Annotated in this window: 46 protein-coding genes and 1 tRNA gene (2 of these 47 only partly in view); 14 read left to right on the top strand and 33 right to left on the bottom strand. The window is 73.3% G+C overall.

What is annotated here, in order from left to right:
- Positions 1-781, bottom strand: partial view of a site-specific tyrosine recombinase XerD gene (gene xerD, locus BXA05_RS09385; RefSeq protein WP_076404801.1) — the 5' portion only. The gene continues 173 nt to the left of window position 1, outside the view; only the first 781 of its 954 coding nucleotides appear in the window; it begins with the start codon at positions 779-781; its stop codon lies beyond the left edge, outside the window.
- Positions 782-811: 30 nt separating this feature from the next.
- Positions 812-1,840, bottom strand: coding sequence for a heme o synthase (locus tag BXA05_RS09380; protein ID WP_076404800.1), 1,029 nt, complete (start codon positions 1,838-1,840; stop codon positions 812-814).
- Between the two features lie 351 nt (positions 1,841-2,191).
- Here BXA05_RS09380 and tkt point away from each other — a divergent pair, with 351 nt between their 5' ends.
- From tkt to BXA05_RS09350, 6 genes are all read left to right on the top strand, one after another.
- The gene (gene tkt / locus BXA05_RS09375; RefSeq protein ID WP_076404799.1) at positions 2,192-4,354 is read left to right on the top strand and encodes a transketolase; all 2,163 of its coding nucleotides are present in this window, start codon (positions 2,192-2,194) and stop codon (positions 4,352-4,354) included.
- Between the two features lie 121 nt (positions 4,355-4,475).
- A complete protein-coding gene (tal, locus tag BXA05_RS09370; RefSeq protein ID WP_021482498.1) occupies positions 4,476-5,615 on the top strand; it encodes a transaldolase in 1,140 nt (379 codons plus the stop codon).
- Positions 5,616-5,759: 144 nt separating this feature from the next.
- A complete protein-coding gene (gene zwf, locus BXA05_RS09365; protein ID WP_076404798.1) occupies positions 5,760-7,301 on the top strand; it encodes a glucose-6-phosphate dehydrogenase in 1,542 nt (513 codons plus the stop codon).
- A gap of 103 nt (positions 7,302-7,404) precedes the next feature.
- Entirely contained in the window at positions 7,405-8,322 is a 918-nt protein-coding gene (gene opcA, locus BXA05_RS09360; protein WP_034655766.1) for a glucose-6-phosphate dehydrogenase assembly protein OpcA, read from the top strand.
- Complete coding sequence (gene pgl / locus BXA05_RS09355) at positions 8,319-9,113, top strand: 6-phosphogluconolactonase (protein ID WP_076404797.1); 795 nt, start codon at positions 8,319-8,321, stop codon at positions 9,111-9,113. Before opcA ends, pgl begins: the two co-directional genes overlap by 4 nt.
- The gene (locus BXA05_RS09350) at positions 9,110-9,802 is read left to right on the top strand and encodes an O-methyltransferase (protein ID WP_076404796.1); all 693 of its coding nucleotides are present in this window, start codon (positions 9,110-9,112) and stop codon (positions 9,800-9,802) included. Before pgl ends, BXA05_RS09350 begins: the two co-directional genes overlap by 4 nt.
- Before the next feature lie 28 nt (positions 9,803-9,830).
- Here the strand turns inward: BXA05_RS09350 and BXA05_RS09345 are convergent, their stop codons facing one another.
- The 9 genes from BXA05_RS09345 to uvrC form a co-directional block, all read right to left on the bottom strand.
- The gene (locus tag BXA05_RS09345; RefSeq protein WP_021481809.1) at positions 9,831-10,178 is read right to left on the bottom strand and encodes an RNA polymerase-binding protein RbpA; all 348 of its coding nucleotides are present in this window, start codon (positions 10,176-10,178) and stop codon (positions 9,831-9,833) included.
- A gap of 130 nt (positions 10,179-10,308) precedes the next feature.
- Entirely contained in the window at positions 10,309-10,551 is a 243-nt protein-coding gene (gene secG, locus BXA05_RS09340) for a preprotein translocase subunit SecG (RefSeq protein WP_021481808.1), read from the bottom strand.
- A gap of 208 nt (positions 10,552-10,759) precedes the next feature.
- Positions 10,760-11,557: a triose-phosphate isomerase gene (gene tpiA, locus BXA05_RS09335; RefSeq protein ID WP_074806672.1), complete on the bottom strand. Its 798-nt coding sequence runs from the start codon at positions 11,555-11,557 to the stop codon at positions 10,760-10,762.
- Positions 11,558-11,628: 71 nt separating this feature from the next.
- A complete protein-coding gene (locus BXA05_RS09330) occupies positions 11,629-12,828 on the bottom strand; it encodes a phosphoglycerate kinase (RefSeq protein WP_076404795.1) in 1,200 nt (399 codons plus the stop codon).
- A 157-nt stretch (positions 12,829-12,985) separates the two neighbouring features.
- Entirely contained in the window at positions 12,986-13,990 is a 1,005-nt protein-coding gene (gene gap, locus BXA05_RS09325) for a type I glyceraldehyde-3-phosphate dehydrogenase (RefSeq protein ID WP_021481805.1), read from the bottom strand.
- 362 nt (positions 13,991-14,352) lie between these two features.
- The gene (gene whiA / locus BXA05_RS09320; RefSeq protein WP_034655142.1) at positions 14,353-15,333 is read right to left on the bottom strand and encodes a DNA-binding protein WhiA; all 981 of its coding nucleotides are present in this window, start codon (positions 15,331-15,333) and stop codon (positions 14,353-14,355) included.
- 139 nt (positions 15,334-15,472) lie between these two features.
- Entirely contained in the window at positions 15,473-16,438 is a 966-nt protein-coding gene (locus BXA05_RS09315; protein ID WP_076405020.1) for a gluconeogenesis factor YvcK family protein, read from the bottom strand.
- Positions 16,439-16,446: 8 nt separating this feature from the next.
- Positions 16,447-17,433, bottom strand: a complete 987-nt coding sequence (rapZ, locus tag BXA05_RS09310; protein ID WP_076404794.1) for an RNase adapter RapZ — start codon at positions 17,431-17,433, stop codon at positions 16,447-16,449.
- 19 nt (positions 17,434-17,452) lie between these two features.
- Positions 17,453-19,567, bottom strand: a complete 2,115-nt coding sequence (gene uvrC / locus BXA05_RS09305; RefSeq protein ID WP_076404793.1) for an excinuclease ABC subunit UvrC — start codon at positions 19,565-19,567, stop codon at positions 17,453-17,455.
- Positions 19,568-19,687: 120 nt separating this feature from the next.
- Here uvrC and BXA05_RS09300 point away from each other — a divergent pair, with 120 nt between their 5' ends.
- A complete protein-coding gene (locus tag BXA05_RS09300; RefSeq protein WP_076405019.1) occupies positions 19,688-20,173 on the top strand; it encodes an OsmC family protein in 486 nt (161 codons plus the stop codon).
- 85 nt (positions 20,174-20,258) lie between these two features.
- On the opposite strand, the gene uvrA is transcribed toward BXA05_RS09300, so the two are convergent.
- Positions 20,259-23,255, bottom strand: a complete 2,997-nt coding sequence (gene uvrA, locus BXA05_RS09295) for an excinuclease ABC subunit UvrA (protein ID WP_076404792.1) — start codon at positions 23,253-23,255, stop codon at positions 20,259-20,261.
- A gap of 175 nt (positions 23,256-23,430) precedes the next feature.
- Between uvrA and BXA05_RS09290 the strand changes: the two genes are divergently transcribed.
- Both BXA05_RS09290 and BXA05_RS09285 read left to right on the top strand, forming a co-directional pair.
- Positions 23,431-24,138: an MBL fold metallo-hydrolase gene (locus BXA05_RS09290; RefSeq protein WP_076405018.1), complete on the top strand. Its 708-nt coding sequence runs from the start codon at positions 23,431-23,433 to the stop codon at positions 24,136-24,138.
- Between the two features lie 107 nt (positions 24,139-24,245).
- On the top strand, positions 24,246-24,545 hold the full coding sequence (locus tag BXA05_RS09285) for a YciI family protein (protein WP_061267760.1): 300 nt from the start codon (positions 24,246-24,248) through the stop codon (positions 24,543-24,545).
- A 42-nt stretch (positions 24,546-24,587) separates the two neighbouring features.
- On the opposite strand, the gene BXA05_RS09280 is transcribed toward BXA05_RS09285, so the two are convergent.
- The 3 genes from BXA05_RS09280 to uvrB form a co-directional block, all read right to left on the bottom strand.
- Positions 24,588-25,721 carry a TerC family protein gene (locus BXA05_RS09280; protein WP_082774456.1) on the bottom strand — a complete coding sequence of 378 codons (1,134 nt, stop codon included), beginning with the start codon at positions 25,719-25,721 and terminating at the stop codon, positions 24,588-24,590.
- Between the two features lie 6 nt (positions 25,722-25,727).
- Positions 25,728-26,726: a TerC family protein gene (locus tag BXA05_RS09275; protein ID WP_076404791.1), complete on the bottom strand. Its 999-nt coding sequence runs from the start codon at positions 26,724-26,726 to the stop codon at positions 25,728-25,730.
- Positions 26,727-27,004: 278 nt separating this feature from the next.
- Complete coding sequence (uvrB, locus tag BXA05_RS09270) at positions 27,005-29,113, bottom strand: excinuclease ABC subunit UvrB (protein ID WP_031315536.1); 2,109 nt, start codon at positions 29,111-29,113, stop codon at positions 27,005-27,007.
- A 241-nt stretch (positions 29,114-29,354) separates the two neighbouring features.
- Between uvrB and BXA05_RS09265 the strand changes: the two genes are divergently transcribed.
- Entirely contained in the window at positions 29,355-30,713 is a 1,359-nt protein-coding gene (locus tag BXA05_RS09265) for a collagen-binding domain-containing protein (protein WP_076404790.1), read from the top strand.
- A 55-nt stretch (positions 30,714-30,768) separates the two neighbouring features.
- On the opposite strand, the gene BXA05_RS09260 is transcribed toward BXA05_RS09265, so the two are convergent.
- The 3 genes from BXA05_RS09260 to BXA05_RS09250 all read right to left on the bottom strand — a co-directional run bounded on the left by BXA05_RS09260 (position 30,769) and on the right by BXA05_RS09250 (position 32,627).
- Positions 30,769-31,386 carry a pyroglutamyl-peptidase I gene (locus BXA05_RS09260; RefSeq protein ID WP_076404789.1) on the bottom strand — a complete coding sequence of 206 codons (618 nt, stop codon included), beginning with the start codon at positions 31,384-31,386 and terminating at the stop codon, positions 30,769-30,771.
- The gene (gene coaE, locus BXA05_RS09255; RefSeq protein WP_076404788.1) at positions 31,383-32,024 is read right to left on the bottom strand and encodes a dephospho-CoA kinase; all 642 of its coding nucleotides are present in this window, start codon (positions 32,022-32,024) and stop codon (positions 31,383-31,385) included. The genes BXA05_RS09260 and coaE overlap by 4 nt, the downstream gene beginning before the upstream one ends.
- Before the next feature lie 69 nt (positions 32,025-32,093).
- A complete protein-coding gene (locus BXA05_RS09250; RefSeq protein ID WP_083711769.1) occupies positions 32,094-32,627 on the bottom strand; it encodes a MarR family winged helix-turn-helix transcriptional regulator in 534 nt (177 codons plus the stop codon).
- Between the two features lie 154 nt (positions 32,628-32,781).
- Here BXA05_RS09250 and BXA05_RS09245 point away from each other — a divergent pair, with 154 nt between their 5' ends.
- Positions 32,782-34,731 (top strand): ABC transporter ATP-binding protein, encoded by a 1,950-nt coding sequence (locus BXA05_RS09245; RefSeq protein WP_076404787.1) that lies wholly within the window; start codon positions 32,782-32,784, stop codon positions 34,729-34,731.
- Between the two features lie 200 nt (positions 34,732-34,931).
- Here BXA05_RS09245 and rpsA read toward each other — a convergent pair whose 3' ends face one another.
- Together rpsA and BXA05_RS09235 are read right to left on the bottom strand one after the other, a co-directional pair.
- Positions 34,932-36,413 carry a 30S ribosomal protein S1 gene (rpsA, locus tag BXA05_RS09240; protein ID WP_021483115.1) on the bottom strand — a complete coding sequence of 494 codons (1,482 nt, stop codon included), beginning with the start codon at positions 36,411-36,413 and terminating at the stop codon, positions 34,932-34,934.
- A 217-nt stretch (positions 36,414-36,630) separates the two neighbouring features.
- Positions 36,631-37,656 carry a 6-phosphofructokinase gene (locus tag BXA05_RS09235; protein WP_034651013.1) on the bottom strand — a complete coding sequence of 342 codons (1,026 nt, stop codon included), beginning with the start codon at positions 37,654-37,656 and terminating at the stop codon, positions 36,631-36,633.
- Positions 37,657-37,861: 205 nt separating this feature from the next.
- On the opposite strand from BXA05_RS09235, the gene BXA05_RS09230 reads away from it, so the two are divergent.
- Positions 37,862-38,719 (top strand): class I SAM-dependent methyltransferase, encoded by an 858-nt coding sequence (locus BXA05_RS09230; protein ID WP_083711768.1) that lies wholly within the window; start codon positions 37,862-37,864, stop codon positions 38,717-38,719.
- Between the two features lie 10 nt (positions 38,720-38,729).
- Here the strand turns inward: BXA05_RS09230 and polA are convergent, their stop codons facing one another.
- Positions 38,730-41,435, bottom strand: a complete 2,706-nt coding sequence (polA, locus tag BXA05_RS09225; RefSeq protein ID WP_076404786.1) for a DNA polymerase I — start codon at positions 41,433-41,435, stop codon at positions 38,730-38,732.
- A gap of 100 nt (positions 41,436-41,535) precedes the next feature.
- On the opposite strand from polA, the gene BXA05_RS09220 reads away from it, so the two are divergent.
- A complete protein-coding gene (locus BXA05_RS09220) occupies positions 41,536-41,919 on the top strand; it encodes a hotdog fold thioesterase (RefSeq protein WP_043651213.1) in 384 nt (127 codons plus the stop codon).
- A 37-nt stretch (positions 41,920-41,956) separates the two neighbouring features.
- Here the strand turns inward: BXA05_RS09220 and BXA05_RS09215 are convergent, their stop codons facing one another.
- Both BXA05_RS09215 and BXA05_RS09210 read right to left on the bottom strand, forming a co-directional pair.
- The gene (locus tag BXA05_RS09215; protein ID WP_021482502.1) at positions 41,957-42,622 is read right to left on the bottom strand and encodes a GNAT family N-acetyltransferase; all 666 of its coding nucleotides are present in this window, start codon (positions 42,620-42,622) and stop codon (positions 41,957-41,959) included.
- Positions 42,623-42,857: 235 nt separating this feature from the next.
- Entirely contained in the window at positions 42,858-43,478 is a 621-nt protein-coding gene (locus BXA05_RS09210; RefSeq protein WP_044144409.1) for an ANTAR domain-containing response regulator, read from the bottom strand.
- Between the two features lie 190 nt (positions 43,479-43,668).
- Here BXA05_RS09210 and BXA05_RS09205 point away from each other — a divergent pair.
- Positions 43,669-43,742, top strand: a tRNA-Leu gene (locus tag BXA05_RS09205).
- A gap of 33 nt (positions 43,743-43,775) precedes the next feature.
- Here the strand turns inward: BXA05_RS09205 and BXA05_RS09200 are convergent.
- The 10 genes from BXA05_RS09200 to trpC form a co-directional block, all read right to left on the bottom strand.
- Positions 43,776-44,600 (bottom strand): alpha/beta fold hydrolase, encoded by an 825-nt coding sequence (locus BXA05_RS09200; protein ID WP_076404785.1) that lies wholly within the window; start codon positions 44,598-44,600, stop codon positions 43,776-43,778.
- 157 nt (positions 44,601-44,757) lie between these two features.
- Positions 44,758-45,114: a hypothetical protein gene (locus tag BXA05_RS09195; RefSeq protein ID WP_076404784.1), complete on the bottom strand. Its 357-nt coding sequence runs from the start codon at positions 45,112-45,114 to the stop codon at positions 44,758-44,760.
- A 58-nt stretch (positions 45,115-45,172) separates the two neighbouring features.
- Positions 45,173-46,039 carry a nucleotidyltransferase domain-containing protein gene (locus tag BXA05_RS09190; protein ID WP_143311113.1) on the bottom strand — a complete coding sequence of 289 codons (867 nt, stop codon included), beginning with the start codon at positions 46,037-46,039 and terminating at the stop codon, positions 45,173-45,175.
- Positions 46,040-46,196: 157 nt separating this feature from the next.
- The gene (gene pyk, locus BXA05_RS09185; RefSeq protein ID WP_061267747.1) at positions 46,197-47,627 is read right to left on the bottom strand and encodes a pyruvate kinase; all 1,431 of its coding nucleotides are present in this window, start codon (positions 47,625-47,627) and stop codon (positions 46,197-46,199) included.
- Positions 47,628-47,739: 112 nt separating this feature from the next.
- Complete coding sequence (locus BXA05_RS09180) at positions 47,740-49,206, bottom strand: glutamate synthase subunit beta (RefSeq protein ID WP_076404783.1); 1,467 nt, start codon at positions 49,204-49,206, stop codon at positions 47,740-47,742.
- Positions 49,199-53,782 carry a glutamate synthase large subunit gene (gene gltB, locus BXA05_RS09175; protein WP_076404782.1) on the bottom strand — a complete coding sequence of 1,528 codons (4,584 nt, stop codon included), beginning with the start codon at positions 53,780-53,782 and terminating at the stop codon, positions 49,199-49,201. The genes BXA05_RS09180 and gltB overlap by 8 nt, the downstream gene beginning before the upstream one ends.
- Positions 53,783-53,921: 139 nt before the next feature.
- Positions 53,922-54,935 carry a prolipoprotein diacylglyceryl transferase gene (lgt, locus tag BXA05_RS09170; RefSeq protein ID WP_061267744.1) on the bottom strand — a complete coding sequence of 338 codons (1,014 nt, stop codon included), beginning with the start codon at positions 54,933-54,935 and terminating at the stop codon, positions 53,922-53,924.
- Entirely contained in the window at positions 54,932-55,834 is a 903-nt protein-coding gene (gene trpA / locus BXA05_RS09165; protein ID WP_076404781.1) for a tryptophan synthase subunit alpha, read from the bottom strand. Before trpA ends, lgt begins: the two co-directional genes overlap by 4 nt.
- Entirely contained in the window at positions 55,831-57,087 is a 1,257-nt protein-coding gene (trpB, locus tag BXA05_RS09160) for a tryptophan synthase subunit beta (RefSeq protein ID WP_076405014.1), read from the bottom strand. The genes trpA and trpB overlap by 4 nt, the downstream gene beginning before the upstream one ends.
- A gap of 139 nt (positions 57,088-57,226) precedes the next feature.
- Positions 57,227-57,671: the 3' portion of an indole-3-glycerol phosphate synthase TrpC gene (trpC, locus tag BXA05_RS09155; protein ID WP_076404780.1), read on the bottom strand. 368 nt of this gene lie beyond the right edge of the window; the window shows 445 of its 813 coding nt (coding positions 369-813); its start codon lies off the right edge, out of view — the gene reads right to left on this strand; the stop codon is at positions 57,227-57,229.

Raw genomic sequence — 57,671 nt, 5'->3', positions numbered from 1 at the left:
GCGGCGAGATGCGTTCGGGGTGCTCGATCCCGGCGCGCTCGGCCGCGGTGCGCAGCACGGCCCACGCGCTCTGCCGGGACAGGCGCGCGCCGCGCGTGTTGAGGAACACCGCGGGCGTCCCCCGGCCGTTCGCGGCGAGCGCGGCGCGCCCGCGCACGAGGTAGGCGTCGAGGGCGCGGCGCGCGAACGACCCGACGGGCACCACGCGCTCCTTGCCGCCCTTGCCCAGGAGACGCACCGCGCCGCTGTCGAGGTCCAGGTCGTCGACGTCGAGGCTCACCGCCTCGGTGATGCGCGCGCCGGTCGAGTACACGAGCTCCAGGAGCGCGCGGTCGCGCAGGGGGCCGGGCCCGTCCCCGGCGCCGGACGCCTCGAGGATGCGTGCGACCTCGTCGGTCGAGATGGCCTTCGGCAGCCGTCTGCCCTGGGCGGGCGGGCGGACGTCGGCCGACGCGTCGGCGTCGGCCAGGCCCTCCGCCGCGCAGAAGCGGTGCCAGCCGCGCACGGCCGCCACCGACCGGGCGGTCGAGGACGGCGACAGGGCCGCGCCGCCGTCGGCCCCGGTCCGCAGCGCGGTGACGTAGTCGGCGACGTCGTCCGCCTCGACGTCGCGCACGGCGTGGTTCCCGCGCGACGCGAGGAACGCGACGTAGCGCGCGAGGTCGCGGCGGTAGGCCGCGACCGTGTTGGCGGACAGCCCGCGCTCGACGGCGAGGTGCGCCAGGTACTCGCGCGCGGCGCGGTCCAGCGCCTCGGGCACGTGGGCCTCGCCGGGGCTCATGGCGTCACTGCCCGCCCGGGACGACCGGGCTCACAGCGGCAGGAAGACGTCGACCGCCACCGCGACGAAGAGCAGGGTCAGGTACGTGATGGACGCGTGGAAGACCTTCATCTCCCCCACCTTGCCGCCCTTGCCGTCGGCCTTGTCGCGCGCCCGGCGCAGCATCGTCACGCACGACGACAGGAACCACGCGCCCAGGGCCGTGGCGACGACGCCGTAGACCCAGGTCATGCCGGCGAGCGGCCACAGCGCGAGGGACGAGGCCACCATCGCGACGCCGTAGAGGATCATCTCGCGCGCGACCTTGCTGTCGTCCGCGACGACGGGGAGCATCGGGACGCCCGCGTTCGCGTAGTCGCGCTTGAACTTCATCGAGAGCGGCCAGTAGTGCGGAGGGGTCCAGAAGAAGATGACGAGGAACAGCGCGAGCGCCGCCCAGCTCAGCGAGCCCGTGACCGCCGACCAGCCGATGAGCACCGGCATGCAGCCCGCGATGCCGCCCCACACGATGTTCTGCGGGGTGCGACGCTTGAGGATCATCGTGTAGCCGACGACGTAGATCGCGATCGCCCCGAAGGTCAGCCACGCGGAGACGACGTTGACCAGCAGCGCGAACCAGACCAGCGACACCACGCCGAGGACGGTGGCGAACACGAGCGCCGCGCGCGGGGTGATCTCGCCCGTGACGAGCGGGCGCCGCTTGGTGCGGTTCATGACCTCGTCGATGTCGCGGTCGAGGTAGCAGTTGTAGACGTTCGCGGAGGCCGCGGCGAGCGTGCCGCCGACGAGCGTCGCGAGGATGAGGCCCAGCCCGGGCAGCCCGCCCTGCGCCAGGAACATCGTCGGGACCGTCGTAACGAGGAGGAGCTCGATGATGCGCGGCTTGGTGAGGGCGACGTAGGCGCCGACCCGCTCGCGCAGGGCGCGCGTCGCGCGGGCGGCCTCGGCCGTCGGGGCGACGGGGGTCGCGGGGGCCGTCGGGGAGGACGGCTGCTGGGTCGACGCGGCGCTCGACGGGCTTCCGGTCCCGTCGATCGGTGCCTGGCTCGTGGTGTGCACGCGCTTCGGTGTTCCGTTCTGAGGTGGGGGGCGAGCTGGGACGGACCGCCGGTCGTCCTCGCTCATCGTACGTCCCCGCCTGCGCGGGGGCCGACCGGACGGGCCGGGCGATTGTGTGACATCCGACCGAAATCCAGCACGTGGGCACCGCCCGGCCGGGAACGGCGCGCGCGTATAGGCTGGTGCCCGCGACCGTCCCGCGTCGGACCGCCCGCCACGGACGTGGCCTCCGGGCCGCGACGGGCACCGGGCCGCCCCGCCCCCAGAGGCGTGAGGCCGGGAAATGTTCAACGGTTGCTTCGAGTTGTCGCGAGGATCCGGGGCGCGCGCTCCGGACGGGAATGAGGTTCGGTGAACGCGTTGTCCCCTGCTCACACGCCCCTGGACTGGACGGACCTGGACGACCGGGCCGTCAAGACGATCAAGGCGCTCGCCGCCGACGCCGTGGAGAAGGTGGGCAACGGCCACCCGGGCACCGCGATCTCGCTGGCCCCCGCCGCGTACCTGCTGTTCCAGAAGGTCATGCGCCACGACCCGTCCGACGACCACTGGGTGGGTCGTGACCGGTTCGTGCTCTCCGCGGGCCACTCGTCGCTGACGATCTACCTCCAGCTCTTCCTCGCCGGGTACGGCCTGGAGATGGAGGACATCGAGGCGCTGCGCACGTGGGGCTCCAAGACCCCCGGCCACCCCGAGTACAAGCACACCCGCGGCGTGGAGATCACGACCGGCCCGCTCGGCCAGGGCCTCGCGTCGTCGGTCGGCATGGCGTTCGCGGCGCGCCGCGAGCGCGGCCTGCTCGACCCGTCGACCACGGCGGGCGAGTCTCCGTTCGACCACCACGTCTACGTCATCGCCTCCGACGGCGACCTGCAGGAGGGCGTGACGAGCGAGGCCTCCTCGCTCGCGGGCCACCAGCAGCTCGGCAACCTCGTCGTGATCTGGGACGACAACAAGATCTCGATCGAGGACGACACGGACATCGCGTTCACGGAGGACGTCCTCGCGCGCTACGCCGCGTACGGCTGGCACACCCAGCGCGTCGACTGGACCAACGGCGGCACGGGCTACGCGGAGGACGTCGACGCGCTGCACGCCGCGATCGAGGCCGCCAAGGCCGAGACGGGCAAGCCGTCGATCATCGCGCTGCGCACGATCATCGGGTACCCGTCGCCCACGAAGCAGAACACCGGCGGCATCCACGGCTCCGCCATGGGCGCCGACGAGATCAAGGGCCTCAAGGTCGAGCTCGGCCTCGACCCCGAGGCGAGCTTCGCGATCGACGACGAGGTGCTCGCGTACACGCGCGCCGTCGGCGAGCGCCAGGCCGACGCCCGCGCCGCCTGGGACCGGGCGTTCGAGGCGTGGAAGACGGCGAACCCGTCCGGCGCGGAGCTGCTCGACCGCCTCTCGCGCCGCGAGCTCCCGGCCGGCTGGGAGGACGCGCTCCCCACGTTCGAGGCGGGCAAGGCCGTCGCGACGCGTTCCGCGTCCGGCAAGGTCCTCACCGCGCTCAAGGACGTGCTGCCCGAGCTCTGGGGCGGCTCCGCCGACCTCGCGGGCTCGAACAACACGACGATGGACGGTGAGCCGTCGTTCGTGCCGGCCGAGCACGCGACGAAGAAGTTCCCGGGCCACGAGTACGGCCGCACGCTGCACTTCGGCATCCGCGAGCACGCCATGGGCGCGATCCTCAACGGCATCGTCCTGCACGGCGGGACGCGGGCCTACGGCGGCACGTTCCTCCAGTTCAGCGACTACATGCGTCCCGCCGTCCGGCTCGCCGCTCTCATGGAGATCCCCACGACGTTCGTGTGGACGCACGACTCGATCGGCCTCGGCGAGGACGGCCCGACGCACCAGCCCGTCGAGCACCTCGCGGCGCTGCGCGCGATCCCGGGCCTCGACGTCGTGCGCCCGGCCGACGCGAACGAGACCGCGTGGGCCTGGCGCACCGTGCTCGAGAACACCGAGCGCCCGGCGGGCCTCATCCTCACGCGCCAGAACGTGCCGACGTTCCCGCGCGGGACGGACGGCTACGCCGACGCGTCCGGCACGGCGCGCGGTGGCTACGTGCTGCTCGACACCGAGGGCACGCCGGACGTCATCCTCATCGGCACCGGCTCCGAGGTGCAGCTCGCCGTCGAGGCGCGCGAGATCCTCGCGGCCGAGGGCGTGCAGGCGCGCGTCGTGTCGCTGCCGAGCCGCGAGTGGTTCGACGGCCAGGACGACGCCTACCGCGAGTCGGTCCTGCCGTCCGCCGTCCGCGCGCGCGTCTCGGTCGAGGCGGGCGTCGCGCAGGGCTGGCGCGAGCTCGTCGGCGACGCCGGCCGCTCCGTGAGCCTCGAGCACTACGGCGCGTCCGCGGACTACCAGGTGCTGTACCGCGAGTTCGGCATCACGTCCGAGGCCGTCGCGACGGCGGCGCGCGAGTCGATCGCCGCGGCGCGCGGCGACGACGCCCCGGGCGCCGAGCCCACCCCCTCGGAGGGCGGCACTGGCGACCTGCGCTGACCCTTCGTAGATTCCGAGGTGGGGCCGTGCACGCGGCCCCACCTCGGGACACCCCGGACGACCGCCACGGGCGGCGACCCGGGCGCACGCCCGCAGCGAGAGCACCACGAGAGGAAGTCCGATGACGCAGCCCACCACCGTCCCCGGCCCCATCGAGCAGCTCACGGGAGCGGGCGTGTCGATCTGGCTCGACGACCTCTCCCGAGAACGGCTGCGCACCGGCAACCTCGCCGAGCTGGTGGCGACGCGCGGCGTCGTCGGCGTGACCACGAACCCCACGATCTTCGCGTCGGCGCTCGCGAAGGGCGACGCCTACGACGCCCAGCTCGCCGACCTCGCGGCCGCGGGCACCGACGACGCGGCCGTGGAGGCCGCCGTCGAGCGCATCACGACGGACGACGTGCGCGCCGCCGCCGACCTCCTGCGCCCCGTCTACGACGCCACCGACGGCGTCGACGGGCGCGTCTCGATCGAGGTCGACCCGCGCCTCGCCCACGACGCCGACGCGACGGTCGTCACGGCGGAGCGCCTGTGGCGCACGATCGACCGCCCGAACGTCTACATCAAGATCCCGGCGACCGTCGCGGGCCTCGACGCGATCACGCGCACGCTCGCGCAGGGCATCAGCGTCAACGTGACCCTCATCTTCTCCCTCGCGCGCTACCGCGCGGTCATGGAGGCGTTCGCGATCGGGCTGGAGCAGGCGCGCGCCGACGGCGTGGACCTCGCGCCCGTGGGCTCCGTCGCCTCGTTCTTCGTCTCGCGCGTCGACACCGCGGTGGACGCCGCGCTCGAGAAGGTCGGGACGCCCGAGGCGCTCGACCTGCGCGGGCAGACCGCCGTGGCGAACGCGCGCCTCGCGTTCGAGGCGTACGAGGAGTTCCGCCAGACGGACCGCTGGCGCTCGCTCGTCGCGTCCGGCGCGCAGCCCCAGCGCCCCCTGTGGGCCTCGACGGGCGTGAAGAACCCCGAGTACCGCGACACCATGTACGTCGACGAGCTCGTCACGGACGGCGTCGTGAACACCATGCCCGAGGCGACGCTCCAGGCGTTCGCGGACCACGGCGTCGTGACGGGCGACACGATCACCGGCACGGCGACCGCGTCGCGGCGCACGATCGAGACCGTCGAGTCGTTCGGCGTCTCCCTCGTCGAGGTCACCGACCGCCTCGAGGCCGAGGGCGTGCGCAAGTTCGAGGACAGCTGGACCGAGCTCCTCGCCACGACGCGCGACAACCTCCGCCGCCTCGCCTCCTCCTGACCTCCGGCGCGCGGCCGGCGTCCCGGCCGCGCGTCCGACCTGCGGGAACGGCGGCGCACCCCGTCGCGACGCCCCTATGATCCGCAGACGCCCCAGTCCTTCTGCAGTCCTCCGACCCCTCCCCGAACGGAACGGTGCCACCAGGTGAGACCGGCCAAGATCACGCCAGAGCACAACCCTCTGCGCGACCCCCTCGACCTGCGCCTGCCCCGGATCGCGGGCCCGTGCGGGCTCGTCATCTTCGGCGTCACGGGCGACCTCGCCCGCAAGAAGCTCATGCCCGCGGTCTACGACCTCGCCAACCGCGGGCTGCTCCCCCCGGGCTTCGCGCTCACGGGCTTCGCGCGCCGCGACTGGGAGGACCAGGACTTCGCGCAGGTCGTGCACGACGCCGTCAAGGAGCACGCGCGCACGCCGTTCCGCGAGGCGACGTGGCGCCAGCTCTCCGAGGGCATCCGGTTCGTCCAGGGCTCGTTCGACGACGACGAGGCGTTCGAGCGCCTGCGCGAGACGGTCGAGACGCTCGACGCCGAGCGCGGCACGGGCGGCAACCACGCGTTCTACCTGTCGGTCCCGCCGAGCGCGTTCCCCGTCGTGTGCCGCCAGCTCGCCGAGTCGGGGCTGTCCCGCTCGGCGGAGGACGCCTGGCGCCGCGTGGTCATCGAGAAGCCGTTCGGCCACGACCTCGCGAGCGCGCGCGAGCTCGACGCCGTCGTGTCGGAGGTCTTCCCGCCCGACTCGGTCTTCCGCATCGACCACTACCTCGGCAAGGAGACGGTCCAGAACCTCCTCGCCCTGCGCTTCGCCAACCAGATGTTCGAGCCCATCTGGAACGCGAACTACGTCGACCACGTGCAGATCACGATGGCCGAGGACATCGGCATCGGGGGCCGCGCCGGCTACTACGACGGCATCGGCGCCGCGCGCGACGTCATCCAGAACCACCTGCTCCAGCTGCTCGCGCTCGTCGCGATGGAGGAGCCGGTGTCGTTCGACGCGCCCTCCCTGCGGGCCGAGAAGATCAAGGCTCTCTCCGCCGTGCGGCTGCCGCGCGAGCTGTCCCGGCACACCGCCCGCGGGCAGTACGCCGCCGGCTGGCAGGGCGGCGAGGAGGTCATCGGCTTCCTCGAGGAGGACGGCATCCCCGACACCTCCACCACGGAGACGTACGCGGCGATCCGCGTCGACATCGACAACCGCCGCTGGGCGGGCGTCCCCTTCTACCTGCGCACGGGCAAGCGCCTCGGGCGCCGCGTGACCGAGGTCGCCGTCGTGTTCAAGAAGGCCCCGCACCTGCCGTTCGAGAGCTCGCAGGCGTCGGACCTCGGGAACAACGCGCTCGTGATCCGCGTCCAGCCGGACGAGGGCGTGACGATGCGCTTCGGCGCCAAGGTCCCGGGCACCGCGATGGAGGTCCGCGACGTGACGATGGACTTCGGCTACGGGCACGCGTTCACCGAGTCCTCGCCGGAGGCGTACGAGCGCCTCATCCTCGACGTCCTGCTCGGCGACCCGCCGCTGTTCCCCACGCGCGAGGAGGTCGAGCTCTCCTGGAAGATCCTCGACCCGATCACCGCGCACTGGGCGGCGAAGGGCAAGCCCGAGCCGTACCGGTCGGGGACGTGGGGCCCGGAGTCCGCCGACGCGATGCTCGCGCGCGACGGCCGCGCCTGGCGGCGCCCGTGACCGCGCCGGCGCCCGCCGAGCGGGCCACGCGCACCCGAGAGACCCCCCGACCCCGTCGTGCGCCGGTACGCGGCACGACCCTCCGACCGGCGAGGACCCCGCGATGATCATCGACCTGCCCGACACGACGACGAACGCGGTGAACAAGCGCCTCGTGCGCCTGCGCGACGAGGGCGGCGCGATCGCGCTGGGCCGCGTCCTCACGCTCGTCGTCATCGCGCGCGAGTCCGACGTCGAGACGTCGATCGAGGCCGCGAACGACGCGAGCCGCGAGCACCCGTGCCGCGTCATCGTCGTCGCGCCGTCGGGGCGCAGCGCGACGCCGCACCTCGACGCGCAGATCCGCGTCGGCGGCGACGCGGGCGCGTCCGAGGTGGTCGTGCTCCGCACCGCCGGGCCGCTGCTCGAGCACGCGGACACGCTCGTCATGCCGCTCCTGCTGCCCGACGCGCCCATCGTCGTGTGGTGGCCGGGCCAGCCGCCCGCGTCCCCCGACGACGACCCGGTCGGCGCCATGGCGCAACGGCGCATCACCGACTCGATCACCGCGAAGGACCCCGAGGCGACGCTCGCGCAGCTCGCGCAGACGTACGGACCGGGCGACTCCGACCTCGCGTGGGCCCGCGTGACGCTGTGGCGCGGCCTCATCGCCGCGGCGCTCGACCAGCCGCCCTACGAGCCGGTGACGAGCGTCGTCGTCGAGGGCCAGGCGAAGCACACGTCGCTCGACCTGCTCGCCGCGTGGCTGGGCTCGCGCCTGCGCTGCCCGGCCCAGGTGGTGCGACGGCGCGGCGCCGAGGCGATCACGCGCGTGACCCTCGAGCGCAAGAGCGGCCCGATCGTCCTCGACCGCCCCGACGGCCGCACGGTGACGATCAGCCAGCCGGGCAAGCCCGACCGCCGCGTCGCGCTGCCCATCCGGACGCTCAGCGAGGCCCTCATCGAGGAGCTCCGCCGCCTGGACCCTGACGAGATCTACGGCGAGGTGCTCACCAAGGGCCTGCAGAAGGTGGGCGCATGACCGCCGCGGGGCCGGGCACCCCGGCGCGCCTCGTCGTCGTGCACCCCGACGCCGGCGTGCTCGCCGAGGCGGTGGCGTCGCGGCTCGTGACCCGCCTGCTCGACATGCAGTCGGTCCGCCGGCCCGTGCACGTCGTGCTGACGGGTGGGACCGTCGGGATCGCGAGCCTGGCCGCGCTCGCGCGCCACCCCGCGCGCGACGCCGTCGACTGGTCGGGCGTGCACGTGTGGTGGGGCGACGAGCGCTTCCTCGCGTCCGGCGACGGCGAGCGCAACGAGACGCAGGCGCGCGCGGCGCTGCTCGACCACCTGCCGCACCTCCCGCCCGAGAACGTGCACCCGATGCCGGCCGCGGGCGCTGCGGCGACCCCGGAGGAGTCGGCGACCGCGTATGCGGCGACGCTCGCGGAGCACGCGCCGGACGGCGAGCAGGTCCCGGCCTTCGACGTCCTGCTGCTCGGCATGGGCCCCGACGGCCACGTCGCGTCGCTCTTCCCCGACCACCCCGGGCTCGACGTGACGGGCACCCCGACGGCGGGCGTCCACGGCTCCCCCAAGCCGCCGCCCGAGCGCGTCACGCTGACGTTCGAGGCGATCGCGCGGGCCCGTCAGGTGTGGGTGGTCGCGGCGGGCGCCGAGAAGGCCCCCGCGGTGGCGTCGGCCCTCGCCGGCGCGCCGGTGCGCGAGACCCCGGCCGCCGCGGTCGCGGGGACGGAGGCCACGCTGTGGCTCGTCGACGTCGCCGCGGCCGGCACCGGGACCCCGACCGAGACGGACGAGGGGCGCGCGTGACGACCGGCGGCGAGCACCCGGCGGACCCCGCGGCCACGTGGGACGCCGTCGACGCGTACTTCGCGCCCCTGGTGGCCGAGGACGACGTGCTCGCCGCCGCGTCGGCGCGCGCCCGGGACGCCGGGCTCCCGGAGATCCAGGTCTCCCCCGCCCAGGGCCGGCTGCTGCAGCTCCTCGCGCTCGCGTCGGGCGCGCGGCGGATCCTCGAGGTCGGCACCCTGGGCGGCTACTCGACGATCTGGCTCGCCCGGGCCCTGCCCGCCGACGGCACGCTCGTCACGTGCGAGATCGACCCGGCGCACGCCGCCGTCGCGCGCGAGTCGCTGGCCGCGGCCGGCCTCTCCGGGACGGTCGACGTCGTCGTCGGCCCGGCCGCCGACACGCTGCGGGGGCTCGTCGCGGACGGCGCCGCGCCGTTCGATCTCGTGTTCGTCGACGCGGACAAGCCCTCGAACCCGGTCTACCTCGACCTCGCGCTGCGGCTCTCGCGCCCCGGGACGCTCCTCGTCGTGGACAACACCGTCCGCGGCGGGGCCGTCGCGGACGCGGCGAGCACCGACCCGAACGTGCTCGGCGTGCGGGAGATCGCGGACCGCGTCGTCGCGGACCCGCGCCTCGACGCCACGGCCGTGCAGACCGTCGGGTCCAAGGGCTACGACGGCTTCGTGCTCGCGCGCGTGCGCGGCTGAGCCGCTATCCGTACCGCCCGGGCGGGGTTCAGCGGCCGCGGCGGGCGCGCAGCGCGGCGAGCGCCTCGTCGAGGATCGCGACGCCGTCCTCGTCGCTGCGCCGCTCCTTCACGTACGCGAGGTGCGTCTTGTAGGGCTCGTTGCGCGACGGCGTCGGCGGGTGCTCCTGGTCCTGACCGGCCGGGAACCCGCACCGCGGGCAGTCCCAGGTCTCCGGCGCCTCGATGCCCGCCTCCGACGAGAAGCTGGGTCGCGTCTCGTGACCGTTGGCGCACCAGTACGACACCCAGAAGCGCGGCGCGATCTCGCCGCGCTCGGACTCCCCGAGCGGTCCCGCCCCGACGCGCGACCCTCGGATCGCGTTACCACCTGCCACGTGCTCTCTCCCCCGTCCGTGCCGCCGTCGGCACTCGTTCCTGCCCGGACCGCGCGACCGTGCGCGGCTTGCCCCCTGCCGACTGCGGACTCTCCTGCCGTCCCGACGACGCCCCGGTGGGCGCGTGCGGTCAGACGACCTTCTGGAGGAGACCCAGGAGCACGATGACGACGGCCCAGACGAGGGCGAACGCCACGGTGATGCGGTTGAGGTTGCGCTCGGCGACGCCGGAGCTGCCCACGGAGCTCGAGATCCCGCCGCCGAACATGTCGGAGAGGCCGCCGCCCTTCCCCTTGTGCATGAGCACGAGCAGGGTGAGGAAGGCGCTGGTCAGCACCAGCAGGATCTGGAGGATGATGCGCAGCACGTCCACGAGTACGTCCTTGAGGCTCAGGGCCGGCCCGACCGATGTCGGGACCGACCGCACGGTTGTCGTGCACGGGCGTGACCCGCGGCACAGGGGACAAGAGTAGGCGACGCGAGGCCGCCGCGGCCAACCCCGTCCGCCGTCGTCCCCGGACGGCGGCCGACGGCCCCAGGACGCGGTCCCGGGGCCGTCGGTGCGGGGTGCGAGGCGGAGGTCAGGCGCCGGTCGCGTGCGACTGGTAGCGCGCGATCTTCGCGAACTCCTCGGGGTCGAGGCTCGCGCCGCCGACGAGCGCACCGTCGACGTCGGGCTGCGCCATGATCGCGGCCACGTTCGAGGACTTCACCGAGCCGCCGTACAGGATGCGCGTCGCGTTCGCGAGGTCCGCGTCGTAGAGGTCGCCGAGGGCGCCGCGGATCGCACCGCAGACCTCCTGGGCGTCCTCGGGCGTCGCTACCTCGCCCGTGCCGATGGCCCACACGGGCTCGTACGCGATGACGAGCGTCGCGAGCTGGGGGGCGGGGATGCCCGCGAGGGCGCCCTCGACCTGGGCGAGCGTGTAGGCGATCTGCTCGCCGGCCTTGCGCACGTCCAGGCCCTCGCCCACGCACAGGATCGGGGCGATGCCCTGACCCACGGCGGCGACGATCTTCTCGTTCACCAGGGCGTCGGTCTCGCCGTGGTACTGGCGGCGCTCCGAGTGCCCGATGGCGACGTAGCTCACGCCGAGCTTGGCCAGCATCGACGCCGAGATCTCGCCGGTGTACGCGCCCTCGGCGTGCGCCGAGACGTCCTGCGCGCCGTACTTGAGCTCGAGCTTGTCCGCGTCCACCAGCGTCTGCACCGACCGGAGGTCGGTGAACGGCGGCAGCACGGCGACCTCGACGGCCGCGTAGTCGTGCTTCGCGTCCTTCAGGGTCCACGCGAGCTTCTGCACGGTGTGGGTCGCCTGGTGGTGGTCCAGGTTCATCTTCCAGTTGCCCGCCATGAGCGGGGTGCGGGTGTTCGCCACGGGTCCTTCTTCTCTCTGTGGGGCCCGCGCCGCCCGCGGGAGCGGGCGGCGCGGAGGGGTACGGGGGGCGGTCAGCCCTCGAGGACGGAGATCCCCGGCAGGTCCTTGCCCTCGAGGAACTCGAGGCTCGCGCCGCCACCGGTCGAGATGTGGCTGAAGCCCGCCTCGTCGAAGCCGAGGATCCGGACCGCGGCGGCCGAGTCGCCGCCGCCGACGATGGTGAACGCGCCGTTCGACGTCGCGTCGACCAGGGCCTGGGCCACGGCGCGCGTCCCGCCCGAGAACGCCTCGAACTCGAACACGCCGGCGGGGCCGTTCCAGACCACGGTCTTCGCGTCGACGATCTTGCTCGCGAAGAGCTTGGCCGACTCGGGGCCGATGTCGAGGCCGATCTTGTCGGCCGGGATCGCGTCCGCGGCGACGACCTCGTGCGGCGAGTCCGCGGCGAACGCGTCGGCCACCACGATGTCCGTCGGCAGGACGATCTCGACGCCGTTCTTCTCCGCGTCCGCGAGGTAGCCCTTGACCGTGTCGATCTGGTCCTCCTCGAGGAGGGACTTCCCGACGCCGTAGCCCTTCGCCGCGAGGAACGTGAACACCATGCCGCCGCCGATGAGCAGGCGGTCCGCCTTGGTGAGCAGGTTCGCGATGACGCCCAGCTTGTCGGAGACCTTCGAGCCGCCGAGCACGACCGCGTAGGGGCGCTGCGGGTCCTCCGTCGCCTTGCGCAGCGAGTCGACCTCCTTGAGGACGAGCTCGCCCACCGCGGACGGGAGCACCTGCGCGACGTCGTAGACCGACGCCTGCTTGCGGTGCACGACGCCGAAGCCGTCGGAGACGAAGACGTCCGCGAGCTGCGCGAGGTCGCGGGCGAGCGCCTGGCGCTCCGCGTCGTCCTTCGACGTCTCGCGCGGGTCGAACCGGATGTTCTCCAGCAGCGCGACCTCGCCGTCGCCGAGCGCGGCGACCGTCTCGCGCGCCGAGTCGCCGACGACGTCCTGCGCCAGGTGCACCGGCACGCCGAGCAGCTCGCCCAGGCGGGCCGCGACGGGCGCGAGGGAGTACTTCGGGTCCGGCTCGCCCTTGGGGCGGCCGAGGTGCGCGGTGACGATGACCTTCGCGCCCGCGTCGGTCAGCTTCTTCAGCGTCGGGAGCGCGGCGCGGATGCGCCCGTCGTCCGTGATGGTCGTCCCGTCGAGCGGGACGTTGAAGTCGGAGCGGACGAGGACGCGCTTGCCGCGCAGGTCGCCCAGGGAGTCGATGGTCTTCATACGGTCTCCTACGGTTCTGTCGCCGTCGTGCGGGACGCCTGCCGGCAGCCGGCCCGGCCCGCACATGAGGACGTCCGCGTGCGCGTCACCGGGCGGTGCCGGGACGCGCACGCGGACGCATGGTGCTACGCAGGGATGTGCTGCGTCAGCAGGTGGCTCAGAGCTTCTCGCCGACCAGGGCGGTCAGCGCGACGAGGCTGTTCGAGTAGCCCCACTCGTTGTCGTACCAGGAGACGACCTTGACCTGGTCGCCGATCACCTTCGTGAGCTTCGAGTCGAAGATGCTCTGGTGCGGGTTGGTGACGATGTCGCTCGACACGATCTCGTCGTCGACGTACTCGAGGATGCCCTTGAGCGGGCCCTCGGCCGCCGCCTTGAGCGCGGCGTTGACCTCGTCCACCGTGACCTCGCGCGAGGCGGTGAAGGTGAGGTCGGTCGCCGAGCCCGTGATGACCGGGACGCGCAGCGCGTAGCCGTCCAGCTTGCCCTTGAGCTCGGGCAGGACGAGCGACACGGCCTTGGCCGCACCCGTCGAGGTCGGGACGATGTTCTGCGCGGCGGCGCGGGCGCGACGCAGGTCGCGGTGCGGGCCGTCCTGGAGGTTCTGGTCACCCGTGTAGGCGTGGATCGTGGTCATGAGACCACGCTCGATGCCGATCGAGTCGTTGAGCGCCTTCGCCAGCGGGGCGAGGCAGTTCGTGGTGCACGACGCGTTCGAGATGATGTGGTGCGCGGCCGGGTCGTACTGGTCCGAGTTCACGCCCATGACGAAGGTGGCGTCCTCGTTCTTGGCCGGGGCCGAGATGATGACCTTCTTGGCGCCGGCGTCGATGTGCGCCTTCGCCTTGGTCGCGTCGGTGAAGAAGCCGGTCGACTCGATGACGATGTCGGCGCCGAGCTCGCCCCAGGGGAGGTTCGCCGGGTCGCGCTCCGCGAGCGCACGGATCTTCTTGCCGTCGACGATGATGTTGTCGTCGTCGAAGTCGACGCTCAGCGGGAAACGGCCGAGGACCGTGTCGTACTTGAGCAGGTGCGCGAGCGTCTTGTTGTCCGTGAGGTCGTTCACGCCGACGATCTCGATGTCGGCGCCCGACTCGACGATGGCGCGGTAGAAGTTCCGTCCGATACGACCGAAGCCGTTGATACCGACGCGGATGGTCACAATGCCCTCCTCAGGGCGCGCCGGTTGTCCCGACGCACACGGTTGATGCCGAACGATCACGTACGCCGTCGTACGCAGGTGGTGATCGCGCCCGTGCCCCGCTGCCCGGATCCCGGCACAGCATCCTCCGTGCTCGTGGACCGTCACGGCGACAGCCGGGACCACCCACGCCCACGAGGGGTGTCAGCGAAGGAGCACGTCGTTGTCACCTGACACTGACGAGCCTATACCAACACCACTCCGTCATGTGACCTGAATCCCATGCTTCGGGACCATCGTCCCGCCGGTGCGTGACGTCCAGGGGACGGGCGCCACGGTGGCGGCCGAGCGGCGCGACGGTCGCGGGCGGAGGGCCGCGCTCCTCAGAGGTCGAGCAGCTCGGGGCTCAGCCCCGCCTCGGTGTCCGGGATGCCGAGCTCGGCGGCGCGCTTGTCCGCCGTCGAGAGCAGGCGCCGGATGCGCCCCGCGACGGCGTCCTTGGTGAGCGGCGGGTCCGCGAGCTGGCCGAGCTCCTCCAGCGACGCCTGCTTGTGCGCGAGGCGCAGCTCGCCCGCTTCGCGCAGGTGCTCCGGCAGGTCGGGGCCGAGGATCTCGAACGCCCGCTCGACCCGGGCGCCTGCCGCGACGGCGGCGCGCGCGGAGCGGCGCAGGTTGGCGTCGTCGAAGTTGGCGAGCCGGTTCGCCGTGCCGCGCACCTCACGACGCGCGCGACGCTCCTCCCAGACGAGGACCGCCTCGTGCGCGCCGAGGCGTGTGAGCAGCGCGCTGATCGCGTCGCCGTCGCGGATCACCACGCGGTCGATCCCGCGGACCTCGCGCGACTTGGCGGACACCCCGAGGCGCCGGGCCGCGCCGACGAGCGCGAGGGCGGCCTCCGGGCCGGGGCACGTGATCTCGAGGGCCGACGAGCGCCCGGGCTCCGTGAGGGACCCGTGGGCCAGGAAGGCGCCGCGCCACGCGGCCTCGGCCTCCTCCACGCCGCCGGAGACGACCTGCGGGGGCAGCCCGCGCACGGGCCGGCCGCGCTGGTCGAGGAGGCCGGTCTGGCGGGCCAGGGACTCGCCGTCGCGCACGACCCGCACGACGTACCGGCTGCTCTTGCGCAGCCCTCCGGCGGACACCACGATCAGCTCGCTGGTGTGGCCGTAGACGTCGGCGATGGTCTCGCGCAGGCGCCGCGCCGCGATGGCCGTGTCGAGCTCGGCCTCGATGACCACACGACCCGAGATGAGGTGCAGGCCGCCCGAGAAGCGGAGCATCGCGGACACCTCCGCCTTGCGGCACGAGGTCTTGTCCACCCGCAGTCGTGCCAGCTCGTCCTTCACCTGTGCCGTGAGCGCCATGCGGGACATCCTGCCACCGATGGGAGCGTGTCGCGGCGGCGTCCCGGAGCGCGGGGGCGGCCGCCGTGGTGTCCGGATCGCACCGTGGCGAGGGCCCGTCGCGCGCCCGGCCGTGGGGGTCGCAGCAGGCGGCGAGTGCTCAGGGGGCGGGCGAGCCGACGTCCCCGAGGACGTCGTCGAACACATCGCGGTAGGCCGCCGCGAGGCGCAGCGCGTCGTGCCGCGGCGTGCCGTCCCCCCGGCGGACCTGGCGCAGCAGGAGCCGGGCGCCCATGCGCGCCGCGGCCTCCGCGAGCTGCTCGGTGTCCTCGACGGCGGACGGGTCGGCCACGACGGCGTCGATCCGCAGCTCCGGCGCGTGCTTGTGCAGCACCTCCAGGTGTTCCGTCGCGGTGAGACCGAACGTCTCCCCCGTCTCGCTCGACAGGTTGAGCGTGACGCACCGGCGTGCCGAGGTCTCGTGCAGGGCTCGCGCGAGCTCGGGCACGAGCAGGTGCGGCATCACCGACGAGAACCACGACCCGGGGCCGAGCACGACCCAGTCCGCCTCCTCGACGGCCCGCACCGCCTCCAGGCACGCGGGCGGGTCGGCGGGCACGAGCCGGAGCTGCTCGATGCGGTCGTGGGTGACCGCGACGCGGCTCTGCCCGACGACCGTCTCGAGCCGGCCATCCGCCCAGACGTCCGCCTCGATCCGGAGCGGCACCGCCGCCATGGGGAGCACGCGCCCCCGCGCCCCGAGGAGCTTGCCGACCCAGTCGAGACCGGCCACCGGGTCGTCGAGCAGCTCCCACAGCGCGACGATGAGCAGGTTGCCCACCGCGTGGTTGTCGAGGTCGCCCTGCGACGTGAACCGGTGCTGCAGGAGCGCGCTCCACGTGCGGCCCCACTCGGAGTCGTCGCACAGGGCCGCGAGCGCCATGCGCAGGTCTCCCGGCGGCAGGACGCCGAGCTCCTCGCGCAGGCGTCCCGAGGAGCCGCCGTCGTCGGCGACGGTGACGACCGCCGTGAGGCGGTCGGACATGAGCCGCAGCGCCGACAGGCTCGCGGAGAGCCCGTGGCCGCCGCCCAGGGCGACGACGGCGGGGTTGCGCAGGTTGACCACGGCGCCGGTCACTCCTTGCCGAGGTCGCGGGCCGTGACGATGACGCGCTGCCCCTGGGCGCGCAGGCGTGCGGCGATCGCCTCGCTGATCGCGACGGACCGGTGCTTGCCGCCCGTGCAGCCGACGGCGATGGTCACGTACCGCTTCTCCTCCCCCAGGTAGCCGGCCAGCACGGGCTCGAGCGCGTTCACGTACCGGTCGACGAACTCGAGCGCGCCGGGGCGCCCGAGCACGTAGTCGCGCACGGGCGCGTCCCGGCCGGTGAGATGGCGCAGCTCGGTGATCCAGTAGGGGTTGGCGAGGAACCGCACGTCGACCACGTGGTCCGCGTCGAGCGGCAGCCCGTACTTGAACCCGAACGAGACGACGTTGATGCGCAGCGTCTCCGGCGTTCCGTCGGCGACGGCGGCGCGCACCTCGCGCGCGAGGTCGTGCACGGTGAGATCGGACGTGTCGATCACGACGTCGGACCGCTCCTCCAGGCTCGCGAGCAGACGGCGCTCCTCCGCGAGACCGTCGAGGATGCGCCCCTCCCCCTGCAGCGGGTGCGGGCGCCGGACCTGCTCGTAGCGCCGCACGAGCACCTCGTCGGACGCGTCGAGGAACAGGATGCGGTAGAACACGCCGCTCTGGCGCAGGTGGTCGAGCACCTCGACGAGGTCGGTGAAGAACTCGCGCCCGCGCACGTCGACGACGGCCGCGATGCGCTCGAGCGTCGAGCCGGACCGTGTCATGAGGTCCACGAGCGGGACGATCATGCGCGGCGGCAGGTTGTCGACGACGTACCAGTCGAGGTCCTCCAGCACGGCGGCGGCCCGGGTGCGGCCGGCACCCGACATGCCCGTGATGATGAGCACCTCGGCCTCGCTCGGCTCGGGGGCGTGGGTCGCGGCCTCGATCGCGGGGATGCCGCTGGGGACGGTGGTCGGGGAGGGCTCCGGCACGCGGGCAGGCTGGCCCTGCGGGCTGAGGTCCGGGGTCGGCTCCGAGGTCATGCCCCCAGCATGCCAGCCGTCACGCGCGGGCCGCGGCCTCGTCCTGCGCCGGAGTGTCCTGGGAGGGCCGCTCGTCCGTGGTCCCGCCGCCGAGCGCCGCGGCGACGGCCTGCGCCGTCCGCTCGCCCATGCCGCGGACGCTCGCGATCTCCTCGACGCTCGCGGCGCGCAGCCGCTTGAGGGAGCCGAAGTGCTTGAGGAGCGCGGTGCGTCGCGCGGGGCCGAGGCCGGGGACGTCGTCGAGCGCCGAGGCCGTCATGCCCTTGCTGCGCTGCCTGCGGTGCTGGGCGATCGCGAAGCGGTGCGCCTCGTCGCGGACGCGCTGGAGCAGGTACAGGCCCTCGGAGGAACGCTGGAGGATGACGGGGTACTCCTCCCCCGGCAGCCAGACCTCCTCGAGCCGCTTGGCGAGGCCGCACAGCGCGACGTCGTCGATGCCGAGGTCGGCCAGGGCGCGCGCCGCGGCGGCGACCTGCGGCGGGCCGCCGTCGACGACGACGAGGTTCGGCGGGTACGCGAAGCGCGCGCGCCGGTCCACGGGGGCGTCGGGGTCGACCTCGCCGCTGCGCGGCACGTAGCCCGCCGCCTCCGCGGCACGCTCCGCCCGGCGCGCCGCGGCGTCGGACCCGTCGACGACGTCGTCGGCCTCGAGGTCCAGCTCGACCTCGCCCGAGCGCGAGCGGTCGGACAGGTAGCGCTTGAAGCGGCGCGAGATCACCTCGTACATCGCCGCCGTGTCGTCGGCCGCGCCGTCGCCGTCCGGGCCGCGGACCGTGAAGTGCCGGTACTCGCTCTTGCGCGCGAGCCCGTCCTCGAAGACCACCATCGAGGCGACCTGGTACGTGCCCTGGTTGTGCGAGACGTCGTAGCACTCGATGCGCAGCGGCGCCGTCTCGAGCTCGAGCGCCTCCTGGATCTCGCGCAGCGCCTGGCTGCGGGTCGTGAGGTCGCCCGCGCGCCGCGTGCGGTGCAGCGCGAGCGCGTGCTCCGCGTTGGCGCGGACCGTCGCGGCGAGCTCCTTCTTGTCGCCGCGCTGCGGCACCCGGACGTCGACCCGCGCGCCCCGCAGCCCGGAGAGCCACGTGGTGACCTGGTCGGTGTCCGGCGGCAGGACGGGGACGAGGACCTCGCGCGGCACGGCGTCGCGCGCGAGGTCGCGCCCGGCGCGCGTCCCGGCGTCCGCCGCCACGGCCTCCTCCGCCGCGCCGTACACCTGCTGGAGCAGGTGCTCGACGAGCTCGGCGTCCGTGACGTCCTCGACCTTCTCGACGATCCAGCCGCGCTGACCCCGGATGCGACCGCCGCGCACGTGGAACACCTGGACGGCCGCCTCGAGCTCGTCGCCCACGAGCGCGAACACGTCCGCGTCGGTGCCGTCGCCGAGGACGACCGCGTTCTTCTCCGTCGCGCGCTGGAGCGCGGCGATGTCGTCGCGCAGCCGTGCCGCGGCCTCGTACTCCATCGCGGCGGCGGCCTCGTTCATCTTGCGCTCGAGCCGGCGCACGAACCGCTGCGTGTCGCCCGCCATGAAGTCGCAGAAGTCCTCGGCGAGCGCCTTGTGGTCCTCGGGCGTGATGCGCCCGACGCACGGCGCCGAGCACTTGTCGATGTAGCCGAGCAGGCACGGCCGACCCGTCTGGTGGGCGCGCTTGAAGACCCCCGCCGAGCACGTGCGCACGGGGAACACCCGCAGCAGGAGGTCGAGCGTCTCGCGGATCGCCCACGCGTGGCCGTAGGGCCCGAAGTACCGCGTGCCGGGCCGCTTCGCGCCGCGCATCACCTGGGCGCGCGGGAACTCCTCGCCCATCGTCACCGCGAGGTACGGGTACGACTTGTCGTCGCGGTACTTGACGTTGAACCGCGGGTCGAACTCCTTGATCCACGTGTACTCGAGCGCGAGGGCCTCGACCTCGGTGCCGACGACCGTCCACTCGACCGACGCGGCCGTCGTGACCATCGTCTGGGTGCGGTGGTGCAGGTTCGCGACGTCCTGGAAGTAGTTCGACAGGCGCGCGCGCAGGTTCTTGGCCTTGCCGACGTAGATCACGCGGCCGTGCTCGTCGCGGAACCGGTAGACGCCCGGCGACGTGGGGATCTCCCCCGGCGCAGGGCGGTACGTCGCGGGATCTGCCATGTTCTCCAGCCTAGGTCAGGCCACCGACGCCGGTGGCTGTGGGGGTGGGGCGGCCCGTGGACGCGGGGACGCGGCGACGACGCCGTGTGACGCGCGTCACCGGCCGTTAGGGTGTCGGCCATGAGCGCACAGCACGGCTACGCCGCGACGACCCGCTGGACCGGCGCGGGCGACCGCGGCACCGCGTCCTACACCGCCTACAGCCGCGACCACGAGGTGCTCCTCGACGGGAGGCCGCCGCTGCCCGGCTCCGCGGACCCGGCGTTCCGCGGCGACCCGACCCGGTACAGCCCCGAAGAGCTGTTCCTCGCGAGCCTGTCGCAGTGCCACATGCTGTGGTTCCTCCACCTCGCGGCGGCGGCGGGCGTCGTCGTGCGCGAGTACGTCGACGACGCGACCGGCACCATGCGGGTCGAGTCCGGGGGCGAGGGCCAGTTCACGGACGTCACGCTGCACCCGCGCGTGGTGGTCGACGACGGACCCGGCACGGACGAGGCGGCGCTGGCGGCCCTCCACCAGCGCGCGCACGACCACTGCTTCATCGCGCGCTCGGTGAACTTCCGCGTGCTCGTCGAGCCGGCGCCCGCCCGGCGCGCCGCCGCCTGACGCCGGGCGCGGCGAGCACGCGGCGAGCGCCGAGCACGCCGCGCGGGTGCGGGCCTGGTCGACCCGCACCCGTGCCGCTCCGTGGCTAGGCCGCAGACGCCTTGCGGCGCCCCGTCTTCGGCTTCTCGTCGGTCGCCCGCCGCGCCGCCGCGGACCGGCCCTTCGTCGACTTGGCGGCCTTCGCCGCAGGCGCCGACGCACCGGAGGACGCCGACGGCGCGGGCCCGACGGGCACGGGGTCGTGCCCCTCGAGGATCTCCGCGAGGAAGCGCCCGGTGTGGCTCGCCTCCACGCGCGCGACCTGCTCGGGCGTCCCCTGCGCGACGACCTTGCCGCCGCCGGAGCCTCCCTCGGGTCCCATGTCGACGACCCAGTCCGCGCTCTTGATGACGTCGAGGTTGTGCTCGATGACGAGGACGCTGTTGCCCTTGTCGACCAGCGACTGGAGCACGCCGAGCAGCTTGCGGATGTCCTCGAAGTGCAGGCCCGTCGTCGGCTCGTCGAGCACGTAGATCGTGCGGCCCGTCGAGCGCTTCTGCAGCTCGCTCGCGAGCTTGACGCGCTGCGCCTCGCCGCCCGAGAGCGTCGGGGCCGGCTGCCCGAGCCGGACGTAGCCCAGCCCGACCTCGACGAGCGTCTTGAGGTGCCGCGAGATCGCGGGCACGGCCGCGAAGAACTCGGACGCCTCCTCGATCGGCATGTCGAGCACGTCCGCGACGGTCTTGCCCTTGAAGTGCACCTCGAGCGTCTCGCGGTTGTAGCGCGCGCCGTGGCACACCTCGCACGGCACGTAGACGTCCGGGAGGAAGTTCATCTCGATCTTCAGCGTGCCGTCGCCCGAGCACGCCTCGCAGCGGCCGCCCTTGACGTTGAACGAGAACCGGCCCGGCGTGTACCCGCGCACCTTGGCCTCGGTCGTCTCCGCGAACAGCTTGCGCACGTGGTCCCACACGCCGGTGTACGTCGCGGGGTTCGACCGCGGCGTGCGCCCGATCGGGCCCTGGTCCACGTGCACGACCTTGTCGAGGTGCTCGAGGCCGGTGACGCGCGTGTGGCGGCCCGCGACCTGCCGGGCCCCGTTGAGCTCGTTGGCGAGCACGGTGTACAGGATCGAGTTCACGAGCGTCGACTTGCCGGAGCCGGAGACGCCCGTGACCGCGGTGAACGTGCCGAGCGGGAAGCTCACGTCGATGCCCGTGAGGTTGTGCTCGCGCGCGCCGACGACCTTGATCTGACGGCCCGGGTCCGTCGGACGCCGCTGCGCCGGCAGCGGGATGCTGCGCCGCCCCGACAGGTACGCGCCCGTGACGGACTCCGGCGCCTCGAGCAGGCCCGCGTAGTCGCCCGAGTGCACGACGCGCCCCCCGTGCTCCCCCGCGCCCGGGCCGATGTCGACGACCCAGTCCGCGGTGCGGATGGTGTCCTCGTCGTGCTCGACGACGATGAGCGTGTTCCCGAGGTCGCGCAGGCGCGTGAGCGTCTCGATGAGCCGGCGGTTGTCGCGCTGGTGCAGGCCGATGCTCGGCTCGTCCAGCACGTAGAGCACGCCGACCAGGCCCGAGCCGATCTGCGTCGCGAGCCGGATGCGCTGCGCCTCGCCGCCGGAGAGCGTCGCGGCCGGTCGCTCGAGCGAGAGGTAGTCGAGGCCGACGTCGAGCAGGAACCCGAGGCGCGCGTCGATCTCCTTGAGGACCTCGGTCGCGATGGCGCGCTCGCGCGCGCCGAGCTCGAGCGAGCCGAGGAACGCCGCGGCCTCGCGCAGGGGCAGGCGGCACACGTCCCAGATGGACCTGCCGCCGACCTTGACCGCGAGCACCTCCGGCTTGAGGCGTGCCCCCTGGCACACGGGGCACGGGACCTCGCGCATGAAGGCCTCGTACTTCTCCTTCGACCAGTCCGACTCGGTCTCGGTGTGCCGGCGCTCGAGGAAGGTGATGACGCCCTCGAAGCCGGTCGAGTACTGCCGCTCACGGCCCCAGCGGTTCTTGTACCGCACGTGCACCTGGTGGTTCTGGCCGTGGAGCACGGCCTTCTTCGCGCGCTCGGGCAGTGCGCGCCACGGCGTGTCCATGGAGAAGCCCAGGTCGTCCGCGAGCGCCGTGAGGACGCGCTCGAAGTACTCCGACGAGATCTGCGCCCACGGCGCGACCGCGCCCTCGCGCAGCGACTTCTCGTCGTCCGGCACCACGAGGTCCGGGTCCACCTCGAGACGGAACCCGATGCCCGTGCACTCCGGGCACGCGCCGTACGGGGCGTTGAAGGAGAACGTGCGCGGCTCGATCTCGTCGAGCGCGAGCTCGTGGTCGTTCGGGCACGCGCGCTTCTCCGAGAAACGGCGCTCCCGGGCCGGGTCGTCCGCGTCCGCGTCGACGAGCTCGACGACGACGAGCCCGCCCGCGAGCCCGAGGGCCGTCTCGACCGAGTCGGTGAGCCGGCGCTGGACGCCCTCGCGCGCGACGAGGCGGTCGACGACCACCTCGATGTCGTGCTTGAGCTTCTTCTCGAGCGCCGGGACGTCCGTGAGGGTGCGCACCTCGCCGTCGACGCGGGCGCGGGCGAAGCCCTTGGTCTGCAGCTCCTTGAAGAGCTCGGAGTACTCGCCCTTGCGGCCGCGCACGACCGGGGCGAGGACCTGGTAGCGCGTGCCCTCGGGCAGCTCGAGGAGGCGGTCGACGATCTGCTGCGGGGTCTGCGCGGTGACGCGCTCGCCGCACACCGGGCAGTGCTGCGTCCCGGCGCGCGAGAACAGCAGGCGCAGGTAGTCGTAGACCTCGGTGATGGTGCCGACGGTCGAGCGCGGGTTGCGGTTCGTGGACTTCTGGTCGATCGATACCGCGGGCGACAGGCCCTCGATGAAGTCGACGTCCGGCTTGTCCATCTGGCCGAGGAACTGGCGCGCGTACGCGGACAGCGACTCGACGTACCGGCGCTGCCCCTCCGCGAAGATGGTGTCGAAGGCGAGCGACGACTTGCCCGAGCCGGAGAGCCCCGTGAAGACGATGAGCTTGTCGCGCGGGAGGTCGAGGTCGACGTTGCGCAGGTTGTGCTCGCGGGCACCGGAGATGACGAGGCGATTGCTCACCGCAGCATCGTACGGCGGACCACCCACACTCGCACAGGTGTTCGACGTCACCTCCGCACGGCACCCGGCGAACGCACACGAGCGCCCCACGTCCACGCGCTCCGCCGTGACCCGGGTCACCGCGGCCCGGGGTCGCGGCGCACCGCCCGCCGCGAGCGGACGGCACACTGGGCGCATGACGTACACCGGACAGGTCGCCGTGGGCGGCCCGCACGACCTGCGACGCCTCGACGAGGTCGAGATCCGCAAGCTCGCCGTCGGGCCGCTCGCGAACGACGTCTACCTCCTCACGTGCCGGCGCACCGGCGCCCAGCTCCTCGTCGACGCCGCCGACGCGCCCGACGACGTGCTCGGCCTCGTGCGGGCGGGCTCGCCGTCGGGACGGCTCGACGGCGTCGTCACGACGCACCGGCACGCCGACCATCTCCGGGCGCTCGCGCCGGTCGTCGGTGCGACGGGCGCGTGGTCGGCTGCCGGCGAGCCCGACGCGGACGCGGTCGCCGCGGCGTCCGGCGTACCCGTCGAGCGCCGCCTACGGCACGGGGACGTGCTGCGGGTGGGCGCGATCGACCTCGAGGTCGTGGCGCTGCGCGGGCACACGCCGGGCTCCGTCGCGCTCGCCTACCGCGAGCCGGACGACGTCGCCGAGGCCGACGCCGTGCCCGGCCGGGTGCACCTGTTCACCGGGGACTCGCTCTTCCCCGGCGGGGTCGGGAACACCGACCGCGACCCGGCGCGGTTCGCGAGCCTGCTGTCCGACGTCGTCGAGCGGGTCTTCGACCGGTTCGACGACGCCACGTGGGTCTATCCCGGTCACGGCGCCGACACGACGCTCGGTGCCGAGCGGCCGCACCTCGCCGAGTGGCGTGAGCGGGGCTGGTAGCGCGTGGCCGATGGCGCGGGACCGGTAGCGGGCGGCAGGCAGCACGGGGCGCAGCCGAGGCGCGGACCGGGCCCCGCGCCGTCGGGCCGGCCTGGTTCACTGGCTCCATGCCGATCCACGCCGTCACCTACGTCTACGCCGACCGCAGCGCCGAGCTCGACGCCCTGCGACCCGAGCACCGCGCGTTCCTCGCCGACCTCCACACCCGGGGCACGCTGCTCGCCTCCGGTCCGCTTCCCGCCCACGAGGACGCGCCCGCCGGAGCGCTGCTCGTCCTCGACGGGGAGACGCCCGACGCCGTCGCCGCGGTCCTCGACGAGGACCCCTTCGCGCGCGCAGGGCTGGTCGCACAGCGCGCGGTCCGCCCGTGGTCGCCGGTGATCGGCGACTGGGCGGACCGCGTCTGAGCCGGGCCGCGCGCTCGCCGGCACCGCCGTCCCGGCCGGGCGCTAGCGCGCGGCGCCCCCACGAGGGACCCCGCCGCTCTGCGGCGGGGTCTCCCCCGCGGCGGGCGCCTCGTCGGTCACGGTCTCCGTGGCGTCCTCCGTGACGTCCTCCGTGGACGACGCCGCGGTCCCGGGCTCCTCGCCGTCCGCCGGCTCGCTCCGTGCGTGCAGCGCACGGGTGCGCAGCAGGCTCGCGACGGTCGTGACCGCGAGCGCCCCGACGATCACCACGAGCGAGAGCCAGATGGGGACCGTCGGCACCGCCTCGAGGTGCTCGCCGCCGTTGATGAATGGCAGCGTGTTCTCGTGCAGCGCCTCGAGGATGAGCTTGACGCCGATGAACCCGAGGATGACGGCCAGGCCGATCGGCAGGTAGACCAGCCGCTCGAGCAGACCGCCCAGCAGGAAGTAGAGCTGGCGCAGCCCCATGAGGGCGAAGACGTTCGTCGTGAAGACGATGAACGGGTCCTGCGTGAGCCCGAAGATGGCCGGGATGGAGTCGAACGCGAACAGCAGGTCGGTGCTGCCGATCGCGAGGAACACGACGACGAGCGGCGTGAACACCCGCTTGCCGTCCTCGACCGTGCGCAGCCGGCCGCCGTCGTACCGGGTGCCGAGCGGCAGGACCCGGCGCAGCGCCCGGACGGCGCGGTTCTCGTGGTACTCCTCGGGCTCGTCGCCGCCCGCCACGAGCTTGATCGCCGTGTACACGAGGAACGCGCCGAACAGGTAGAACACCCAGACGAACTGCGAGATGATCGCGGCGCCCGCCAGGATGAACCCTCCCCGCAGGACGAGCGCGACGATGATCCCGACCATGAGGACGCGCTGCTGCTGCTCCCGCGGGACCGCGAAGCGCGCCATGATGATGACGAACACGAACAGGTTGTCCACCGAGAGGCTGTACTCGGTGAGCCACCCGGCGTAGAACTCCCCGGCCGGTGCCGCGCCCCCCACCGCTCCGACGACCGCCCCGAAGACGAGCGCGAGCGCGACGTAGAACCCGACCCACAGCGCGCTCTCGCGCATGGACGGGACGTGCGGCCGGCGCCCGACGACGAACAGGTCGACGAGGAGCAGGACGGCGAGCGCCGACAGCGACGCCCACTCGAACCAGACGGGAAGTTCGTGAACCATCGGTGGCTAGCCCTCCGAGATCTCGGCCTCGCGTCGACGGTCGGCGCGGTCCTTGGCAAGGCTCGCGACCGTGGTGATCGTGAGCACGACGACGATGAACCCGAGGGACAGGGCGGTCGGGATCTCCGGGATGACGGTGATGTGCTCACCGCCGTTGATGAACGGCACCTCGTTCTTGTGCAGCGCGTGGATGAGCAGCTTCACGCCGATGAAGCCGAGGATCGCGGCGAGGCCGTAGGCGAGGTAGACGAGGCGGTCCAGCAGGCCGTCGATGAGGAAGTAGAGCTGGCGCAGGCCGAGCAGCGAGAACGCGTTGGCCGCGAACACGAGGTACGTCTCCTGCGTGAGGCCGAAGATCGCGGGGATCGAGTCGACGGCGAACAGCAGGTCGGCGCTGCCGATCGCGATCATGACGATGAGCATCGGGGTGATGAAGCGCTTCCCGTCGATCTTGGTCGTCATCTTGTCCTCGACGTACGTCTCCGTCGTCGGGAACAGGCGGCGGGTCAGCCTGAGCGCGCCGTTCTCGTGGAACTCCTCGTCGTGACCGGAGCCCGCCTTCACCTGCGTCCACGCGGTGTACAGCAGGAACGCGCCGAAGACGTAGAAGATCCAGCTGAAGTTCTCGATGAGCGCGGCGCCCAGCAGGATGAAGACCGTCCGCAGGACGAGCGCGATCGTGATGCCGATCAGCAGCACCTTCTGCTGGTACAGCCGCGGGACGCGGAAGCTCGTCATGATGAGCACGAAGACGAAGAGGTTGTCGACCGACAGGCTCTTCTCGGTGATGTAGCCGGCGAAGTACTCGCCGCCGTACGTCGAGCCCCAGACGGCCCAGACGATGCCGCCGAACAGCACCGCGACGGCGACGTAGCCCGCGGACCACCAGCTGGCCTCGCGCAGGCTCGGGGCGTGCGGCGTGCGCACGTGGCCGACGTAGTCGACGGCGAGCATCGCGAGGATCACGCCGATGGTGACGAGCCAGGCCCAGACAGGGACGTCCATGCAGAAACCTCCGGTACGTAGCACTGAGTACCGAAGGTCTCTTCCGCCACGCACCGCCATGCGCGCGCGTCCGAGACGCGGGCTGGTGGTTGCGGGACCGGTGACACCGGGCCGACGACTGCGCCGACCGTGATGACGACATCACCGCGGAGGAATACTCCCCTTCAACGAGGAGCCAGCATAGGCCATCGCTCCTGCTCGTGTGACAACACCACGCCACCGTGGACTGTTCCGCGGGCGCGCCCGCGGCGACCCCCGGCCGGTCCCCCCAGGACCGGTCAGGCCGTCGCGGCGTGCATCTGGCGCAGCTCCTTCTTGAGCCCCGAGATCTCGTCGCGCAGCCGGGCCGCGAGCTCGAACTGGAGCTCGCCCGCGGCCGCGTGCATCTGGTCGCTCAGCTCCTGGATGAGCTCCGCGAGGTCGCTCGCCGCGGCGCCCGCGAGCCGGTTGCCCGACGACGCGCCCTCCTTCGGCCCGCCCGGTACCGGGGCCTTGCCCTTGGCACCCTTGCCCGGCTGGCGGTAGCCGCCGGCCAGGAGCTCGGCGGTGTCCACGTCCTCGCGCGCGAGCATGTCGGTCACGTCGGAGATGCGCTTGCGCAGCGGCGTCGGGTCGACGCCGTGCTCGGTGTTGTACGCGATCTGCTTCTCGCGGCGACGCTCGGTCTCCTCGATCGCCGCGGCCATCGCCGGCGTGATCCGGTCCGCGTACATGTGCACCTGGCCGGACACGTTGCGGGCCGCGCGGCCGATCGTCTGGATGAGCGACTTGGGCGAGCGCAGGAAGCCCTCCTTGTCGGCGTCGAGGATCGCGACGAGCGAGACCTCGGGCAGGTCGAGGCCCTCGCGCAGCAGGTTGATGCCGACGAGGACGTCGTACTCGCCGAGCCGCAGCTCGCGCAGCAGCTCGACGCGGCGCAGCGTGTCGACCTCGGAGTGGAGGTAGCGGACCCGGACGTCCTTCTCGAGCAGGTAGTCCGTGAGGTCCTCGGCCATCTTCTTGGTGAGCGTCGTGACCAGCACGCGCTCGTCACGGTCGACCCGCTCGCGGATCTCGTGCAGGAGGTCGTCGATCTGGCCGGTGGTCGGCTTGACGATCACCTCGGGGTCGACGAGGCCCGTCGGGCGGATGATCTGCTCGACCACGCCGTCCGCCATCGAGAGCTCGTAGTCGCCCGGCGTGGCCGACAGGTACACGGTCTGGCCGATGCGCTCGACGAACTCCTCCCACCGCAGCGGGCGGTTGTCCATCGCGCTCGGCAGGCGGAACCCGTGGTCCACCAGGCTGCGCTTGCGCGACATGTCCCCCTCGAACATCGCGCCGATCTGCGGCACGGTCACGTGCGACTCGTCGATGACGAGGAGGAAGTCCTCCGGGAAGTAGTCGAGCAGGGTGTTCGGGGGCGACCCCGCCTCGCGGCCGTCGATGTGCCGGGAGTAGTTCTCGATCCCGGAGCACGTGCCGATCTGGCGCATCATCTCGATGTCGTAGGTGGTGCGCATGCGCAGCCGCTGCGCCTCGAGCAGCTTGTTCTGCCGCTCGAGCTCGTCGAGCCGCTCGGTGAGCTCGGCCTCGATCGAGGAGATCGCGCGCTCCATGCGCTCCGGGCCGGCGACGTAGTGCGTCGCGGGGAACACGTGGATGCTCGGCTCGGAGCGGATGACCTCCCCCGTGAGGGGGTGCAGCGTCTGGATGCTCTCGATCTCGTCGCCGAAGAACTCGATACGGACCGCGAGCTCCTCGTAGACCGGGATGATCTCGACCGTGTCGCCGCGCACGCGGAACGTGCCGCGCGTGAACGCCATGTCGTTGCGCGTGTACTGCATCGTGACGAACTGCCGCAGCAGGTCGTCACGCTCCACCTGCATCCCGACGTCGAGGCGCACCATCCGGTCGACGTACTCCTGCGGAGTGCCCAGGCCGTAGATGCACGACACGGACGCCACGACGACGACGTCCCGGCGCGTCAGGAGCGAGCTCGTCGCGGAGTGGCGCAGCCGCTCCACCTCGTCGTTGATGGACGAGTCCTTCTCGATGTAGGTGTCCGTCTGCGCGATGTACGCCTCGGGCTGGTAGTAGTCGTAGTACGAGACGAAGTACTCGACCGCGTTGTTCGGCAGCAGCTCGCGGAACTCCGTGGCGAGCTGCGCGGCGAGCGTCTTGTTGGGAGCCATGACGAGCGTCGGGCGCTGCAGCTCCTCGATCAGCCAGGCCGTCGTGGCGGACTTTCCCGTACCGGTGGCGCCGAGCAGCACGACGTCCTTCTCGCCCGCGCGGACGCGCTGCGAGAGGTCCGCGATGGCCGTGGGCTGGTCGCCCGACGGCTGGTACTCGGAGATGACCTCGAACGGAGCGGTGGCGCGCTGGAGATCGGTCACGGGACGCATGTGACCACGGTACGTCCAGCCACCCACATCGTTCGCGGGAGCGCCTCGACGGGCTGCGCACCGTATACACCCGAGTTCACCCGCGCGCAATTTGGAAGGCGTGGTGCCGAACCCCTAGGGTTCCCTCGACCTGCCCGCTCCCCGACGCCCGTGGAGCTCCGGTGACCGGCCGGCCACGGGCGTGGAGGCCTGCACGCAGCTCTCGTCAGCACCGTCAACGACCCCTCGACCTGGAGCCCTCATGCACCTGCACCCCGCGCGCCCCCGCGGAATCCCCCTGATCGCCCTCACCACCCTGGTCCTGTCCGCCGGCTTCGTCGCGCCCGCGAGCGCGACGCCCGTCGTCGACGCCGACGACGTCTGCTCCGCGGACGCCACGACCCGCCCCGTCGGCGTGTACGAGCTCACCGCGGTGGAGGACGCGGGCGTCGGCATCTGGGCGGGCGGCGGGCTCACCGTCGCGACCGCGACCGAGCTCGAGGGCCGCGTCGTGGTCGGCAAGGACGCCGACCTCACGGGGGCCGGCTCCCTCAACGTCGGGACCGCGGGCGGCGGCGGGTCCGCGATCACCCCCGCGGGCGGGACCGACATGCTCGTCGTCGGCGGTGACCTCGCCACCGCGCGGAACACGCAGGTCGGGTTCCACGCGTCGCGCGGCGGCAACGTCGTGGTGGGCGGCGCGATCACCGGCTCGGCGCCGAGCACCGAGAGCGCGAACGCGCTCGGCACGCACGGGTCCGTGCGCCAGGGCGTCGGCCGGGACGCGGCGCTCGCGCCCTACGACGAGCTCCCCGCGCTCGTCGCCGGCATCGCCGCCGACGCCACCGACGGCGCCGAGCAGGTCGCCCCCGAGAACGGCATCCTGACCGTCGAGGCGGGCGCGCGGTACGCGCTCACGGCGGAGGGTGCCGCATCGCTCCGCGAGCTGCACGTCACGGGCACCGGGCCGGTGCTGCTCAGCGTCAGCGGGTCCACGGTGCGCATCCCGTCCCTCGCGTACGTCGCGTACGACGGCGTGCGCCTCTACCAGGCGACGCAGTACCTGTCGTCCCACTTCCTCTGGGCGTTCCCGGACGCGACGCAGGTCGCGCTCGGCACGAACGACCAGTTCCCCGGCACGATCGTCGTCCCGCGCGCCGACGCGACGCTCACGGTGTCCACGTCGACGAACGGGCGCGTCCTCGCGAACGGCGCGGTCGCGTACACCGGAGGGGCCGGCATCGAGCACCACAACTACCCGTTCGCGGGCCCGTGCGAGCCGGTCCCGGTCGCCGCGGAGCCGGAGCCGAAGCCGAAGCAGACTCCCGAGACTCCGACCCCAGGTGGCACCGAGACGACGACGCCTTCGACGACCACCCAGACGCCCGGCGCCGAGGTGTCGGGCGAGCCCGCCGCGGAAAGCACGCCCGCTCCGGAGGCGACGCCCGTGGCGAGCACGGACCCGACGCCGTCGGCGTCCCCCAGCAGCGAGCCGACGCCGGGGGGCGGGCTGGCCTCGACCGGTTCCTCGGTCGTCGTGCTCGCCGTGCTGGCGGCGCTCCTGCTCGCCGGGGGCGCGGCCCTGCTCGTGGTCGTCACCCTGCGCCGCGCGGCGGGCTGACGGTCCGCGACGCCCGGGGGCCGGCAGGGCGACCTGCCTGCCCCCGGGCGCCCGCTCAGCTCTCGGTGCCCGCGGCGACCCGCGGCTCGGGGGCGCCGAGGAGCGCCTGCCGCACGACGGCCGCGACGGCGGTCACCTGGTCCTCGACGGGCACCGCGCCGGCGTCGGGCACGTGCACGAAGCCCGCACGGCGGCCCGGCACGGAGCCCCAGTGGTGCATGAGGGCGTAGAACACGTCGTTGCACACGTAGGTGCCGGCCGTCCCGGAGACCTCCACGGGGACGCCGGCCTCCCGGACGGCGACGAGCGACGCCTTGAGCGGGAGCGTGGACCAGTGCCCGACGGGCGCCCCCGGCACGACGGGCACGTCGACCGGCTGCGCCCCGGCGTTGTCGGGGATCCGGGCGTCGCGCACGTTGACGGCCACGCGCTCGAGGCGCACGCGCCCGGCGCCGCCCGCGAGCCCCAGCGCCACGACGACTTCCGGGTCGTGCTCCCGGACGACGGCGTCGAGCGCGGGCCACGCCCCGGCGAACGTCACGGGGAGCCGGACGGCGACCACGCGGTCCCCCACGAGCTCCTCACCGCGCTCGGCGAGGAGCTGGGCGGTCTCCCACGACGGGTTCGTCGCGTCGCCGCCGAAGGGCTCGAAGCCGCTCACCACGACCGTCACGCCTCGCGCTCCTCGAGCTCCGCGAGCACCTCCGCGTCGACCTCCGCGCGCACGCGCGCCCAGAGCGCGTCGACCTGCGCACGCAGCGCGTCGGGCTCGCCCGAGCCGTCGAGAGTGACGTCCGCGGCCGCGAGGCGCGCCGCGTCGTCGGCCTGGGCGGCGAGCCGCGCGCGCGCCTCGTCCTCGCTCAGCCCGCGCGAGGTCACGAGGCGGTCCACCCGGACGTCCTCGGGCGTGTGCACGACCACGACGCAGTGGAACCGCGCCGGGTCGCCCGTCTCGACGAGGAGCGGGATGTCGTGCACGACGACGGCCCGCGGGTCGGCCGCACCGGCCGCGGCCTCGCGCTCGGCGGCGAGCCGGCGCACCTCGGGGTGCACGATCGCGTTGAGCCGCTCGCGCGCGGCGTCGTCCCCGAACACCACGCGTCCGAGCGCGGGCCGGTCGAGCGCGCCGTCCTCACCGAGAACCTCGGGCCCGAAGGCCTCGACCACCTCGTCGAGGCCGACGGTGCCGGGCGCGACGGCGTCGCGCGCGAGGGCGTCGTAGTCGACGACCACCGCGCCCAGCTCGGCGAAGCGGGCGAGCGCGACGGACTTCCCCGCCGCTATTCCTCCGGTCAGGCCGATGCGAAACATGCGTCCCATCCTGCCAGCCGGCGCACCGCCCCGCGTCGGGGCGCAGGGCGCCCCTCGACCAGCCGGCGCTCAGCGGGAGGAGATCGCCCCCGGGGAGCCCTCGGCCGCTTCGCCGTCGTCGGGCCGCTCGCCCGCGACCGCGCGCAGCAGCCGGAGCAGCTCGGCGCGCTCGCGCGCGTCCAGGCGGGCCAGCAGGGTGCCCGCGCTCGACGACCTCTCCGCCCCGACCTGCTCGACGACCTCGCGCCCGCGCGGCGTCAGCTCGACGAGCGTGGCGCGACGGTCCTGCGGGTCGGGGGTGCGGCGCACGAGACCGGCCTGCTCGGCGTCGTCGACCTTCGATGTGACCGAGCGCGGCGCGACGTCGAGCGCCGACGCCACCGCGCCGAGCCGGCACGGGCCGTCGCAGCGGGAGAGGAAGCGCAGCATCCGGAACTGGCCGGGCGTCGTGCCCGCGGGCTCGAGCCGCTCGCTCGCCTCGCGGCGCACGCTGCGCAGCGCGGCGTGCAGGAGCGCGAGGAACTCCCCCGCCTCGTCGGTGGAGGTGGCTCGGCCGCCCGGGGCTGCGCCCGGCGTGGCAGGCTGGCTCGCGTCGGTCGTCACGAGGCCGAGCGTACCGGGACCGGGCCCACTTGTGGTATCGGCTCATTGTGAGTTAGACTCACTATCGTTGTCGCGCGAGCGATCCTCGGACCGCGCCCGCCGGACGGCCACCGCCGCCGCGGACGACGCGCCCCTCCCCCACCCAGGAGGCCCCATGTCCTTCCCCTCATCCCTCCCCGGCGCCGGCGGCGGGCGCGGCATGCGCTCGTTCCGCCAGGACGCCTCCGTCACCTCCCGACGGCTGCACCGCGGCACGATCCGCCGGGTGCTCACGTTCGCCCGGCCCTACCGGCGCCAGCTCGCCGCGTTCCTCGTGCTCATCTCCGTCGACGCCGCCGCCGGTGCCGTCACCCCGCTCCTCTTCCAGCGCATCATCGACGACGGCATCACCGCCGGCGACGTCGGCCTCGTCGTCGCGCTCTCGGCGGTCGCCGCCGGCCTCGCCGTGCTCTCCGGCGCGCTCGGCGTCGCGCAGCGCTGGTTCTCCTCCCGCATCGGCGAGGGGCTCATCGTCGACCTGCGCACCGCCGTCTTCGACCACGTCCAACGCATGCCGCTCGCCTTCTTCAGCCGGACGCGCACCGGTGCGCTCGTCCAGCGGCTCAACGGCGACGTCCTCGGCGCCCAGCAGGCGTTCACGTCGACCCTGTCGAACGTGTTCTCCAACCTGCTCACCGTCGTGTTCGTGCTCGCCGCGATGCTCTCGATGTCGTGGCAGCTGACGCTCCTCGCGCTCACCCTCCTGCCCGCGTTCGTCCTGCCCGCCCGCTGGGTCGGCAAGCGCCTCGCCGCGATCACGCGGGAGAGCTACGAGCTCAACGCCGAGGCGGCGCAGACGATGAACGAGCGCTTCAACGTGGCGGGCGCCCACCTCGTCAAGGTGTTCGGCGACCCGGACCGCGAGTCGTCGCGGTTCGCCGCCCAGGCGCGCCGCGTCCGTGACATCGGGGTCCGCCAGGCCATGTACGGGACCGTGTTCCGCGTCGGGCTCACGGTCGTCGCGTCCGTCGCCGTCGCGATCGTCTACGGACTCGGTGGCGTCATGGCCATCTCGGGCTCGCTGACCGTCGGCACGGTCGTCGCGCTCACCGCCTACCTGGGCCGTCTCTACGGCCCGCTGACGGCGATGTCGAACGTCCAGGTCGACGTCATGACGGCCCTCGTCAGCTTCGAGCGCGTGCTCGAGGTGCTCGACCTCGAGCCCACCGTCACGGACGCCCCCGACGCCGACGACCTCGCCGCGGACGTCGCGCGCGAGGGCGCGAGCCTCGAGCTCGACGGCGTGACCTTCCGCTACCCGAGCGCGGCCGAGGTCTCCCTCGCCTCGCTCGAGTCCGTGGCCGTCGAGGGCACCGACCCGACCACCGACACGCTCCACGACGTCTCGTTCTCCGTGCCCGCGGGCGCGATGGTCGCGCTCGTCGGGTCGTCCGGCGCGGGCAAGACCACCGTGTCGCAGCTCGTGACGCGCATGTACGACCCGAGCGCCGGGCACGTCCGGATCGCCGGTCGCGACCTGCGCGACGTCACGCAGGAGAGCCTGCACGACGCTGTCGGCGTGGTCACGCAGGAGGCGCACCTGTTCCACGACTCGATCGCGGAGAACCTGCGGTACGCCAAGCCCGACGCGACCGACGCCGAGCTCGAGTCCGCGCTGCGGCGCGCGCACGTGTGGGACGTCGTCGCCGCCCTGCCGTCCGGCATGGACACCGTCGTGGGCGACCGCGGTTACCGGATGTCCGGCGGCGAGCGGCAGCGCCTCGCGATCGCCCGGGTGTTCCTCAAGGCCCCTCGGCTTGTCGTCCTCGACGAGGCGACGGCGCACCTCGACTCGGACTCCGAGGCGGCGGTCCAGGCCGCGCTCGCCGAGGCGCTGCGTGGGCGGACCTCGCTCGTCATCGCTCACCGCCTCTCCACCGTGCGCGAGGCCGACCTCATCGTCGTGCTCGACGCCGGCCACGTCGTCGAGACGGGGACGCACACCGAGCTCCTGGCACGGGGCGGGCGCTACGCCACGCTCTACCGGACGCAGTTCGCCGACTCGCCCGCGTCGTCGGGCACCGACCCGGCCACTGCCCCGGCCCCCGAGCCGGCGACCGCCTGACGGCCCGACCGCCGAGCAGGCCGTCCCGGGCCGTCGACCAGGCGGTCCCGGCTCGTCCGGTGCCGCTGACGGACCAGGACCACCTGGTCGGCGCCGTGAGTGCCCGGGCACGTTCCGGGCATGGCGAAGGCCCGCCACCCCGAGGGGTGGCGGGCCTTCGTCTGCTCAGCGTGGCGTCCCGCGCGGGGCCGCCGGCCGGGTCAGTTGCCCGTGAGCTTCTCGCGGAGCGCGGCGAGCGCCTCGTCCGACGCGAGCGTGCCCGTCGCCTCGGCGGCCGGGGCCGACGAGTAGGACGTGCTGGAGGACGACGAGCTCGAGGAGCTCGTGGTCTCGCCCGACGCGGCGTCGTAGTCGGCCTTGACCGCCTCGGCGACCTGCTTGCGGTGCGCCTCCCAGCGCTCGTGCGCCTTGGCGTACTCCGCCTCCCACGCCTCGCGCTGCGCCTCGAAGCCCTCGAGCCACTCGTTGGTCTCCGGGTCGAAGCCCTCGGGGTACTTGTAGTTCCCCTGCTCGTCGTACTCGGCGGCCATGCCGTAGAGCGCGGGGTCGAAGTCGTCCGACTCCGGGTCCACGCCCTCGTTGGCCTGCTTGAGCGACAGCGAGATGCGGCGGCGCTCGAGGTCGATGTCGATGACCTTGACGAAGACCTCGTCACCGACGTTGACGACCTGCTCCGGCAGCTCGACGTGGCGCACGGCCAGCTCCGAGATGTGCACGAGGCCCTCGATGCCGTCCTCGACGCGCACGAACGCACCGAACGGGACGAGCTTGGTGACCTTGCCCGGGACGACCTGACCGATCGCGTGGGTCCGGGCGAACGTCTGCCACGGGTCCTCCTGCGTCGCCTTCAGCGACAGCGAGACGCGCTCGCGGTCGAAGTCGACGTCCAGGACCTCGACCGTGACCTCCTGGCCGACCTCGACGACCTCGGACGGGTGGTCGATGTGCTTCCAGGACAGCTCGGAGACGTGCACGAGGCCGTCGACGCCGCCGAGGTCCACGAACGCACCGAAGTTGACGATCGAGGAGACGACACCGGGGCGCACCTGGCCCTTCTGCAGGGTCTGCAGGAAGGTGGAGCGGACCTCGGACTGCGTCTGCTCGAGCCAGGCACGGCGCGAGAGGACGACGTTGTTGCGGTTCTTGTCGAGCTCGATGATCTTCGCCTCGATCTCCTTGCCGACGTACGGCTGGAGGTCGCGGACGCGACGCATCTCCACCAGGGAGGCCGGGAGGAAGCCACGGAGGCCGATGTCGAGGATGAGACCACCCTTGACGACCTCGATGACGGTGCCGGTGACGACGCCGTCCTCCTCCTTGATCTTCTCGATCGTGCCCCAGGCGCGCTCGTACTGGGCGCGCTTCTTGGACAGGATCAGACGGCCTTCCTTGTCCTCCTTCTGGAGGACGAGGGCCTCGACCGCGTCGCCGACGTTGACGACCTCACCGGGGTCCACGTCGTGCTTGATGGACAGCTCGCGGGAGGGGATGACGCCCTCGGTCTTGTAGCCGATGTCGAGGAGGACCTCGTCGCGGTCCACCTTGACGATCGTGCCTTCGACGATGTCGCCGTCGTTGAAGTACTTGATGGTCGCGTCAACGGCGGCGAGGAAGTCCTCCTCGGTGCCGATGTCGTTGACGGCAACCTGGGGTGCGGACTTCGCGGGGGTAGAGATGGTCATTGAGTTCGATGCTCCGATGCGGACAGGTGTAGTCGAGCGGGTAGGGTTTTCGGCGCGTCTCCCGCCGACGCCCCCGGACGCTCCGACGTCGTGGTCGACGTCGTGGCTCGGGATGCAGGCAGGCGCAGCGCACCGCCGTCCACCCTATCTGGGTGTCACCCCGGCGGTCAACGCGTCTCGCGCGGCCCGCCGGGGCGTCCCGACTACCGGTTCCGCGTCACGCGAGCACGCGGGCGACCCGCAGCAGCTCCTCCGGGACCCGCTTCGGCCGGCCCGCGACCTCCGCGAGCGGCACGAGCTCGACCCGCTCGCCCCGCAGCGCCGTCATGACGCCCGACGTCCCCGCGCTCACGGCGTCCACGGCCGCGACGCCGAAGCGGCTGCCGAGGATCCGGTCGGTCGGCGTGGGCTCGCCCCCGCGCTGCACGTGGCCGAGCACCGTGAGCCGGGTGTCGAACCCGGTGCGCTCCGCGATCTCGGCGCTCACGCGCTCCCCGATGGAGCCGGCGACGATCTCCCCGAACCGGCCGAGCTGCTGCGTGAACTCCATCGACGACCCCTCGCGCGGCACGGCGCCCTCGGCCACCACGACGATCGAGAAGTTCGCGTGCGCGCGGTGGCGGTGGCGGAGGAACTTCACGACCTGGTCGATGTCGAACGGCTGCTCCGGCGCGAGCACGACCTCGGCGCCGCCGGCGATGCCCGCGTTGACCGCGATCCAGCCGGCGTGGCGGCCCATGACCTCGACCACCATGACGCGGTTGTGGCTCTCCGCCGTCGTGTGCACGCGGTCGAGCGCCTCCGTCGCGATGTTCACGGCGGTGTGGAACCCGATCGACAGGTCCGTCCCCTCGACGTCGTTGTCGATCGTCTTGGGGATGGCGACGATCTTCACGCCCGCCTCCGCGACACGGCTTGCCGCGTGCAGCGTGCCGTCGCCGCCGATGCAGATCAGCGCGTCGAGGTGCTCGGCCTCGACCGTCGCGAGCACGGCGTCCATGCTGCCGTCCTCCTCGCGCGGGTGGAACCGCGCCGTGCCGAGCAGCGTGCCGCCCACGGGCAGGACGTTCCGGATGTCCTGGCGGCCGAGCGGGTGGACGTCGCCGTCGACGACGCCGCGCCAGCCGTTGCGGAAGCCGATGATGGTGTGCCCGTACTCCCCCGTCCCCTGCTTGACCACGGCCCGGATCGCCGCGTTCAGCCCGGGGCAGTCGCCCCCGCCGGTGAGAAGTCCGATGCGCACCTGTTCCTCCGTCTCGTCGTCGCGTCGCGCGGCCTCGCGCGCATGCCGGGCGTCGACGGAGGTGCCGACCTCCGCGGCACCGCGTCGCCCTCAACCCTAGCCACCCCCGCGCGACGGGTCATCGCCCGTCCCGGTCCGCGGGCACGCCGACGACCAAGGTCCCGACCGGACGGGCCGTGCGGCGGGGACCGGGAGAATGGGAGGCATGAGTGCGCCCTCCTCGCCCGAGCCGCCCGTCGTCGCGCCCTCCGGCGCGGCCCCCGGTCCGACCGCCGACGCCGGCTACCGCGACGTGCCCGCGACCGAGGGCGGCCGCGCCGGCCGCGGGTGGTGGGACGTCAACGCGCAGGAGTACCTCCACGAGCACGGGACCTTCCTCGGCGCGGCGGACTTCTGCTGGTGCCCGGAGGGCCTGCGCGAGCGGGACGCGCGTCTGCTCGGCGACGTCGCGGGACGCCGGGTGCTCGAGGTCGGCGCGGGCGCGGCACAGTGCTCGCGCTGGCTCGAGACGCAGGGAGCGGAGGTCGTCGCGACGGACGTGTCCGGCGGCATGCTCGCCGCGGGGGCGGCGCTGGACCGGGCGACGGGCGTGCGCGTCCCGGCCGTCCAGGCCGACGCGCGCCGGCTCCCGTTCGCCGACGCCACGTTCGACGTCGCGTTCACCTCGTTCGGCGCGATCCCGTTCGTGCCCGACGCGGCGGCCGTCCACCGCGAGGTCGCACGCGTGCTGCGGCCCGGCGGCACGTGGACGTTCTCGGTGACGCACCCGATGCGGTGGGCGTTCCCCGACGACCCGAGCGAGCGCGGGCTGACCGCGAACCGGTCCTACTTCGACCGCCGGCCCTACGTCGAGACCGACGCCGCCGGCCGTGTCGTCTACGCCGAGTACCACCGCACCCTGGGCGACCACGTGCGCGAGGTGGTCGCCGCCGGGCTGGAGCTGCGCGACGTCGTCGAGCCCGAGTGGCCCGCCGACAACACCGAGGTGTGGGGCGGCTGGGGACCGGTGCGCGGCGCCTACCTGCCCGGGACGGCGATCTTCCGCACGCGCCTCCCGGGCTGACGCGCCCGGGTCAGTGACCCGCCTCGTGCCACGTGGCACCGACTCCGACCGAGACGTCGAGCGGCACGTCGAGGTCCGCCGCCGCGCCCATCTGCGTGCGCAGCACCTCCTCGACCGCGTCGCGCTCGCCGGGGGCGACCTCGACCACGAGCTCGTCGTGCACCTGGAGGAGCAGCCGTGAGCGCAGCCCGCGCTCGTCGAGCGCCCGCTGCACGTTGAGCATCGCGACCTTGATGATGTCGGCCGCGCTGCCCTGGATCGGCGCGTTGAGGGCCATGCGCTCCGCCATCTGGCGGCGCTGCCGGTTGTCGCTCGTGAGGTCCGGCAGGTACCGGCGGCGCCCGAGGATGGTGGCCGTGTAGCCCGTGGCCCGCGCCTCGTCGACGACGCCCGTGAGGTAGTCGCGCACGCCGCCGAAGCGCTCGAAGTAGTCGTCCATGAGCTTCTGGGCCTCGCCCACCTCGATGGTGAGCTGCTGCGAGAGCCCGAACGCCGACAGCCCGTACGCGAGGCCGTACGACATCGCCTTGATCTTCGAGCGCATCGCGGGCGTGACCTCGGCCGCCGGGACCTCGAACACGCGCGACCCGACGTAGGAGTGCAGGTCCTCCCCCGACCGGAACGCCTCGATGAGGCCCTCGTCGCCCGAGAGGTGCGCCATGATGCGCATCTCGATCTGGCTGTAGTCGGCCGTCATGAGCGTCTCGAAGCCCTCGCCGACGACGAACGCGCGCCGGATGCGCCGGCCCGCCTCGGTGCGGATCGGGATGTTCTGGAGGTTCGGGTCGGTCGAGCTGAGCCGGCCCGTCGCCGCGATCGTCTGCTGGAACGTCGTGTGGATGCGGCCGTCGTCGGCGACGGACTTCAGCAGCCCCTCGACCGTCTGGCGCAGCCGCGACGCGTCGCGGTGGGCGAGCAGGTGCTCGAGGAACGGGTGCTGCGTCTTGACGAAGAGGTCCGCGAGCGCCGACGCGTCGGTCGTGTAGCCCGTCTTGATCTTCTTCGTCTTGGGCATCCCGAGCTGGTCGAACAGCACCTCCTGGAGCTGCTTCGGGGAGCCCAGGTTCACCTCGCGTCCGATGACGGCGTAGGCCTCCGACGCGGCGGTCGCGACGAGGTCGCCGAAGTGCTGCTCGAGCTCGCGCAGGTACGTGACGTCCGCCGCGATGCCGCGCTGCTCCATGCGCGCGAGCACCTGGGACAACGGCAGCTCGAGGTCGGCGAGGAGCGTGGTGGCCCCCCGGTCCTCGAGCTCGCCCGCGAGGACCTCGCCGAGCTGGGCGACGGCGAGCGCGCGCACCGCGTCGCGCTCCTGCTCGCCGCTGCCGTCGAGCGAGAGGTCGAGCGCGCCCTGCGCGTCGTTGCCCGCCTCCGTGTCCGGGCGGAGCTCGCGGTGCAGGTGCCGCACGACGAGGTCGCCCAGGTCGTAGCCGCGCTGGTCGGGGTGGCACAGGTACGCGGCGAGCTCGGTGTCGAACGTGACGCCCGCGAGGTCGTAGCCGCGCGCCGCGAGCTCGTGCCAGGCCGACTTCGCGCCGTGCACGACCTTGGGTCGCTCCGGGTCGGCGAGCCACGCGGCGAGCGCCTCGTCGTCGGCACCCGCGACGTCGGCGAGCTCGAGCGCGACGGCCGCCCCGGCGTCGTCGGACACCGCGAGGCCCCACGCGTCCCCGCCGCCGGGCACGGCCTTGCCGGCCACCTCGACGCCCAGCGGGCGCGTGCCGTGCTCGGCCAGCCAGGCGCCCAGCCCCCCCGGCAGGACGTCGGCGAGCGCGACGTCGAACCCCGCCTCGGCCTCGACCTCGCCCTCGGGGGCGATCGCGAAGAGCCGGTCGCGCAGGGCGCGGAACTCCAGGGCGTCGAGGACGCGGTGGGCGGCCTCGCGGTCCCAGGGACGGGTCGCGAGGTCGTCGGGGCCGACGGGCAGCTCGAGGTCGCGCAGGAGCGCGTTGAGCTGCCGGTTGAGGCGGACCTGGTCCAGGTGCGCCCGCAGGTTCTCCCCCGCCTTGCCCTTGATCTCGTCCGCATGGTCCAGCAGGCCGTCGAGGTCGCCGTACGCCGTGATCCACTTGGCGGCCGTCTTGGGGCCGACGCCGGGGATGCCCGGCAGGTTGTCGGACGTCTCGCCGACGAGGGCGGCGAGGTCCGGGTAGCGCTCGGGCGGCACGCCGTACTTCTCGACGACGGCGGCGCTGTCCATGCGCGCGAGCTCCGAGACGCCCTTCTTCGGGTAGAGCACCGTGACGTCCGGGCCGACGAGCTGGAACGAGTCTCGGTCCCCCGAGCAGACGAGCACCTCCATCCCGGCGGCGGCGCCCTGCGTCGCGAGGGTCGCGAAGATGTCGTCGGCCTCGTAGCCCTCACGCTCGAGCGTCGGGATGTGCAGCGTCTCCAGGATCTCCTTGATGAGCGGCACCTGGCCCCGGAACGGCTCGGGGGTGGACTCCCGCGTGCCCTTGTAGCTGGGCAGGATCTCGGTGCGGAAGGACTGGCGCCCGGCGTCGAACGCGACGGCGACGTGCGTGGGCTCCTCGTCCCGCAGGAGGTTGATGAGCATCGAGGTGAACCCGTAGACCGCGTTCGTGTGCTGCCCCGTGGTCGTCGAGAAGTTCTCCGCCGGGAGCGCGAAGAACGCGCGGTAGGCCATGGAGTGTCCGTCGATGAGCAGGAGGCGAGGTCGCGCGGAGATCGTCACGGGTGCCAACCTATCGCCCATGACCCACACGCACGGTTCCGACCAGAACGCCGCCCGGACCGGGACGCCGTCCCCCGCCACGCCGTCGACACCCGACGCCCCGCGCCACGCCTACGAGGCGATGGGCCTGCGCACCGAGGGGACGCTCATCGAGCGCATGGGCATCGAGCTGGGCGAGGTGGGGGCCGACCGTGTCACCGCACGCATGCCCGTGGCGGGCAACACGCAGCCCGCGGGGCTGCTGCACGGGGGCGCGTCCGTCGTCCTCGCCGAGACGCTGGGGTCCATCGCCGCGCAGCTGCACGGCGGGCCCGGCCGCGCGGCCGTGGGCATCGAGGTGAACGCGACGCACCACCGGGGGGTGCGCGACGGCTGGGTGCACGGCGAGGCGGTCGCGGTGCACCGCGGGCGCACGACGGCGAGCTACGAGATCGTCGTGTCCGACGACGAGGGGCGCCGCGTGTGCACGGCGCGCCTCACGTGCATGATCCTCGCGCAGGGCTGACCGGGGCGACGCCGGCCGCAGGGCGCGAGAGCCCGGCTCAGCCGGGCAGGGTCTCGCGCGTGTCGGCCGGCGTCACCACGCCCGCGCGGCTGTTGTACTCGGCCTGGAACTCGCGCAGGTCGACCGGCCCCGACATCGTCTCGGTGCGGGCGCGCCGACGGCGCGCGATGAGGTCCTCGAGGGAGCGCGTGCCCCGGCGGGCCGGGGTGAGGTCGGCCGCGAGCCGGCGCTGCAGGACCGCCGTCGAGACGACGCGGTGCCCGGCCACCGGGCCGAAGCCCAGTCGCGCGAGGAAGCGCTGCACGCCTCGGGAACCGGGGATGGGCACGGAGTAGACGTGCGTCGCGCCGGACGACGCGGCGAGCTCGGCCGTCGCGCTGAGGAGCGCGTGACCCACGCCGCGGCGCCGGGCGTCCTCCCCCACGTACACCGCCTCGACGTACAGGCTCGGCTCGTCCGCGAACAGGTGCGGGTCGAGCACGCGGGCCAGGACGAACCCGACGGGGCGGCCGTCGTGCAGGGCGACGAGCACGTTGCCGCCGGGCAGGGTGAGCAGCACCGACAGGTGCCGGACCAGGCGGTCCTCGTCGGGCGCGCAGATCTGCGCCCCGGACGCCGACTCGCGGCGTGCCTCCGAGCACAGCACAGCGATCCCCGGCAGGTCGTCACCGACCGCGGGCCTGACCTCCACTGCTGGGCGCACTGCGCTCCTCCTCGTTCGCACCGTGGGACCGGCGGCGGCACCGAGGGACGTGGGGCGTGAGAAGGTCCACGTCGCTCGGACAGCACCGTCGGCCGTCGACATGAGCACTACGTGGCGACCGTGTTCACCGCCCCGGAACTGCTGGACGCCAGTCCAAGACGATAGCCCGCCCGGAGCCCCATGACAAAGGTCCTGATCAGGACCCCCGCGCGGCGCGCCGGGCGTGGCGGGCGGCTCAGGCGCCGCCGACCTGCTCGATGACGGCGTCCGCGACCTCGCGCATCGTGAGGCGGCGGTCCATCGACGTCTTCTGGATCCAGCGGAACGACTCCGGCTCCGACAGGCCCATCTTCGTCATGAGCAGGCCCTTCGCACGGTCGACACGCTTGCGCGTCTCGAAGCGCTCCGCGAGGTCGGCCACCTCGGACTCGAGGGCCGAGATCTGCGAGTAGCGCGAGATCGCGATCTCGACCGCAGGCAGCAGGTCAGCCGGGGTGAACGGCTTGACGACGTACGCCATGGCGCCGGCGTCGCGCGCCCGCTCGACGAGCTCCGCCTGCGAGAACGCCGTCAGCAGGACGACCGGGGCGGCGTGCGCCTTGCCGATCTGCTCCGCCGCGGAGATGCCGTCGAGCTCGGGCATCTTCACGTCCATGACCACGACGTCGGGCTTGAGCTCGAGCGCCAGCTTCACCGCCGTCGCACCGTCGCCGGCCTCGCCGACGACGTCGAACCCGGCGTCCCGCAGCGTCTCGACGACGTCGAGACGGATCAGGGCCTCGTCCTCCGCGACGACGGCGCGGCGCGCGGCGCGACCCGACGGGGCGGGGGTGGCGGCGGGCTCGGGCTCGATCATCGGGGGCAGGTCGAGCGGCTGCTTGTCCTCGGGCTGCGCTGTCTGGTCACTCACGGGACTCATCGTAGTGCGCCGCACCGGGTGCCGCCCCCGCGTTTCACCCTCCGAGGAGTGTGATTCTCGTGAAGGCGCGCGCGTGTGGTTCGATGGTGCCCGCGCGGCGGAACCCGGCTGGACACCTCCGCGCGCGGCCCCGGTAGCCCAACCGGCAGAGGCGTTCGGCTCAAACCCGATCCAGTGTGGGTTCGAATCCCACCCGGGGCACCCCTCATCTCGGCAGGCGTACGGTGCTCGACGTCACGGCTCGTCGCGGTCGAGGAACTCTCGCGTCGTCGCGACGAAGGACTCGACGCTCGAGTACGGCAGCCCGTGCGGAGCCCCCGGGACCGTGACGAGCCGCCCGTCGGGCAGCGCGTCGACGAGGCGGCGGGCCCACGTCCCCGAGACGAGCGGGTCGCGGTCCCCGACGACCACGAGGACGGGCTGCGTGATGCTCTGCACCAGGTGGCTGACCTCGGCGCGGCGCGCCTGCTTCAGGGCCCGCACCGCCGCGACCGGACCGGCACGCAGGTAGTCCACGACGGCGATCGGCAGCAGCGACCACCTCTCGCGCGGGCCGTCGAGGAGCAGGCGCCACGCGCTCTGCCACCACCGGGGGTGCTCCGGGTCCCGGGAGGGGCCGACGAGCACGACCCGCCGGACCAGGTCGGGCCGCTCCGCGGCGAGATGGCTGACGATCTGGCAGCCCAACGAGTGCCCGACGACGTCCGCGCCCGTCATGCCGAGCCCGTCCATCCAGCGGGCCACGACGTCCGCCATCTCGGCCATCGACGGCAGGTGCGGCGGTCGGCCGCTGCGCCCGACGCCCGGCAGGTCCAGGGCGGCGGTGCGGCGGTCCGTCCCGAGCCGGCGGACGCCCGGCTCCAGGTACCGCGTCGACAGCGCGAGCCCGTGCACGAGGACCACGTCGGCGGGTACGGCCCGACCCTCCGGGCGGTCTGCCCGGTGCGGCTCCGCGACGACGGAGTACACCCGCACCCCGTCGATCAGGTCGTAGCGCTCCCGGAGGGCCGGAAGGACCGTGCCCCCCGAGGAGCGCCCGCGCCGGTGCGCTCGGGGCACGACGGACCTCGCTCTCCCACCGTCGACCGGTGGCTGGATGGTCAGCACCGAGCGGTCGCCGAGCGCTGGGCCCAGGGTAGAGGGCGAGGAAGAGCGGCGCCGCGGGACTCGGGACGGGGCGGACGGGCGACGGGCCCCGCGCACGGACCGACGCCGTCTAGAGCTCGGGCCGCGCCCTGTCCAGCACGACCGCCTCGCGCGCGGCCTCCCGGGCGGCGGCGCTCGCGTCGCGCGCCGCCTGCCGGGCGATCGCCTCGTCGCCGAGGAGAGCGGCGGCGTGCGCGACGGTCGCGGACCTCAGCGCGTCCTGCGCGCTGCGCTCGGCGGCCTCCGCCACCTGCTGGACCTGCTCGCAGACGCCGGCGGCCGCCTCCGCGGTCTCGCGCGCGTCGCGGCGCGCGACGAGCGCACGAAAGGTCGCCTCGCGCGCGGCGGCCGCCGCGCCGTCGGCGTCGGGGTCGCTCGCCGCCGCGTAGAGGTCCTGGTCGACGTCCTCGATCTGGTCGCTGGTCACCCACGCGAGGGTAGGGCCGACCCGCCGTGCTCGCTCGAGCGAGGCGCGCGCCCGTCGGTCACCGCCACTCCCCCGACGCGACGCCCGGCGCGCCCGCAGCCGCCGTCGAACGCGACCCCTCCGGGCCGTACCGCGCGACCGCCGACCGGAAGAAATCCCCCGCCACCGAACGCGCCGTCAGGGACCCGGCTCCCGCCACCGCCGCGGCCGCCGAGGCGGCGGCGAGCTCGTCGTCGACGAACCGGCGGAGCACGGCCGGGACCGGGCCCGCGCCCATCTCGCGCGAGACCGCCTTGAGCGCGACGAGCCCGGACGCCTCCTGCACCACCGCGCTCGGTGCCTCGCCCTCGTCGAGCAGCGTCGCGAGGCGCATGGGCGGGACGGCGTCCGGCCGCACGCGCAGCCAGCGCAGCGTCGCGGCCGGGCGCAGGACGTAGAAGAGCTTCTTGAGCGGCACGTCGTCCGCGGTCCACCAGCGCTCCCGCTGGCCCAGCGCGACGTGCAGGTAGTGGCGCCGCACGGCGTCGCGGTCGACGACCCGCTCGGCGAGCGCGAGCAGGTCCGCGCGGAACGCGGGGTCGCCGCGGTAGACGATCGGCGAGCGCAGCCACTCCAGCAACGTCGCGTTCCCGCGGACGAGCAGCCGCACGGCCTTGACGAGGTCCCACCCGTTGACGTCCAGCACCGCGTCGAGCGGCGTCTCGACGACGTCGCGCCGCGGCCAGGGGTCGAGGTAGTCGGCCTCCGGGCGCACGTACACGAAGCGGCAGTCGTAGTCCGAGTCCGGCGACGGGAACCCCCACGCCCGGCTGCCGCTCTCCACCGCGAGCGGGACCTCGACGCCCTCGTCGCGCACGACGGCGTCCAGCCGCGCGTCGACCCGACGCACGACCGCGGGGTCCAGGGATGCAGGCACGGCTCGCATCCCGCGAGGGTAGGGGCGCGCCGGGGGCCGTGTCGCGGGCTTTCCCGAGCGCGCAGGACGACCGACGGCGGCGCCCCCGCGCAGGGGGCGCCGCCGTCGGGCAGCACGAGCGCCCGTGGCGGGCGCGCGGCGTCAGCTCCGGTGCGAGCTCCGGACGTCAGTTCCGGGTGTCGGAGTGGTCGCCGATCTTGTGCACGAGGATCGAGTTCGTCGTGCCCGGCTGGCCCACGGGGGCACCGGAGACGACGACCACGAGGTCGCCGACCTCGGCGAGGCCGTTGGCCTGCAGGGTCGTGTCGACCTGGCCGACCATCGCGTCGGTGTTCTCCACCTCGGGCACCTGGTACGTCTGCGTGCCCCACGTGAGCGACAGGACGTTGCGCACGTGCTCGCGCGGCGTGAACGCGAGCAGCGGGATGGACGAGCGCAGGCGCGACATGCGGCGCGCCGAGTCGCCCGACTGCGTGAACGTCGCGAGGTACTTCGCACCGAGGATCTCGCCGATCTCGGCCGCCGCGCGCGTGATGGCGCCACCGCGGGTGTGCGGCGTCGAGCCGAGCGGCGCGATGCGCTCGCGGCCCGCCTCCTCCGTCGCCTCGATGATCCGGGCCATCGTCTGGACCGTGAGGATCGGGTACTCGCCCACGCTCGTCTCGCCCGAGAGCATGACCGCGTCGGCGCCGTCGAGGACGGCGTTGGCGCAGTCGGACGCCTCGGCGCGCGTCGGACGCGGCGAGTTCGTCATGGACTCGAGCACCTGCGTGGCGACGATGACGGGCTTCGCGTTGCGACGCGCGAGCTCGACGATGCGCTTCTGGACGAGCGGCACCTGCTCCAGCGGGAGCTCGACCGCGAGGTCGCCGCGGGCGACCATGACGCCGTCGAACGCGTCGACGATCTCGGCGAGGTTGTCGACGGCCTGCGGCTTCTCGATCTTGGCGACGACGGGGACCGTGCGGCCCTCCTCGTCCATGATCCGCTTGACGTCCTCGAAGTCCTTCGCGGACCGCACGAACGACAGCGCGATGATGTCCGCGCCGAGCTTGAGGGCCCAGCGCAGGTCGTCCTGGTCCTTCTCGGAGAGCGCCGGCACGGAGACCGCGACACCCGGGAGGTTCAGGCCCTTGTTGTTCGACACCGGGCCGGCGACCTCGACGCGCGTGACGACGCGCGGGCCCTCGACGGCGGTGACGCGGACGAGCACCTTGCCGTCGTCGATGAGGATCGGGTCGCCGACGCGGGCGTCGCCCGGCAGGCCCTTGTGCGTCGTGGAGACGAGCTCCTTGGTCCCGACGACGTCCTCGGTCGTGATCGTGAAGGTGTCACCCTCCTCGAGCCAGTGCTTCTCGTCGCCCGCGAAGCGGCCCAGACGGATCTTCGGCCCCTGGAGGTCGACGAGGACGGCCACGGAGCGGCCCGACTCGGCGGCGGCCTCGCGCACGCCGTGGTAGACGGCCGCGTGCTCCTCGGCGCTGCCGTGGCTGCGGTTGATCCGCGCCACGTCCATGCCCGCGTCGACGAGCGCGCGGAGCTGCTCCTTCGACTCGGTCGCGGGTCCGATGGTGCAGACGATCTTTGCTCTGCGCATATCTCCAGCCTCTAGTCTTCCGACCGGCCAGGAGCCGGTCGTCGCGGGGTGCCCCTCCCTAGGATGCCCCGCTCATCGTCCCGGCGCCGGACATCCGACGTCGGGGTGCACGTCAAGCGCGCAAGGACACGGTGTTCGCGCGCACGGGCGCGGGCAGCTCGGTCCCTCCCTGAAGGTAGGCGTCGACGGATGCCGCCGCCGCCCGCCCCTCGGCGATCGCCCACACGATCAACGACTGCCCACGACCGGCGTCGCCGGCCACGAAGACCCCGGGCAGCGACGACGCGAAGTCGTCGCCGCGCGCCACGAGGCCGCGCCCCGTGAGGTCCGCGCCGGTCTGGGTCGTGAGGGCAGCCGTCTCCGGTCCGGTGAAGCCCATCGCGACGAGCACGAGGTCCGCGGGGATCTCGCGCTCGGTGCCCTCCTTGGGCACGCGACGGCCATCGGGCAGGTACTCGGTCTCCGCGACGCGCAGCGCGCGCACGGCCCCGTTCTCGTCACCGAGGAACGCGACGGTCGACGCGAGGAACTCTCGCTCGCCGCCCTCCTCGTGGGACGAGGACACCTCGAACACGATCGGGTCGGTCGGCCACGGCTGAGTCGCGGACCGCTCGAGCGGCGGCTGCTTGCCGATCGCGAGCGTCGTGACGCTCGCCGCGCCCTGGCGCAGCGAGGTGCCGAGGCAGTCCGAGCCCGTGTCGCCGCCACCGATGACGATGACGTGCTTGCCCGTGGCCGTGATCTGGTCGGGCACCTCGTGCCCCGCCACGACCGCGTTCGCCTGGTGCAGGAAGTCCATCGCGAAGTGGATGCCGTCGAGCTCGCGCCCGGGCACCGACAGGTCGCGCGGCACCGTCGCGCCGGTCGCGACCACGACGGCGTCGTACCGCGCCCGCAGGTCGTCCCACGTGATGTCGACGCCGATCTCGACGCCAGGGCGGAACCGCGTGCCCTCGGCCTCCATCTGCGCGACGCGGCGGTCGATGTGGTGCTTCTCGAGCTTGAAGTCGGGGATGCCGTAGCGCAGCAGGCCTCCGACGGCGTCGTCGCGCTCGTACACCGCGACGGTGTGCCCGGCGCGCGTGAGCTGCTGCGCGGCGGCGAGCCCGGCGGGGCCGGACCCGACGACCGCGACCGTGAAGCCCGTGAGCCGCTGGGGCACCTGGGGCGTGACGTACCCGCGCTCGAAGGCCTCGTCGATGATCGAGACCTCGACGTTCTTGATCGTCACGGGCGGCTGGTTGATGCCGAGCACGCAGCTCGACTCGCACGGCGCCGGGCACACGCGACCGGTGAACTCCGGGAAGTTGTTCGTCTCGTGGAGGCGGTCGATCGCGTCGGCCCACTGCTCGCGGTAGACGAGGTCGTTCCACTCGGGGATGAGGTTCCCGAGCGGGCAGCCCTGGTGGCAGAACGGGATGCCGCAGTCCATGCAGCGGCCCGCCTGCTCCTTGAGGAACGGCTGGCCCTCCTCGAGGTGCGCGTGCACGTCCTTCCAGTCCCGCAGGCGCACGGCCACCGGGCGGTTCGGCGGCAGCTCGCGCTCCCGCACCTTCAGGAATCCGCGGGGGTCAGCCACGGGCCACCTCCAAGATCTGGTCCCACACGCCGGGCGCGGCCGGGTCGAGACCGGCCGACTCGGCCTTCTCGAGCGCCGAGCGCATGCGGGCGAAGTCGGTCGGCAGGACGCGCGTGAAGCGCTGCACCGCCGTGGCGAAGTCCTCGAGCAGCTCGGCCGCGAGCGGCGACCCGGTCTCCTCGTGGTGACGGCGGACGAGCCGCTCGACGAGCGCGACCTCGGCGTCCTCGAGCGGGCTCAGCCCGAGCTCGCCGGTCGCGAGCGCGCTCGTGTTCACGGCGCTCTCGCGCAGGTCGAGCACGTACGCGGTGCCGCCGGACATGCCGGCGCCGAAGTTGCGCCCGGTCGGGCCCAGCACGACGACCGTGCCGCCCGTCATGTACTCGCACCCGTGGTCGCCCACGCCCTCGACGACGAGCGTCGCGCCCGAGTTGCGGACGCCGAAGCGCTCCCCGACGCGACCGCGCAGGAAGATCTCGCCCGACGTCGCGCCGTAGCCGATGACGTTCCCGGCGACGACGTTGCTCGACCCGGTGAGGACCGCGTTGCGGTCGGGCCGCACGACGATCCGCCCGCCCGACAGGCCCTTGCCGACGTAGTCGTTCGCGTCCCCGAACAGGCGCAGCGTGACGCCGCGCGGGAGGAAGGCGCCGAGCGACTGGCCGGCGGACCCCGTGAGGGTCACGTCGATCGTGTCGTCGGGCAGGCCGTCGCCGCGGAAGCGCTTGGTCACCTCGTGGCCGAGCATCGTGCCGACCGTGCGGTTGACGTTGCGGACCGGCAGCGAGATCCGCACCGGCTCGCGCCGCTCCAGCGCGTCCTCGGCCAGCGCCACGAGCTGGTTGTCGAGCGCCTTCTCCAGGCCGTGGTCCTGCGTCGTCGTGTTCCGCAGCGACGCGCCCTCGACGGGGACGGGCTTCTCGAGGATGGGCGCGAGGTCGAGACCCTGCGCCTTCCAGTGGTCGATCGCCTGGCGCGTGTCGAGGTACTCGACGTGGCCGATCGCCTCCTCGATGCTCCGGAACCCGAGGCGCGCCAGGTACTCGCGCACCTCCTCCGCGATGAACTCGAAGAAGTTCACGACGAACTCCGGCTTGCCCGTGAAGCGGGCCCGCAGCTCCGGGTTCTGCGTCGCGACGCCCACCGGGCACGTGTCCAGGTGGCAGACGCGCATCATGACGCAGCCCGAGACTACCATCGGCGCGGTCGCGAAGCCGAACTCCTCGGCGCCGAGCAGCGCGGCCACGACGACGTCGCGCCCGGTCTTCATCTGCCCGTCGACCTGGACGACGATGCGGTCGCGCAGGTTGTTGAGCACGAGGGTCTGCTGCGTCTCGGCGAGGCCGATCTCCCACGGCGTGCCCGCGTGCTTGAGCGACGTGAGCGGGCTCGCGCCCGTGCCGCCGTCGTGGCCCGAGATGAGGACGACGTCCGCGTGCGCCTTGGACACGCCCGTCGCGACCGTGCCGACGCCGAACTCGGAGACGAGCTTGACGTGGACGCGCGCCGCCGGGTTCGCGTTCTTCGCGTCGTGGATGAGCTGCGCGAGGTCCTCGATCGAGTAGATGTCGTGGTGCGGCGGCGGCGAGATGAGGCCGACGCCCGGCGTGGAGTGCCGGGTCTTCGCGACCCACGGGTACACCTTGTGGCCCGGGAGCTGACCGCCCTCGCCGGGCTTGGCGCCCTGGGCGAGCTTGATCTGGATGTCGTCGGCGTTCGTCAGGTACTCGCTCGTGACGCCGAAGCGGCCCGACGCGATCTGCTTGACCTTCGAGCGACGCTCCGGGTCGTACAGGCGCTCCGGGTCCTCGCCGCCCTCGCCCGTGTTCGACCGACCGCCGAGGCGGTTCATCGCGATCGCGAGGGTCTCGTGGGCCTCGGCCGAGATGGAGCCGTACGACATCGCGCCGGTGTTGAAGCGCTTGACGATCTCGCTCACGGGCTCGACCTCGTCGAGCGGCACCGCGGGGCGCTCGCCCTCGCGCAGCTCGAGGAGGCCGCGCAGCGTCATGAGCCGCGAGGACTGCTCGTCCACGCGGTGCGTGTACTCGCGGAAGATGTCGAACCGGCGCTCGCGCGTCGAGTGCTGGAGACGGAAGACCGTCTCCGGGTCGAACAGGTGCTCCTCGCTGTCGCGGCGCCACTGGTACTCGCCGCCCGTGGTCAGGCGGACGTGCGGGCGGTGGTTGCCGGAGCGCGGGTACGCGTCCACGTGGCGCGCCGCGACCTCGGCCGCGACGACGTCGAGCCCGATCCCGCTGAGGCGCGACGTCGTGCCCGTGAAGAACGCCTGCACGAGGTCGTGCGAGAGACCCACGGCCTCGAAGACCTGGGCGCCGCGGTAGGAGGAGATGGTCGAGATGCCCATCTTGCTCATGACCTTGAGGACGCCCTTGCCGAGGCCCTTGATGAGGTTCGCGACAGCCTTGGCCGGGTCGACCGCGAGGTAGCCACGGCGCGCGAGATCCTCGACGGTCTCCATGGCGAGGTAGGGGTTCACCGCGGCGGCGCCGTAGCCGATGAGGAGCGCGACGTGGTGCACCTCGCGCACGTCCCCCGCCTCGACGACGAGCGACACCTGCGTGCGCGTGTGACGCCGCAGGAGGTGGTGGTGCACCGCGCTCGACAGCAGGAGCGACGGGATCGGCGCGTGCTCGGCGTCCGAGTCGCGGTCCGACAGCACGATGAAGCTCGCGCCGGCGGCGACGTGCGCGTCGACCTCGGCGAAGATCTCCTCGAGCCGCGCGAGCAGCGACTCGCCGCCGCCCGCCACGCGGTACAGGCCCTTGATCGTCACGGCGCGGAAGACGCCCGCGAGGTTCGGGTCCTTGTCGACGCGGATGATCTTCGCGAGCTGGTCGTTGTCGAGCACCGGGAACGGCAGCATGAGCTTGCGCGCGTGCTCCGGGGTGTCGACGAGCAGGTTCGGCTCGGGGCCGATCGCCCCGCCGATCGACGTGACGAGCTCCTCGCGGATCGCGTCCAGCGGCGGGTTCGTGACCTGCGCGAACATCTGCGTGAAGTAGTCGAACAGCAGGCGCGGGCGCTTCGCGAGGACGGCGATGGGCGTGTCCGTGCCCATGGCGCCGAGAGGCTCGGCGCCCGTGTTGGCCATCGGCGTGAGGATGACCTTGAGCTCCTCCTGCGTGTACCCGAAGGCACGCTGGCGGCGCTCGACCGACGCGGGGCTGTGCGCGACGTGCTCGCGCTCGGGGAGCTGGTCGAGGTAGACCGCGTTCTCCGCGACCCACCGCGCATACGGGCGCTGCGCCGCGAGCTGGGACTTGATCTCCTCGTCCTCGATGATCCGGCCCTGGCCGGTGTCGACGAGGAACATGCGGCCCGGCTCGAGACGGCCCTTGCGGACGATCGTCGCGGGGTCGAGGTCGAGCACGCCCGCCTCGCTCGCGAGCACGACGAGGCCGTCCTCCGTGACCCAGTAGCGCCCGGGGCGCAGGCCGTTGCGGTCGAGGACCGCGCCGATGAGGGTGCCGTCGGTGAAGTTGAGGCACGCGGGGCCGTCCCACGGCTCCATGAGCGTCGAGTGGTACTCGTAGAACGCGCGCAGGTCCGGGTCCATCTCGGCGTGGTTCTCCCACGCCTCCGGGACCATCATGAGCACGGCGTGCGGCAGCGAGCGGCCCGACAGGTGCAGCAGCTCCAGCACCTCGTCGAAGCTCGCCGAGTCGCTCGAGCCGTCGGAGCAGACCGGGAGCAGCGGCGCGAGGTCGCCGAGGGCGTCGCTCGCGAGCGTGCCCTCGCGCGCGGCCATCCAGTTCCGGTTGCCGCGCACCGTGTTGATCTCGCCGTTGTGCGCGATCATCCGGAACGGCTGCGCGAGCGGCCAGGACGGGAACGTGTTCGTCGAGAACCGCGAGTGCACGAGCGCGATCTCGCTCGCGTACCGCGGGTCGGACAGGTCGGGGAAGAACGGCTCGAGCTGCGCCGTCGTGAGCATGCCCTTGTAGGTGAGCGTGCGCGCCGACAGCGACGCGAAGAAGAGACCGAGCTCGTTCTCCGCGCGCTTGCGCAGGCGGTAGGTCCGGCGGTCGAGGTCGACGCCGGCCAGCTCGCGCGACGGGTCGGCCACGACGACCTGACGGAACAACGGCATCGAGGCGCGCGCGCTCGGGCCCACGAGGTCGGCCGTCACGGGGACGTCGCGCCAGGCGAGGACCTCGAGCTTCTCCTCGGCGGCGATCGCCTCGACCGCGCGGGCCGTGGCGGCGGCCGCCTCGGGGTCCTGCGGGAGGAACGCCATGCCGATGGCGTAGTGCCCGGCGGGCGGGAGCTCAGCGTCGACCACGTCACGCACGAAGGCGTCGGGGATCTGCGTGAGGATCCCCGCGCCGTCGCCGCTGTTCTCCTCGGCGCCCACCGCGCCGCGGTGGTCCAGGTTGAGCAGGGCCGTGAGCCCCGCGTCCACGATGTCGCGTCCGGGCGTGCCGCGGAGCGTCGCCACGAAGGCGACGCCGCACGCGTCGTGCTCGGCGGCGGGGTCGTACAGACCGGATGCCGTGGGAGGGGCGGACAGGGCGGGTGCCCGGTGCGCGTCCCGATACTGCGGCGTGGTCATCAACACCGTCCTCACAGGCGCCCGACCGAGACGGCCGGGCTGGTTCCAGCTGGGGGGGTTCGGGACGTCGTCGGCCCTGGTGGACATGACGGAACCACCGGGCGGTCGCCCGGCGGAATCGCCGTTGAGTGACGGAGGCTCAGCGACCGGGGTCTGGTCGCGCGGCATCTGCCTGCTCGGACTCCTCCGAGTCGTCGGAGTCCGCGGTCTTCTCGGGGTCCGCGGCGTCGGTCGACTCCTCGACCGGCTCCGTGGGCTCCGTGGCGGGCGCCTCGCCCGGCGCGTCGAGGGACACCGTCTCCTCGCGCCCGGGGTGGCGACGCCCGACAACGATAAACGCTACCAACGCACCGACACCGACCAGGATCGAGGTCCAGACGTTCAGCCGGAGACCGAGGACGAGCTCGGCCTCGTCGATGCGCAGCATCTCGATCCACACCCGACCGAGCGTGTAGACGAAGACGTAGAGCCAGAATACCCGACCATGACCGAGCCGGAACCGACGGTCCAGGTAGATCAGGAGCAGGGCAGCCGCGATGTTCCAGACCATCTCGTAGAGGAACGTCGGGTGGAACAGCGTGCCCGGCGGGTAGCCGGCCGCGGCGGCGACCGAGTCGTCGACCCGCAGGCCCCACGGCAGCGTCGTGGGCGAGCCGAACAGCTCCTGGTTGAACCAGTTGCCGAGGCGGCCGACGGCCTGCGCGAGGAGCAGCCCCGGGGCGAGCGCGTCCGCGAACGCCGGGAAGCTCACACGCTGGCGCCGGCACCCGATGTACGCGCCGACCGCGCCGAGCGCGACCGCGCCCCAGATGCCGAGGCCGCCCTCCCACACGTACAGCGCGCGGACGGGATCCCCGTTCGGGCCCCAGTACGGGTCGGGCGTCGAGAAGACGTGGTAGAGCCGCCCGCCGACGATCCCGAACGGGACCGCCCAGAACGCGATCTCCAGGACGTCGTCGGCCTCTCCCCCGCGCTCGACCCAGCGGCGGCGCGTGAGCCACAGGGCGACGCCGATCCCGGCGAGGATCGCGAGCGCGTAGGCGCGGATGGGGAACGGCCCGAGGTACCAGGTGTGCTGGGGCGGGCTCGGGATCGCCGAGGGCAGGGCGCCCGCGGCCTCCACGAGCTGCCCGACGGCGAGCGCGGCGCTCATGCGACCACCCCGCCGGGCGTCGTCGTGCCGGGCTGCTCCTGGCGGGCGGACCGCACCCCGGCCGCCAGCGAGGCGGCGACCGTGCGGAGCGCGGCGAGCCGCTCGTCCCACGGGGCGTCACCCAGCAGGGGCCGGACGAACGCCGAGCCGACGATGACGCCGTCGGCGTAGCGCGCGACCTCCGCGGCCTGCTCGGCCGTGGAGACGCCGAGGCCGACGCACACGAGCTCGGCGCCCGCCGCGCGCGTGTCGGCGACGAGCCGCGCGGCCTGGGGCCCGACGGCGGCGCGCACGCCCGTGACGCCCATCGTCGAGGCCGCGTAGACGAAGCCGCGCGACGCGCGCGCGGTGAGCCGGAGGCGCTCCGGCGTCGAGCTCGGCGCGACGAGGAACACGCGGTCGAGACCGTGCGCCTCGGCGGCGTCCAGCCACGCGCGGCCCTCGTCGGGGACGAGGTCGGCCGTGATGAGCCCGGCTCCCCCGGCCGCCGCGAGGTCGCGCGCGAACGCCTCGACGCCGTAGCGCAGCACGGGGTTCCAGTACGTCATGACGAGCACCGGCACGCGTCCGCCCGTGCGCTCCGTGACGGCCGCGACGACGCGGAAGACGTCCGCGACGCGCGCACCGCCGTCGAGCGCCGCCTGGGCAGCGGCCTGGATGACCGGTCCGTCCATGACGGGGTCCGTGTACGGGATGCCGAGCTCGAGCACGTCCACGCCCGAGTCCACGAGCGCGAGCGCCGCCTCGACGGAGCGCTCGACCGTCGGGAAGCCGACCGGCAGGTAGCCGACGAGCCCCGCACGGCCCTCCGCGCGCAGCTCGAGCAGACGGCGGGCGGTGGCCGACGCCGTCCCCGGCGTCGACGCCCCGGGTGCGTCCTGGGTCTGGGCGGCGCTCACAGCTGTCCCTCCGTGCCCGTCGCCGTCTCGGCGATCGCGTCGTCGTCCACGAGGTCGAACCACCGTGCGGCGGTCGCCACGTCCTTGTCCCCGCGCCCCGAGAGGTTCACGAGGATCACGTGGTCGGTGCGGCCCGCGGCCGCGGCCTCGCGCCCGATGCGCAGCGCGCCCGCGAGGGCGTGGGCCGACTCGATCGCGGGGATGATCCCCTCGGTGCGGCACAGCAGCCGGAACGCGTCCATCGCCTCGGCGTCGGTCACGGGCAGGTACGTCGCGCGGCCGAGGTCGTGGAGCCACGCGTGGGCCGGCCCGACGCTCGGGTAGTCGAGCCCGGCGGACACCGAGTGGCTCGGCAGGGTCTGGCCGTCCTCGTCCTGGAGGAGGTACGAGCGTGCGCCGTGCAGGACGCCCGGCGCGCCGCCGCTGAAGCGGGCCGCGTGGCGGCCCGTCTCGATGCCCTCGCCCCCGGCCTCGAAGCCGAAGAGCTCGACGCCCTCGTCGTCGAGGAAGGCGTTGAAGAGCCCGAGCGCGTTCGAGCCGCCGCCCACGCACGCGGCGAGCGCGTCGGGCAGGCGCCCGATGCGGTCGAGGATCTGCGTGCGCGCCTCCTCGCCGATGACGCGGTGGAACTCGCGCACCATCTCGGGGAACGGGTGGGGCCCGGTCACGGTGCCGAGCAGGTAGTGCGTCGTGTCGACGTTGGCGACCCAGTCGCGCAGCGCCTCGTTGATCGCGTCCTTGAGGGTGCGCTGGCCGATCGTCACGGGGACGACCTCGGCGCCGAGGAGGCGCATGCGCGCGACGTTCAGCGCCTGGCGCCGCGTGTCCTCCTCGCCCATGTACACGACGCACTCGAGGTCGAGCAGGGCCGCGGCCGTCGCCGTCGCGACGCCGTGCTGGCCGGCGCCCGTCTCGGCGATCACGCGCTTCTTGCCCATGCGCTTGACGAGCAGCGCCTGGCCGAGGACGTTGTTGATCTTGTGCGAGCCGGTGTGGTTGAGGTCCTCGCGCTTGAGGAACACGCGCGAGGCGCCGGCGTGCTCCGCGAAGCGGGGCACCTCCGTGAGCGGGCTCGGGCGGCCGGTGTACTCGCGCTGAAGGCGCGCGAGCTCGGTCACGAACGCCGGGTCGTCGAGCGCCTTGCGGTACTCGGTCTCGAGCTCGTCGAGCGCGGCGACGAGCGCCTCGGGCACGTAGCGCCCGCCGAACTCGCCGAAGTAGGGGCCCTCCTGGGTCGCGAGGGAGCGCGTCAGGTCGGCGCGGACGGAGTGCGCGCCGCTCGGAGGGGTGGTCGATGGTGTCGAGTCGGGCACGGGGCCGGTCCTCCTGCGTGGTGGGGTGTGCTGGGCCGGGGCGCGGCGCCTGCGGCGTGACGGACGGTGCCGTCGTGCCTCAGGGCCGCACGGACCACAGCGACGGGTGCGACCCGGCCGCGACGAGGTCGGCGACGGACGAGCGCGGCGCGTCGTCGGTCACGAGCGCCTCGCCGACCAGCACGGCGTGCGCGCCGGAGCGGGCGTAGTCCATGACGTCGTGCGGCCCGCGCACGCCGGACTCGGCCACGCGGACGACCTCGTCGGGGATCGCGGGCGCGAGGCGCGCGAAGGTCGTGCGGTCGACGTCGAGCGTCTTGAGGTCGCGCGAGTTCACGCCCACGACCCGCGCCCCGGCGTCGAGCGCGCGCGTCACCTCGTCGAGCGTGTGGACCTCGACGAGCGCGGTCATGCCGAGCGAGTGCACGCGCTCGACGAGCGACGTGAGCACCGTCTGCTCGAGCGCGGCGACGATGAGGAGCACGATGTCCGCGCCGTGCGCGCGCGCCTCCCACACCTGGTAC

The organism is Cellulosimicrobium funkei (genome assembly GCF_900155925.1).
GTDB lineage: Bacteria > Actinomycetota > Actinomycetes > Actinomycetales > Cellulomonadaceae > Cellulosimicrobium > Cellulosimicrobium funkei.
This window is presented reverse-complemented; position numbering and strand designations above follow the sequence as displayed.

Bases quoted from the DNA above. Each gene is read 5' to 3' on its own strand.
- tal (WP_021482498.1), top strand. From the start codon at position 4,476: ATGACGCAGCCCACCACCGTCCCCGGCCCCATCGAGCAGCTCACGGGA.
- opcA (WP_034655766.1), top strand. From the start codon at position 7,405: ATGATCATCGACCTGCCCGACACGACGACGAACGCGGTGAACAAGCGC.
- pgl (WP_076404797.1), top strand. From the start codon at position 8,319: ATGACCGCCGCGGGGCCGGGCACCCCGGCGCGCCTCGTCGTCGTGCAC.
- BXA05_RS09330 (WP_076404795.1), bottom strand. From the start codon at position 12,828: ATGAAGACCATCGACTCCCTGGGCGACCTGCGCGGCAAGCGCGTCCTC.
- whiA (WP_034655142.1), bottom strand. From the start codon at position 15,333: ATGGCGCTCACGGCACAGGTGAAGGACGAGCTGGCACGACTGCGGGTG.
- rapZ (WP_076404794.1), bottom strand. From the start codon at position 17,433: ATGACCTCGGAGCCGACCCCGGACCTCAGCCCGCAGGGCCAGCCTGCC.
- uvrC (WP_076404793.1), bottom strand. From the start codon at position 19,567: ATGGCAGATCCCGCGACGTACCGCCCTGCGCCGGGGGAGATCCCCACG.
- BXA05_RS09300 (WP_076405019.1), top strand. From the start codon at position 19,688: ATGAGCGCACAGCACGGCTACGCCGCGACGACCCGCTGGACCGGCGCG.
- BXA05_RS09290 (WP_076405018.1), top strand. From the start codon at position 23,431: ATGACGTACACCGGACAGGTCGCCGTGGGCGGCCCGCACGACCTGCGA.
- BXA05_RS09285 (WP_061267760.1), top strand. From the start codon at position 24,246: ATGCCGATCCACGCCGTCACCTACGTCTACGCCGACCGCAGCGCCGAG.
- BXA05_RS09280 (WP_082774456.1), bottom strand. From the start codon at position 25,721: ATGGTTCACGAACTTCCCGTCTGGTTCGAGTGGGCGTCGCTGTCGGCG.
- BXA05_RS09275 (WP_076404791.1), bottom strand. From the start codon at position 26,726: ATGGACGTCCCTGTCTGGGCCTGGCTCGTCACCATCGGCGTGATCCTC.
- uvrB (WP_031315536.1), bottom strand. From the start codon at position 29,113: ATGCGTCCCGTGACCGATCTCCAGCGCGCCACCGCTCCGTTCGAGGTC.
- BXA05_RS09265 (WP_076404790.1), top strand. From the start codon at position 29,355: ATGCACCTGCACCCCGCGCGCCCCCGCGGAATCCCCCTGATCGCCCTC.
- coaE (WP_076404788.1), bottom strand. From the start codon at position 32,024: ATGTTTCGCATCGGCCTGACCGGAGGAATAGCGGCGGGGAAGTCCGTC.
- BXA05_RS09245 (WP_076404787.1), top strand. From the start codon at position 32,782: ATGTCCTTCCCCTCATCCCTCCCCGGCGCCGGCGGCGGGCGCGGCATG.
- rpsA (WP_021483115.1), bottom strand. From the start codon at position 36,413: ATGACCATCTCTACCCCCGCGAAGTCCGCACCCCAGGTTGCCGTCAAC.
- BXA05_RS09230 (WP_083711768.1), top strand. From the start codon at position 37,862: ATGAGTGCGCCCTCCTCGCCCGAGCCGCCCGTCGTCGCGCCCTCCGGC.
- polA (WP_076404786.1), bottom strand. From the start codon at position 41,435: ATGGGCGATAGGTTGGCACCCGTGACGATCTCCGCGCGACCTCGCCTC.
- BXA05_RS09220 (WP_043651213.1), top strand. From the start codon at position 41,536: ATGGGCCTGCGCACCGAGGGGACGCTCATCGAGCGCATGGGCATCGAG.
- BXA05_RS09210 (WP_044144409.1), bottom strand. From the start codon at position 43,478: ATGATCGAGCCCGAGCCCGCCGCCACCCCCGCCCCGTCGGGTCGCGCC.
- BXA05_RS09190 (WP_143311113.1), bottom strand. From the start codon at position 46,039: ATGCGAGCCGTGCCTGCATCCCTGGACCCCGCGGTCGTGCGTCGGGTC.
- pyk (WP_061267747.1), bottom strand. From the start codon at position 47,627: ATGCGCAGAGCAAAGATCGTCTGCACCATCGGACCCGCGACCGAGTCG.
- gltB (WP_076404782.1), bottom strand. From the start codon at position 53,782: ATGACCACGCCGCAGTATCGGGACGCGCACCGGGCACCCGCCCTGTCC.
- lgt (WP_061267744.1), bottom strand. From the start codon at position 54,935: ATGAGCGCCGCGCTCGCCGTCGGGCAGCTCGTGGAGGCCGCGGGCGCC.